This is a genomic window from Kitasatospora mediocidica KCTC 9733 (assembly GCF_000744225.1).
GTDB classification, from domain to species: domain Bacteria; phylum Actinomycetota; class Actinomycetes; order Streptomycetales; family Streptomycetaceae; genus Kitasatospora; species Kitasatospora mediocidica.
In genome coordinates this window covers 2203324-2259620 of record NZ_JQLN01000005.1, presented here as the reverse complement: position 1 = coordinate 2259620, position 56297 = coordinate 2203324, and the positions used below count along the sequence as shown (strand labels likewise).

The window sequence follows — 56297 nt, the reverse complement described above, 5'->3', positions numbered from 1 at the left end:
CCCCATCGTCGGCCTGGTCGACGAAGCGCAGGTGGCGTTCATGTGCCCGGCCGTCGGGGACGACAAGCGGCCGTACGGCGGGACGAAGGCCACCAGCCGCTACTACATGGCGGTCCGCAAGATCCACAACCAGGGCCGCGCGGTGAACGTCACCTTGTGGGAGGGGACGCAGGACCCGACGAACGAGAACCTGCCCAAGCTGGTCCGCGAGGGCGCGCACATCCGGGCCTCACTCGTGCTGGGCACCGAGGAGCAGGCCCGCATGGCCCTCGGGGACAAGGCCATCGACGGCGGCGCCGCCCCGCACAAGCTCCGCCAGGGCCTGGACAAGGGCACTGTGGTCGTCGCCGGGGACGGAGTGAAGCTCGCCCCCGGCCAGAGCAGCATCACCATCCGCACCCACTTCATCGACGGCGCGCGGGCCGCCGAGATTGCCGACCGGGCCAAGGCCCGCCGTGCCGGCGTCACCACCCTGACCACCGTGGCCACCACCGAGGGTGAGGCGGTGGACGCGCTCGCGGACATCGCCAAGGCCCTGGGCGACGCGCCCCGGGTCCGCACGCAGGAGGTGCTGCAGCGGCTGGCCGCCGCCAACCCGGGCGAGTACCGCGAGTGGACCTTCGGCGACCTCAAGCAAGTGCTGGAGGCGGCCGGGGCCGCGCCGTACAAGTCGGACGGACAGATGGTCGTCTCCCTCGCGAAGGTCATCGCCGCCCTCACCGCTCGGGACAGTGACGCCGCCGACGCCCCAGAGAGTGACTTTGCGTAAAGGGAGTCGTCAGGGAGGCAGGGAGTTCTCCCTCCCCGCCTCCCTGAACCCCCACACTGCCCCTGATCAGCGCGGATAACCGCAGATCAGGGTTCCAGGGAGGCAGGGAAGTGGCCCGCGACGGCCCCGAACGGGGCCCGTAGTGGGCATCCCCGGCCCCCGACCCTTTCCCTCCCCGTGACAGACAGCGACGCGCCCGCACCCTGGGCCCATCGGAGAGGAACCACCATGACCACCGCCGTCCCCGGCATCCGGCCGCTGGCCGCCACCCACTTCCGCGAGGCCCTTCAGGCCGCCGCCGACCACCGGCCGGCCGAAGCGCTCGCCGCGCTGATGCACATCGACCCCGCGTCCTGGGCCGCGATCGAGCAGCGCCTGAACGTGCTCGGCGCGGACGTCGTGGACGCTCTCTCGCTCGCCAGTGCCGGGAGCCGAGTGTGAGCGCCACCACCGACCTCGTGACCGCCGCCGTCCTGTTCGGCCCCGGCGCGGTCGGCCTCGCCGTCTACGCCGTGGCCACCCGGGGCGACAGCGCCCAGTCCGCCGCCGTGATGCGGATGCTCGACGAGAGCGCCGCCGAACGCGCCGTGCAGCTCACCGACGGGCCCGAGGGAACCCCGCCCGGCGACCGCGAACCCGCCCCCGAGGCCGCCCCCGCCCCGGCCGTGCGGCTGGCCACCGTCATCGACTTCCCCACCGCCCGCCGCGCCGCCTGACCGGGCGCCGTAACCGACACGAGGAGCGCCGCACCATGACCCCCGCCGACCAGCTCCAAGCCGCCGCTCAGATCCTCCGAGAGCGCGCCAACACCGCCTCCCAGCCCCACGGCCCCGTCTGGGTCTACCGCACGCGACACCCCGAATCCGGCACCGTCGAAGCGGGTCACCACACCCTGATCCACGGATCCGCCAACGGCGGGCGGATCCAGCCCTTCGTGGACCGCACCCACGGACAGTGGATCGCCACCGTGGACCCCGCCCTCGGCCTGCTGATCGCCGACTGGCTGGAGACCACCACCGCCGACGACCACGCACTCGCCGTCGCCGTCGCCGTCGCCGACCAGATCCTCACCGCCCCCATCGAGCCCCCGCCAACCCTGCCCCAGCCGCCCATCGCCCTGTGCGACCTGCCCGACTGCATCCTCGGCGCGGACCACACCAACCCCCACCTGCTGGTGCCTAAGCCCAAAAACCCGGACCACCCCGCCCAGTAGCGGCAATCCCATGGCGCCCGGCCTGGACTGGCGCGACGCACGGCACTTCGACCGCACCCGGGACCTGCCGTGCCGCTGGTGCGGCAGACCCACCCCGCTTCGCGACGACCAGCGCAAGCCCTCGCACAAGGTCTGCGCCGAGAACGCGATGAACGACAGCGGCGGCCCCCTTCCGGCAAGAACCGGGGCCGCCGCCAATCCAGCACCAGCTCTAGAGAACTGGAGACCCCCAGCATGACCCAACCGACCCACATCCGGGGAGAACACCTGACCACCGCTCTCTCCCTGGCGGCCGTCGGCGTTCCCGTGCTGCCGCTGCGCGCCGGAAAGGTGCCGTTCGGCAACTGCCGAACCTGCGCGGACAACGCGTGCGGCGGCCGGCCGAACATGAAGACCCCCGGCCCCTGCGTCTGCCCGGCCCCGTGCCACGGCTGGGCCGCCGCCACCACCAGCCCCGGCGCCATCACCTCCCGCCAATGGGAGCGGGCGTGGCGCGAGGCGGCGGCGGTGGCCTACCACCCCGGCGGCACGGGCCTGACCGTCGTCGACCTCGATAACGCGGACGCCATCGCCTGGGCGCGCGCCAACCTGCCCGCCCCCCGGACCGTGTACACCACCCGGGGCGAGCACTGGATCTACCGGGGCGCCATGCCCTCCGCCAACGCGGTGCGGCCCGGCGTGGACATCAAATCGCTGATGTCCTACGCCCGTTGGCTCGGCCCCGGCGAAGGCCCCCTCACGGCCCTGCCGGACGCCGTCCGGGCCCTGCTGGTGAAGGAACCCGTCCCGGCCCGCTCTGAGGCCGTCACGGTGCCCGCAGCGGCCCGGGGCGGGACGTGCCCCCACCGCACCCCGGCCTACCTCGAACGGGGCATCGCCATGGCGGAGCAGCGCATCACCGCGGCTGGCGGTGCGGTGCACGCCACCGTCTACGGGACGTTCCTGGCCGTGCTCTCGACCCACGGCCGCTGCGGGTGCCTGACCGAGGCACACACGCAGCGGCTGTTCACCGCCGCGCAGGCCAAGGGCGAATCGGCACGGCACTGCGCCGACGCATGGGGCAACGCTGTCCACAGGCTGGGGATGTAGCCGTGGCCGAGGACGAGAAGAACCCGGCCCGCGAGGTCATCGCCGAGTACGCGCAGGCCCACTTCCGGTACTTCCGCACCGCCGACGGCACCGTCTACGCCCAACGGACCGGGCACCCGGTGGCCCGGCCGATCCGCTCCCAGGGCACGACGGGCAGCCACCGCCAGGAACTCATGGTCGGCCTGTTCAAGGACGGGCGCGGCGTCTTCAACGGAACCGCCCTCAAGGAGGCGCTGGACTTGATCGAAGCACTTGCCCTGACCGAGGACGTGCAGCCCGTCCACATCCGCGTGGCCCCCGGGTTCGACGGGGCGACGTGGCTGGACCTCGGCCGCACGGACGGCCTGTCCGTCCGCATCCACCCCAACGGCTGGGACATCCTCACCCCCGACCCGCGCGAGGTCTGCTGGAAGCGCACCCAGCTCACCGGCGAACTCCCTCTGCCGGTCAAGGACACCGACGGCAAGGGCATCGACCTCCTGCTCAGGCTGACCAACTTCGCCAACGCCCAGACCGAGTGCCTGGCCCTCGCGTGGCTGGTCGGCTGCCTCGGCCCGTCCGTTCCGGTGCCGGCGCCGTTCCTCACCGGCCCGCAGGGCGCCGGCAAGTCCACCGGCGGGCGGATGCTGGTGAGGCTGGTCGAGGGCATGAGCGGTGACCTGCGCCGAGCCCCCAAGGACGAGGAGAGCCTCATCACGGCGGTGGCCGCCGGATGGATCACAGCCCTGGACAACCTGAGCCACATGACCCCCGAACTGTCGGACGCCATGTGCTGCATCGTCACCGGCGCCGAGAGCGTCAAGCGGGCCCTGTTCACCGACGGCGACGTCCACCGCACCAGCTACCGCCGCCCCATGCTCCTGACCGGCATCGACGTCGGCGTCATCCGCCCCGACCTCGCCGAACGCCTCCTGCCACTGCGCCTGGAGCGGCCCCGGGTCAGGCGCACAGAGGCGGAGCTGTGGGCGGAGTACGCCGAGGTACTGCCCGTCGTCCTCGGCTCGCTGCTCGATCTGACCGTCAAGGTCCGGGCCGCCGTCGCGGAGACCCCCACCGACCTGCGGATGGCTGACTTCGCCCACCTGTGCGCGCAGCTCGACGCCGCGACCGGCTTCGGGGCGCTGCCCGCGTACCGGGCCAGCCTGGACGACCTCAACGACGACGTGATCGAGGGCGACCTCCTCGCGCAGAGCGTCCTCAAGCACGCCGAGACCATCGCCCCAGGCGCGGCCCAGCGCATGACGTCCACCGAGTGGTTGCAGTGCCTGAGCCGCGTCTACAGCGGCGAGGAACTGCGTCCGCTGCCCAAGGGGTGGCCGACCACCGGCAAGGTGCTGTCCGACCGGCTGAAGCGCCTTCAACCGACTCTCGCGGCCCGGGGTGTGCTCATCGACACCGGCCGGACCTTCGAGGGCCGCTACCTCGAAATGGCGCGCCCGGCCGTCACGCCCCCGTTCCAGCAGCCCCCGCTGCACTGACCCACTCCGGGTCACGGCTGAACAGCAAGAAAAGCACCAGGTCGCCCCCGGATGGGTGCTCCTCTTGCTGTTCGGCGACGCCGCCCAAGGGTCGTGCCGCGCAGCGGCTCCTGCTTTCTCACTGAGAGGGCGCCGAACTACAACAGACACCCCCCTTTTTTCCTAAGTAGGAAGACGCTGCGTCATGTGCGTCATGCGGGACGGAAAACGGCCCCTGACCTGCGCCGCGAACCATGACGCAGACGGCGGATGCTGCGTCATCTTGCGTCATGTGCGTCATGCGATGACGCAGACCGTGACGCACCCATGACGCACACCCCGGCCGCTGCGTCATGCAAAGCCGCAGGTCAGACGCCATGCATGTCGCAGATGACGCAATGACGCAGAAATCCGAACCTCGGACAGCGCGCACACCGCGCGACTTCCCACCCTTGCACCCCCTTCCGGAAGCGCCTGCAGCCTTGGGAGTCAGTTTGAGCATCGCCACCATCACGCCCATCCGGGCCGTCCTCTACACCCCTGAGGAGGCCGCCAAGGTCCTCCGCATCAGCCGCTCGAAGCTCTACCAGCTCTTGGCCGACCACGAGTTGACCTCGATCAAGATTGGCCGCTGCCGCCGCGTCCGGCCGGCCGACATCGACGCGTACATCGAGCGTCAGGCCATCGCCGCAGCCGCCTGATCCACCACCGCATCCACGAGGGCGCTGGGCAGACTGCCCGGCGCCCTCCACCATTCCAGGAGCAGCACGTGAGTGAGCGGAAGACCCGTCAGCCCAACCTCGAATCGACCATCTATGAAGGATCGGACGGCCGTTGGCACGGCCGGGTCACCATGGGCGTCAAGGCCGACGGCAGCCCCGACCGCCGCCACCGCAGCGGCAAGACCCAGACCGAGGTGGAGCGGAAGGTGAAGGCGCTGGAGAAGGCGCGTGACGCCGGCCGGGTCACGAAGGCCGGCCGCGTGCCCACGGTCGAGACGTGGATGACCACCTACCTCGACACGATCGCGTCCCAGAAGCTGAAGCCCCGCAGCCTGGACGACTACTGGTCGAAGACTCGGAATCACATCATCCCCGGCATCGGGAAGCACCGGCTCGACCGCCTGCAGCCTGAGCACCTGGACGCGCTCTACGCCCAGATCCGCGCGGAGGGCCGCGCCGCCTCCCACATCCTCAAGGTGCACCGGATCCTCTCCCGCGCGCTGAAAATCGCCCACCGCCGAGAGCTGATCGCTCGCAACGTCGCGACGCTGCTCGACCCGCCCTCGCTGGAGGAGGTGGACGCGAACCCGTTCACGCAGGAGGAGGCCCGGCGCTTCCTCCAGGCTGCGATGAAGCGGCCGACCGGCCTGCGCTGGGCCATCGGGGTAGGCCAAGGCCTGCGGCAGGGTGAAGCGCTGGGCCTGCGCTGGAAGTTCATCGACGAGGATGCCGAGACGCTGGACACCTCGTGGCAGCTCCAACGGCTCAGGTGGCGCCACGGGTGCGCCGACCCGCACTTGTGCGGCGAGAGACTCCACCGCACGGCTTGCAAGCCCGGCTGCACCAAGCACCGCAGCTACAAGCGCGGGTGCCCCAAGCCCTGCCCGCCAGCCTGCTGCGGGCACGCCAGCACGTGCCCCGAGCGGCACGGCGGCGGCCTGGCGTTCACCCGCCCCAAGACCAAGGGCAGCCGCCGCACGGCCGCGCTGCTCCCGCCGCTGAAGCCAGCACTCGTTGAGCACCGGCAGCGGCAGGCCGAGCTGAAGGCCGAGGCCGGGGAAGCCTGGGAGGACTACGACTTGGTCTTCTGCCGCCCCGACGGCCGGCCGATCGACCCGCGCGACGACTGGGAGGAGTTCAAGGAGCTGCTCGCCGAAGCCGGAATCGAGGACCGCCGACAGCACGACGGCAGTCGCCACTCCGCCGGCACGATCCTGAACGAGCTGGGCGTCGACCCCTTCACCATCATGGAGATCCTCGGCCACTCCCAGATCAGCATGACGCGCCGATACGTCAAGACGACCACCCCCACGACCCGCGAGGCGGCCCGACGGATGGGCAACGCGCTGTGGCCCCAAACCGCCGAAACTGAGACCACAACTGAGACCACGGACAGTCGAGCGGCTCGCGCCCGGCGCCGTCGCCGCATGCAGTAGACGACAAAAGGCCCGGTCAGAGTGCCTGACCGGGCCTTTTCGCTTCTGAGCCCCCTGTCGGATTCGAACCGACGACCTACGCATTACAAGTGCGTTGCTCTGGCCAGCTGAGCTAAGGAGGCATGCGGTATCGACGGCCGCCGGAGCGGGCCGCGCGGCACCGGGTGGCAGTCTACCGGGAGGGGTGGGGGCCGTGGCGGCAGATGGGTGGGGCGGGTGGGGTCGTGATCGGACCGATGCGGGATTGGGTGGCGATCGGGGGCTGACAATCGGACGAAGTGCCAGGTAGCCTCGGCCGGAGTCGTCGCGATAGTGGTTCAGACCAGTGTCGGGGCGGCGCAGGCACCATCCACCTTTACTCGGATCGTCCGGCACGTTCCTGCCGGTGAAGGAGAGCAGCATCATGGCTTCTGTCACGTTCGACAAGGCGACCCGGCTGTACCAGGGCAGCACCAAGCCCGCCGTGGACGCGCTGGAACTGCACGTCGAGGACGGCGAGTTCCTCGTCCTGGTCGGCCCGTCCGGCTGTGGCAAGTCCACCAGCCTGCGGATGCTCGCCGGGCTGGAGGACGTCAATGGCGGCGCCATCCGGATCGGCGACCGCGACGTCACGCACCTGCCGCCGAAGGACCGGGACATCGCCATGGTGTTCCAGAACTACGCGCTCTACCCGCACATGACCGTCGCGGACAACATGGGCTTCGCGCTCAAGATCGCCGGCGTCAACAAGACCGAGATCCGCACCAAGGTCGAAGAGGCCGCCAAGATCCTGGACCTCACCGACTACCTGGACCGCAAGCCGAAGGCGCTCTCCGGCGGCCAGCGCCAGCGTGTCGCGATGGGCCGGGCGATCGTGCGTGAGCCGCAGGTCTTCCTGATGGACGAGCCGCTCTCCAACCTGGACGCCAAGCTCCGCGTCTCCACCCGTACCCAGATCGCCGGCCTGCAGCGCCGCCTGGGGATCACCACCGTGTACGTGACGCACGACCAGGTCGAGGCCATGACCATGGGCGACCGGGTCGCGGTGCTCAAGGACGGTCTGCTCCAGCAGGTCGACACCCCGCGCAACATGTACGACCGGCCGGCCAACCTCTTCGTCGCCGGCTTCATCGGCTCGCCGGCGATGAACCTGGTCGACGTCCCGCTGGTGGACGGCGGGGTGAAGTTCGGCGGCTCGGTGATCAACATCGACCGTGAGCACCTGGCCGGCGCCGGAACGGACAAGTCGGTGACCGTCGGCATCCGCCCGGAGCACTTCGAGATCGTCCCGCAGGGCGGCATCGAGGGCGTCGCCGTCACGGTCAACGTGGTCGAGGAGCTCGGCGCGGACGGCTTCGTCTACGGCACCACCAAGATCGGTGGCGAGGACAAGGACATCGTCGTGCGCGTGCACGGCCGGCAGATCCCGGCGAAGGGCGAGACCATCCACGTGGTCCCGACCGGCGGCGAGACCCACGTCTTCTCCACCAGCTCGGGTGCCCGCCTCAGCGCGTGAGACAACCGCCCCAGCGCGCACGGCTGAGCGAGCACGGCTGAGCACGAACAGTTGAGCGCCAGGCGAAAGGAGCCCCGTCGGACAGGTTTCCGGCGGGGCTCTGTCACGTCACTCGTCCGTGTGACGGAGTGTCTTCAACCCCTCACCCGGCGCTACTCTCACTGGCGTGAAGCAGCTTGTGCGCCGCATCGGCCAGACCATCGCCCTGACCCTGCCCGTGATCCTGGTGACCACCGGCACGCTCGCCGTCACCCGGGTCCCCTGGGCGCCCCCGATCGCCCTGGACCAGCAGGTGGTCGCGGCCTCCAGCGGCGACGGCGGCATCGGTCGCACCGCGACCGCGCCGACCTCCGCCGACCACCAGGGTCTGGCCCCGCAGGACGCGCTGCGCGCCGATCTGATGGAGGAGCTGCGGACCCGCGGCGCGGGCTCCGCGCTGGACCTGCTGGACCGGACGATGCGCGAGCAGCCGTCCCTGACGCCGTTCTGCACCGGCCTCGCCGAGGACCTGGGCCGCGCCACCGTCAAGCAGTACCAGGGCGACGTGCAGCGTGCCCGGTCCTTCGCCCGCCCGGTCTGCGACGGCTCCTTCGCCGCCGGCATCGCCGGCTGACACACGCTGACACACACTGACAGAGGATCAACTCGCCTTCCCCGTAGGCCCGGGCGCCTATCCTGCTAGCCATGACCGGCTATGACCTCAGCACCGCGCCCACCGTCACCCAGGCCGTAATCCTCGCGGGCGGCCAGGGCTCGCGGCTCCGCCCGTACACCGACGACCGGCCCAAACCGCTGGTCGAGATCCCCGGCACCGGTACGCCGATCGTGGGCCACCAACTCGCCTGGCTCGCAGCCGAAGGCGTGAAAGACGTGGTGATCTCCTGCGGCCACCTGGCCGAGGTGCTGCAGGAGTGGCTCGACCAGGCCGACCTCCCGCTGAACGTGAGCACCGTGGTGGAGGCCGAGCCGCTGGGCCGCGGCGGCGGGCTCAAGCTCGCCGCGAAGGCCCTGCCGCGCCCCGCCGACCCCTGGTACGCCACCAACGGCGACATCTGGACCCGGTTCAGCCTGCGCGAGATGGCGGCCTTCCACCACGAGCGGGACGCCCTCGCGACGCTCGCCCTGGCCCGCCCGCGGATCCCCTGGGGCGCGGTGGAGACGGACCAGTTCGGCAACATCCTCGACTTCATCGAGGCGCCGCCCTCGCCCTTCCTGATCAACGCGGGCCTGTACGTCTTCGCGGCCGGCTTCGCCGAGCTGCTGCCCGACGTGGGCGACCACGAGCGCACCACCTTCCCGCAGCTCGCCCGCGCCAGGCGGCTGGCCGGCTACCAGCTCCCGCAGGGCGTCTACTGGCGGGCCATCGACACCGCCAAGGACCTCACCGAGGCCGCCAAGGAGCTGGCCGCGAGCCGGCCCACCGACGGCGCCTGACCACCCGCACCCGCCCTCCCCCGCCGACGGCGCCTGACCGCCGGCGACGCCTGCCCCCGGCCCCCGCCGACGCAGAAGGGCGGTGGGCTCCCCTCGGGGAACCCACCGCCCTCCTCTCGCACTCACACCACCGGGTGCGCGGCCTCCGGCGTCGCCTGCAGACCCAGCGTCGGCAGCTGGACGGCCGGCGGACCGCTGCCCAGCACCCCGCCGATCAGCCCGTTGCCACCGCTCGGGCTGGGCTTGGGCGCCCGGTTGCCACTGCCCGAGGGCGAGGAGCCGGAGTTCCCGGACGAGCCCGAGGAGCCCGGAGCCGTCCCGGAGGACGAACCGTTCCCCTGGCCGGTCGAGCTGCTCGGCGCCTCGGCGCCCCCGGCACCGCCCGTCCCGGAGGACGCGTGCGCCTTGGGGCTCCGGCGCGACGACGGCGAGGCCGACGCCGCGGAGGGCGAGGGCGACGCGGGGGCGGAGGAGGACGGCGCGCTCGACGGCGTCGGGGTGGCCGACGCGTGCGGCGCTCCGGAGCCGCCGGTACCGGCCGGCCAGAGCGGGGTGCCGAAGTCGGTCGGCGGCTTGGCCGGCAGCGGCTGCGGACGGCCGCCGGTACGCACCGCGGCGCCCAGCATCGAACCGAGCAGCATCGTCAGGCCGATGACCACCGCGGCGACCACCGTGCCGCGCCGCAGCACCCGGCGGCGCACCGCCTTCGGCGCGTCCGCGCCGTACCGCCGCCAGGCCTCCAGGGCGAGCCGCCCGTCGAGCGAGGCGAACGGCGCCCCGGCGATCAGCAGCGGGCTCCACGCGGCCAGGAAGATCAGGTCGGGGGTGTCGTAGACCGGCACCGCCCGCCAGCTGACCGTGAAGAGCAGCGCGGCGGAGAGCAGCATCGCCGCGCCGGCCGCCAGCCGCTGCCAGAGGCCGAGCACCGTCAGCACGCCCACCACGATCTCGGTGAAGGCGACCCCGAGGCCGGCCCCCACCGGGTGCGCCATGGCGAAGTCGAGCAGCGGTTGAGCGACCTTCCACGGGTGCAGCGAGGCCAGCCAGCGCATCATCGAGCCGCGCTGGCCGCCGTCGAAGTACACCGGGTCGCAGAGCTTGCTGAAGCCCTCGTAGACGGTGAGCGAGCCGAGCAGGAGGCGCAGCGGCAGCAGCACCAGGCCGAGGTCGACCCGGCGGCCCGGGTAACGGGCGTGCCGGGACTCGCCTGCCGCCACCGCCACCGGCTGGGCCTTGGCAGCGGCGCCGGCCTTGGCGCCGGCCCTGGCCCTGGCCTGGTCGCCGGGCCGCCACCCGACGGGCTCGGGCTGGGCGGGCTTGCGGCCGGCCCCGCTGAGCGTGCCGGACGAGCCGGAGCTGCCCGAGGCGGCGTTCGGCTGGCGCGGGACGGACCCGCGTCCGTACCCGCTGCCGCCCGCGGGCTCGTCCCAGCCGGGCACCGGCTCCAGCAGGTGCGTCGAGCCCGGGTCGGCCAGGCCGACCCCGCCCTGCGCACCGCCGAGCGAGGCCCCGGCAGGGCTCGGCACGGTGTTCAGCCGTACGGCGTCCAACAGCTGGGTCGCCGCGTCGCCGGGCACGGTCTGGCCGCTCCAGGTGACGGCGGTGACCCGCGCCTTGCGCCGCGGCGCGCCGCCGGCCAGTGCGCCGCCAGAGAGCACGGCGCTCCCGGCGACGGCCCCGGCGGCCGTGTCCGCGGCGCCGACCCGGACGAGTCCGGGTCGGCCGGCGTAGGCCAGTGGCGCGTAGGGCCGCCCGAAGGCGTCCGCGTACGGCGCCGTCGACAGCGGCGGTGCCTGGATCATCGGGGCCGCCGGCACGGGCATTCTGACCCGGAAGCTGACCTGGGTGCTGCTCAGCCGGGCCGGGTCGCTCGGCACCTTGACGGTGCTGAGGCCGGGCTCTGGGTCTATCCCTGCCGCTCCGCCCTGCTTTGGGCGCCAAGGTGTTCTGGTGTCCACACCCCTCTAACCGGGTGACACCCGGTTAGGACACTCTCCCGGGTGCAAGTCCCGGGCGTGGCTGACGGTTCCGCAAGCTCTCGTACGAGATCATGACTCTTTGGGTCACTTCCGGGCGGAACCAGTCAGCCAATGGGCCAATACTCAGCTCTTGGCCCGCAGCCGCGCCGCTTCGTACATGACGATGCCGGCGGCGACGCCCGCGTTCAGCGACTCGGTCTGTCCGGGCATCGGAATCCGCACCCGGATGTCGCAGGTCTCCGCGACGAGCCGGGACAGGCCCTTGCCCTCGGAACCGGCCACGATGACGACCGGGCCGGTGAGGGCCTCCAGGTCGCCGATCTCGCTCTCGCCGTCGGCGGCCAGGCCGACCACCAGCAGACCGGCCTTCTGGTACGCCTCCAGGGCGCGGGTGAGGTTGGTGGCGCGGGCCACCTGCAGCCGGGCGGCCGCGCCGGAGGAGGTCTTCCAGGCGCCTGCCGTCATGCCGGCCGCGCGCCGCTCGGGGATGACCACGCCGTGCGCGCCGAAGGCGGCGGCGGAACGGACCACGGCGCCCAGGTTGCGGGAGTCGGTGACGCCGTCCAGCGCCATGATCAGGGCGTCCTCGCCGAGGTCGGCGGCGACGCCGAGCAGGTCCTCGGGGTGCGCGTACTCGTACGGCGGGACCTGGAGCACCAGGCCCTGGTGGTTGAGGTTGCCGGTCATCTGGTCCAGCTGCGGGCGCGGGGCCTCCATCAGCGGGATGCCGCGGTCGTTGGCGGCCTGGAAGGCGTCGCGCACCCGGTCGTCGGTGTCGATGAACTGCAGGACGTAGAGCGCGGTCGCCGGCACACCGCCCTGCAGCGCCTCGACCACCGAGTTGCGGCCGACCACGAGCTCGGCGGCACCGGCGCCACCGCGCCCGCCCCGGCCGGCGCCACCGGCGCGGCGCATGCCGGCGCGGGCCTTGGCGTCCCGCTCACGCTTGAGCGCGGCGTTGGCGGCGCGCTGCTTCGGGTGGCCCTTGCGCGCCTCCCCGGGAGGGGTCGGGCCCTTGCCCTGGATCGCCTTCCGGCTGTGGCCGCCGGTGCCGACAGTCGCGCCCTTCTTCGATCCGGGGTTGCGTCGGTTCCTGCGTGCGCTGTTGCCGGCCATGGCTGTTCTTCCTGTCTGTCCGTCACGCCCGACCGCGACACGGTCGTCGGCATGCTCTGCCTCATGCGGATGGGCCGTACCAGCCGACTGATCAGCCGGTACGGCCCACCCTCACCCCTCCACCGAGGGATTACTGGTTGTTGATCGTCCAGCGTGCGCCGGACGGGGTGTCCTCGATCACCAGCCCGGCCAGGCCGAGCTGGTCGCGGATGGCGTCCGCGGTGGCGAAATCCTTGCGGGCCCTGGCCGCCTGCCGCTGGTCCAGCACGAGGCGAACCAGCGAGTCGATGACCCCGTGAAGGTCCTCGCCGCGGTCCTCGCCGGACCACTGCGGGTCGAGCGGGTCCAGACCCAGTACTCCGAGCATCGCACGGACCTCGGCCAGACGCGCTACCGCGTTCTCCTTGTCGTCCGCCGTGAGCGCGCTGTTGCCCTGCCGGACGGCGGTGTGCACGATGGCCAACGCCTGCGGGACGCCGAAGTCGTCGTCCATCGCCTCGGCGAAGGCCAGCGGCACCTCGGGGGCCGGTTCGACCGCGCCGCAGCGCTCCACGACCCGCTGGATGAAGCCCTCGATCCGGCCGAAACCGGCCTCCGCCTCGCGGACCGACTCCTCGCTGTATTCGATCATCGAGCGGTAGTGCGGAGCGGCCAGGTAGTAGCGCAGCACGATCGGGCGCCAGCGCTGCACCATCGCGGAGACCAGCACCGAGTTGCCGAGCGACTTGCTCATCTTCTCGCCGCTCAGCGTGACCCAGGCGTTGTGCACCCAGAAGTTGGCGAAGTCGTCACCGAAGGCCTTGGACTGGGCGATCTCGTTCTCGTGGTGCGGGAAGATCAGGTCCAGCCCGCCGCCGTGGATGTCGAAGCCCTTGCCCAGGTACTTGTGCGCCATCGCGGAGCACTCCAGGTGCCAGCCGGGACGCCCGCTGCCCCAAGGGGTCTGCCAGCTCGGCTCGCCCGGCTTGGCCGCCTTCCACATCGCGAAGTCGCGCGGGTCCCGCTTGCCGGTCTCGCCCTCGCCCGCGGGCTGGAGCAGGTTCTCCAGCTTCTGGTTGGAGAGCTCCAGGTAGTCCGGGTAGGACTTGACGTCGAAGTAGACGTTGCCGTCGGCCGCGTAGGCGTGGCCGCCCGCGATCAACGCCTGCATCATCTCGATCATCTCGGGGATGTGACCGGTGGCACGCGGCTCCACGGTCGGCGGCTGGCAGCCGAGCACCGTGTAACCGTCGTTGAAGGCGCGCTCGTTGGCGTACGCGATCTGCCACCACGGGATGCCGAGGTCGCGTTCCTTCTGGATGACCTTGTCGTCGATGTCGGTGACGTTCCGCACGAACGTCACGTCGTAGCCGCGGTAGGTCAGCCAGCGGCGCATCACGTCGAAGTTGATGCCGGACCGGATGTGTCCGATGTGCGGGGCCGCCTGGACGGTCGCGCCACACAGGTACATGGAGACACAACCCGGTACAAGCGGGACGAAGTCGCGTACCTGGCGGGTGTTGGTGTCGTACAGGCGAAGGCTCACACCGTCAAGCGTAGTGGGAAGCAGGCAGTGCCCCGCGACGTTTGAGTCGCGGGGCTGTCACGAATTTGTGGCTCGGCCCGGGTCGGTTCGCCTTTGCTGCACGGATGTGACGGGAGAAAGAGTCCGGTATTGCCCTGCATGACGAACCGGACGCCCTCACTCCGCTCGCGGCTCAGATGCTGCCCGCCACCTTGGTCGGCGTGATCCGGACCACCACCCGCACGGCCTCGGGTCCGTCGAACCCGTAGTCCTTCCCCATGTACTTGTGCGACAGCTCGTCGATCAACTCCCGCCCGCCCTCGATGCTGAGCGTCACCGAACCGCGCACCTCCAGGTAGCTGTACGGGTCCTCGGGCGGGTTGACCACCAGCGAGACCCGCGGGTCGCGCAGCAGGTTGAGGTGCTTGCGGCGGCCCTCGACGGTGGAGAAGAGGATGTCGTCGCCGTCCCGCTTCACCCAGACCACGGAGGCCTGCGGGCCACCGTCGGGCTGGATGGTGGCGACGGTGGCGAAGCTCTTCCCGTCGAGGAGTTCACGAGCCTGGTCGGAGAGCTGCGCGGTCATGACGGGCCTCGTCTCTGAGCATCTGAGCGTGATCGACAACAGCCCACGCTACCGACTCCGCCCGGGCCCGCACGTCTGAACACCCGTCAATCCGGCACTATTCCAAGCCCGGGTCGCGCCGGTAGACCAGCGCGGTGGCGAGCGCGGCCAGGCCCTCGGCCCGTCCGGTCAGGCCAAGTCCGTCCGAGGTGGTGCCGGAGACCGACACCGGTGCGCCGACCGCCGCCGAGAGGACGGCCTGCGCCTCCTCCCGGCGCTTGCCGATCTTCGGCCGGACGCCGACCACCTGGACCGCGACGTTGCCGATCTCGAAGCCGGCCGCCCGCACGATCCGGGCCGCCTCGCCGAGCAGCCGGACCCCGGAGGCGCCCTCCCACTCCGGCCGGTCGGTGCCGAAGTGCGCGCCGAGGTCGCCGACCCCGGCCGCCGAGAAGAGCGCGTCGCAGGCGGCGTGCGCGACGACGTCGGCGTCCGAGTGGCCGGCCAGGCCGTACTCGGAGCCCTCCCACTCCAGGCCCGCCACCCAGAGCGGGCGGCCGGCCTCGAAGGCGTGGATGTCGGTGCCGATCCCGATCCTCGGGATCACGGGGCTAGAAGCCATCGGAGGCCCTCCTGCGGGCGAGTACGGCCTCGGCGAGGACGAGGTCCAGCGGACGGGTCACCTTGAAGGCCTCCTCGTGGCCCGGCACCACGACCACCCGGCCGCCGTACCGCTCGACCAGGCCGGCGTCGTCGGTCGCGGCCGGCGGCGCGTCCTGCGACGCCACGCTCTCGTCCGCCAGCGCCTTGGCGTGCACCGCGTCCAGCAGGTCACGGCGGAAGCCCTGCGGGGTCTGCACCGCGCGCAGCGTCGCACGCTCGGGCGTGTCGAGGACGGGCTCGGGCTCGCCGTTCGGGCGCGGCTCGACCCGCTTGACGGTGTCGGCCAGCGGCACCGCGGGGACGACCGCGTCGGCGCCGTCCCGGACGGCGGCGGCCACCGCGTCCACCACCTCGACCGGCACCAGCGGCCGGGCCGCGTCGTGCACCAGGACGATCCCGACGTCCGCCGGGACGGCCGCCAGGCCGAGCCGGACCGACTCCTGCCGGGTCGCGCCGCCGGCCACCACCTGAACGTTCTCGCCGTCCAGCCCGTGGCCGTCCAGCAGGCCGAGCACCTGCTCCACCCCGTCCGGCGGGGCCACCACGACCACCAGGCCGATCGCCCGGCTACGGCCCAGCGCCCGCACGGCGTGCACCAGCAGCGGCGCGCCGCCCAGCTCGCGCAGGGCCTTGGGGGCTCCGGGACCGAGCCGCTCGCCCCGCCCTGCGGCGGGGACCACGGCTGCTGCGACTGCTCCTGTGCTGTTCAGGTTTCACTCCTTCGGCGAAGTGGGTATGGCCCTGGCGTACCCGTCGGACGGTGCACCGGACCCCTTCCACTCCGGCGCCGCCTCTCGGGTACCGGCGTGCGGTCCGAGCTGCGGTGCGGCGTGCGTCGGGGTCTGCGGGCGCGGGTGGGCACGGCGAGCATACGACTGCGTCCGGGCATGCCACAGCGCCCGGAGGGCCACCGCATCACCCGGACCATCACTGGTCACGGGCGACACCGCAGCGCCGGGCGCTGTACACGGCTATCGCCGCACTACGAGGCGAGGACCTCGTCGAGCAGCGTCTCCGCCTTGTCCTCGTTGGTGTTCTCCGCCAGCGCGAGCTCGCTGACGAGAATCTGCCGTGCCTTGGCGAGCATGCGCTTCTCGCCTGCCGACAGACCGCGCTCACGCTCACGACGCCACAGGTCGCGGACGACCTCGGCGACCTTGATGACGTCTCCCGACGCGAGCTTTTCCAGGTTCGCCTTGTAGCGGCGAGACCAGTTGGTGGGCTCCTCGGTGTACGGTGCACGCAGCACCTCGAAGACCCGGTCCAGACCCTCCTGGCCGACCACGTCGCGCACGCCGACGAACTCCGCGTTCTCCGCGGGCACGCGCAGCGTGAGGTCACCCTGCTGAACCTTCAGCACCAGGTAGGTCTTGTCCACACCTTTGATCTGGCGAATTTCGATGGCCTCGATCAGTGCAGCCCCGTGATGGGGGTAGACCACCGTGTCGCCAACCTTGAACGTCATGTGACAGGACCCCTTCCGTGGCTTTCCAGAATAACACGCTTTTCCGTCCGCCCGAAGGGCGTTTTCGCAGGTCAGGGCGGGTCTCGGGGCTTGACAAGGACCCCTGCGACGTGCTGCGACCGCCCCTCGGAGCGAGCTTCTCGCAGGTCGGAGGCCCTTCCCCGTTCTATCGAAACGTGTGGCGGACGCTCGCAAACCATGATTCGATCTTGCCCGCGGAGCCGAATATCCGACGTTTCCCGATCGTGATCTGATCTTGATCGGCTTCCAGGTCCGCCGCGCCCGGCCCACTCCCCCGGTTGCGGCGAGTGCGGCGGGTGCGGCGAAGAGCCCCGGACCCCGGTGCCGAACAGCCCGGGCCCCCCGGGCCGGGGCCGCTGCGGGCCCCCGTACGAGCGCTCGCGGCGCGACACGGGGCTACCCCGTGAGAACCGGATAAGTGCGGTCGGTAATCTGAGCGCTGACCACCCGACTCGTGACCAAGGAGATGCCGCCGCCGTGAGCCGCAGCCTTCGACGCGGCGGCAGTGCCGCCCTCGTTCTCGCCCTTGCCGCCATCTCGCTGTCCGCCTGCGCGGACGGCAGCTCCCCGGACACCCTCAAGGTCAAGCCGGACACCCCGGCCACCTCGATCGGCAACGACCTCAAGCTCAACAACATCGTCGTCGTCACCGGGCAGATGCAGGCCAGCGGCCAGCCGGGCCCGGCCCGCGTCACCGTCAACATCAGCAACACCGGCTCCGCCCCGGAGACCCTGCAGTCGCTCACCGTGGCGGACGGCACGGCGACCTTCGCGGACGCCAAGGGCGCGACGATCCCCGGGATCGTCATCCCGGCCGGCGGCGCGGTGCTGCTCGGCGGCGACGGGCAGCCCTCCGCCCAGGTGTCGTCGGTCGCGCTGGCGATCGGCGGCTACGCGCCGACCGACTTCTCGTTCGAGAAGGCCGGCAAGGTCGACGTCCAGGCCCAGGTGAACAGCGCGGCCGGGATCTACGCCTCGTTCGGACCGGCCACGCCGTCGGCCGGCGCCTCCGCCAGTGGGCCGGCCGCGGCCTCGTCCGCCCCGGCCTCCCCCGCGAGCCCGGCCGCCTCGGCCTCGGCCTCCGCCTCCGCCTCGGGCTCCGCCACGGCGAGCGCGAGCGCGTCGGCGCCCGCCTCGCCCGGCGCTTCGGCCAGCACGCACTGACCGGCAACGCCCGAGGGCCCCGCTCCCCTTTGTCGGGGAGCCGGGCCCTCGGGCGTGCCGTCGCGGTTTACGGCTCGAACTTGTAGCCCAGGCCACGGACCGTCACCAGGTAGCGCGGCGCGCCCGGATCCGGCTCGATCTTCGCCCGCAGGCGCTTCACGTGGACGTCCAGGGTCTTGGTGTCCCCGACGTAGTCGGCGCCCCAGACCCGGTCGATCAGCTGCATCCGGGTGAGCACCCGGCCGGCGTTGCGCAGCAGCATCTCCAGCAGGTCGAACTCCTTCAGCGGCAGGTCGACCTTGGCGCCGTCCACCGTCACCACGTGCCGGTCCACGTCCATCCGGACCGGGCCGGCCTCCAGCGCGCCGGGGCCGCCGCCGTCCGCACCCGGGCCGCCGTCCTCGCCGCGGCGGCGGAGCACCGCGCGGATCCGGGCGACCAGCTCGCGGGTGGAGTACGGCTTGGTGACGTAGTCGTCCGCACCTATTTCCAGGCCGACGACCTTGTCGATCTCGCTGTCCTTGGCGGTCACCATGATCACCGGCACGTTGGAGCGCACCCGCAGCTGGCGGCAGACCTCGGTACCGGGCAGGCCGGGCAGCATCAGGTCGAGCAGCACCAGGTCGGCGCCGTTGCGCTCGAACTGCTCCAGCGCGTCGGGGCCGGTGGCGGCCACGGCCACCTCGAAGCCCTCCTTGCGGAGCATGTACGACAGGGCGTCACTGAACGATTCCTCGTCCTCGACCACCAGTACTCGGGTCACGATCGGGCCTCCGGGGCAGGAAGGGGTGTTGGGGTTGACGAATCAAAGGAGTGCGCCGCGTCGGGCGCGGGGGACTGTCCGGCCGGCAGCCGGACGGTGAAGGTGGAACCCTGGCCCTCGACGCTCCAGACCGAGACGGTGCCGCCGTGCGACGCCGCCACGTGCTTGACGATGGAGAGGCCGAGGCCGGTGCCTCCGGTCGCCCGGGAGCGGGCCGGGTCCACCCGGTAGAAACGTTCGAAGATCCGCTCGCGGTCCTTCTCCGAGATGCCGATGCCCTGGTCGGTCACCGAGATCTCGATCAGCTCGCCGTCCGCCTCGCCGATGGCGGCGGCGCTGGCTATCCGGCGGGTGGCGATGGCCACCCGGGTGCGGGGTGGGGAGTAGTTGACCGCGTTCTCCACCAGGTTGCCCAGGGCTGCGGCCAGCTGACCGCGGTCGCCGTGCAGGTGCAGTCCGGCGATGCCGCCGGCCGCGATGTGGATCTGCTTGGCGGCGGCCTGCTGGCGGCAACGGTCGATCGCCTCCGCGATCAGCTCGTCCACCGCCACGGGCTCCGGCTCCATCTGCAACCGGTCGTCCTGCACCCGGGAGAGGTCGATGATCTCCTGCACCAGGCTGGCCAGCCTGGTCGCCTCGATCTGCATCCGGCCGGCGAAGCGCTGCACGGCCTCCGGGTCGTCGGCCGCGTCCGCGACCGCCTCGGAGAGCAGCGACAGCGCGCCGACCGGGGTCTTCAGCTCGTGGCTGACGTTGGCCACGAAGTCGCGCCGGACGGCCTCGATCCGGCGGCGCTCGGTGAGGTCCTCGACCAGCACCAGCACCAGCCGCGAGCCCAGCGGTGCGACCCGGACGGAGACCGCCAGCGGCTCGCCGGCCCGCGCCACACCGGGGCGCGGGACGTCCAGCTCGACCTGGCGGATCTCGCCGTCGCGACGGGTCGCCCTGGCCAGCGCGAGCATCGGCTCGACGGCCACCGCACCACCTCTGACCAGGCCCATCGCGTAGGCGGCGGAGCTGGCCTTGACCACCTCGTCGCCGTCGCCGAGCACGATCGCACAGGAGCGGAGCACCGAGAGCACGGTGTCCACTCCGGGCGGGAGAGCGGAGTCCTGCAGGGGGGAGTTCACTGTCGAAGCACTACCGGTTCTTCTGCCATTGCCACTCCTGCTGCCTCGGGACTGTTCGCGCTCGCTCCAGCGGAAGGCGATGGCGGCCGTGAGACCGACGCCGAGCCCGGCGATGGCGCAGGCAGCGGCGGCGGCCACATTCACGTCCATGTCGTCAGCCTAAGCGCATCGCCCCGGCCTCCTGACAGTCCCAGATCAAGGCATCGGCCGCGCGTTGCCGAGAATTCACCTTCAGGCAGCCGTCGGTTCACCACAGCGGGCGCGCGCGGTCGCCCACACGGCCCAGTCTGGGCCGGGCAGCCCGTGTGAGGTCGTGACGCGCGTACGATGCGCGCCACCCGCAGCGGTCGTCCGGCGGTCAACCGCGGACGGACCGGTCGGCACCGCCACCGACACAGCTACTGAGGAGAGAAGTAAGCATGCGCGACTCGTACCACGAGGAACTCGACTCGATCGGCGACGGCCTGGTCGAGATGGCCAGGCTGGTCGGCTCGGCGATGGGCCGCGCCACCACCGCACTGCTCGACGCGGACCTGGCTCTGGCGGAGGGCGTGATCGCGGCGGACGCCAAGGTCAACGACCTGCACCACGAGCTGGAGAACCGCGCGATCGACCTGCTGGCCCGCCAGCAGCCGGTCGCCACCGACCTGCGGATCGTGGTGACCAGCCTGCGGATGAGCGCCGACCTGGAGCGCTGCGGTGACCTCGCCCGGCACGTCGCCAAGGTCGCCCGGCTGCGCTACCCCGAGTCGGCCGTCCCGAACGACCTGCACCCGATCGTCCTGGAGATGGGCCAGCTCGCCCAGCGCCTGGTGGCCAAGGCCGGTCAGGTGATCGCCACCAAGGACGTCGACGCCGCGCTCCAGCTGGAGCGGGACGACGACGCGATCGACGAGCTGCACCGCGAGCTCTTCGCGCACCTGATCGACGACCGCTGGCAGCACGGCATCCAGACCGGCGTGGACGTCACGCTGATCGGCCGCTACTACGAGCGCTTCGCCGACCACGCGGTCTCGGTCGCCAAGCGGGTGGTCTTCCTGGTCACCGGCGAGCACGCCAGCGAGTTCGTCCCCGAGGACCGGCCGCTCACCGGCGCCTGAGCACCGCGCGGCGCGGGGGCTGGGCCCGGCGTGGGGGCGCACGAGGACTGTGCGCCCCCACCACTACGCGCCCGTTGACGCCCCCCGGGGACGGGCGCTTCACTCGACGGGCAGGCAGCCCATCACCGGCTGCCTCGATCGAGGAGGGCTCAGCACCATGACCACCACTCCCGCCCGGCCCGTACCCACCCCCCGTACCGCCGCCGAGTCGGCAGCCCGCCACGCCCGTGCGCACCTGCCGCTGCTGGCCGGCGCCTGCGGCTGCGGCCCGGGCTGCGGCTGCGGCTGCCAGTCCGGTGCTCCCTGCCAGTGCGGCGGCGTCAGCGGCGGCTGCTGCGGCGGCCACTGACCGCGCTGCCCGCACACGCCAGCGGGGCCCGGCCGACCGGCCGAGCCCCGCTGAGTCGTTTCTGCGGCTACTTCTTGCCCTGGTTCTTCACGGCCTCGATGGCCGCGGCGGCGGCGTCCGCGTCCAGGTACCGGCCGCCGGGGTTGACCGGCTTGAAGTCGGCGTCCAGCTCGTAGACCAGCGGGATGCCGGTGGGGATGTTGAGGCCGGCGATGGCCTCGTCGGAGATCCCGTCCAGGTGCTTGACCAGCGCGCGCAGGCTGTTGCCGTGCGCGGTGACCAGGACGGTCTTGCCGGCGGCCAGGTCCGGGACGACTGCGTCGTACCAGTACGGCAGCATGCGGTCGACGACGTCCTTGAGGCACTCGGTGCGCGGACGCAGCTCGCTCGGGATGTCGGCGTAGCGGGCCTCACCGGACTGCGAGAACTCGCTGCCGTCGGCCAGCTCCGGCGGCGGGGTGTCGTAGGAACGGCGCCACAGCTGGAACTGCTCCTCGCCGAACTCGGCCAGCGTCTGGGCCTTGTCCTTGCCCTGCAGAGCGCCGTAGTGGCGCTCGTTCAGCCGCCAGCTGCGGCTGACCGGAATCCAGTGCCGGTCAGCCTTGTCCAGGGCGATCTGCGAGGTGCGGATCGCGCGGCGCAGCAGCGAGGTGTGCACCACATCGGGGAAGAAGCCCTCGGAGGCGAGGAGTTCGCCACCGCGTGCGGCCTCCTTCTCGCCCTTCTCGTTGAGGTCGACGTCGACCCAGCCGGTGAAGAGGTTCTTCTGGTTCCACTCGCTCTCGCCGTGACGGAGCAGGATGAGTCGGTAGGTCGTGTCAGCCATGGCCCACATCTTAGGGGAGCCGAAAAGGGACTGTTCGGACGCGCAGTTCACCGGTAATGTGCGTTTATCACTTGAGCCACTTACCGTTCCGCTGGCCGGACACCCCGCACCGGATGGCGGGACCCCTGCTGTCGGGAGCCAGCCGTGACGACCCCAGCCCCACGTGACCACGGCAGGCTCCGGCGAGCCGCCGCGGAGTCCCTCGGCGGACTGCCGCAACAGTTCTGGTGGCTCTGGATCTCCACGCTGGTCAACCGGCTCGGCGGCTTCGTCGTCACCTTCCTCGCGCTCTACCTCACCGCCCAGCGCGGCTATTCGGCGACATACGCCGGCCTGGTCGCCTCGCTCTACGGCCTCGGCGCGATGATCGCCTCGCTCTACGGCGGCGTGCTGACCGACCGGATCGGCCGGCGGCCCACCATGCTGGTCGCCCAACTGCTCACCGCCGCCAGCACCGTGGCCCTGGGGCTCGCCGACGGACAGCTGACCATCGCGGCGGTGGCCTTCCTGGTCGGCCTCAGCAGCAACGCCTCGCGGCCGGCCATCTCGGCGGTCATCGCGGACGTGGTGCCCGAGGAGGACCGGACCCGGGCCTACGCGCTGAACTACTGGGCGATCAACATCGGCTTCGGCGTCTCGGCGGCGGTGGCCGGCCTGGTGGCCGCGCACGGATATCTCCTGCTGTTCATCGTGGACGCGGCCTCCACCCTGCTCTGCGCGCTGGTGGTCTTCGTCAAGGTCCCCGAGACCCGGCCGGCCAGGGTCCCCCGCGACCGGGTCGAGCCGCAGGTCACCCTGGGCACGGTCTTCCGCGACCGGCGGTTCATGGCCGTGGTCGGGCTCACCTTCCTGTTCGCCATGGTGATGCAGCAGGGCAGCACCACGCTGGCCGTACAGATGGGCGAGGCCGGGCTGAGCACCACTCAGTTCGGCCTGGTGGCAGCGGTCAACGGGCTGCTGATCGTCCTGCTGCAGATCCCGGTGACCCGGCTGACGCGGCACCACGAGCGCGGAACCCTGCTACTGGTCGGCGGGCTGCTGGTGGGCTGGGGCTTCGGACTGACGGCGTTCGCCGGCGCTTCGCCCCTGTTCTACGGCCTGACCGTGGCGGTCTGGACGGTCGGCGAGATCATGCAGATGCCCACCACCATGGGCCTGGTCGCCGAGCTGTCGCCCGCCCACGCCCGCGGGCGCTACCAGGGGACGCACTCGCTCGCCTGGTCGGCGGCGTCCTGCCTGGGCCCCGCGGCCGGCGGGTTCCTGCTCGACCACGCGGGCGGCGGCGTGCTGTGGGGCAGCTGCGCGGTGATCGGGACGGTCGCGGGCGTCGGGTTCATGGTGCTCGGACGCCGGACCGGCACGGCGGCCGCCGACACCGGGGGCGACTCCGTCCCCGCCTCGGCCCCGGCGGCGGCGGAGTCGTAGTCAGGGGCGCTCAGGCCCGGACAGGTGGGTGAAGGCGTCCAGGTTGCGGGTCGACTCGCCGCGCTTGGTGCGCCACTCCCACTCACGCCGGATCGCCGAGGCGAAGCCCAGTTCGAGCAGGGTGTTGAAGGGCTCGTCGGCGTTCTGCAGCACGGCGCCGAGCAGCCGGTCCACGACATCCGCGGTCAGCCCCTCCAGCGGCAGCCGTCCGGTCAGGTAGACGTCGCCGAGGGAGTCCAGCGCGTACCCGACGCCGTACATCCGGGTGTTGCGCTCCAGCAGCCAGCGGAAGACGGCCTCGTGGTTCTCGTCCGGCCGGCGGATCACGAAGGCGTTCACCGAGAGGCTGTGGTCGCCGACCCGCAGGGCGCAGGTGGTGCTGAGCTTACGGGTGCCGGGGAGCGTCGCGACCAGCGTGTACGCGTCGCTGACGGCCGGCTCCCACGGCACGCCGGCCTCGTCGAGGGCGGCGCGCAGCACGGAGAGGGCCTCGTCCTTGGTACGGGTTGCCATGGCGGTGACGTTACCCGCTGGTACCGGCACGCCGCAGCGGCACACCGGTACCTGGCGCGGGCTACGCGCGACGGCGGCGGGTACCTCCGCCGAGCCAGGCGTCCGGACGCACCAGCGCGCCCGCGTACACCTCGGCCGTGCCGCCGGCGGCCGCGCCCCAGCCGAAGCGGGCCGCGTGACGGGCCGCCGCCTCACCCTGCCGCGCCACCAGCTCCGGCTGCAGGGCGTACGGCTCCAGCGCGCGCGCCCAGTCCTGCGGATCGTGGCCGGGCACCAGCGTCCCGGTCTCGCCGTCCCGGACGGCGACCGGCAGGCCGCCGACCGCGGCCGCCACCACCGGCGTCCCACAGGCCTGCGCCTCCAGCGCCACCAGCCCGAAGGACTCGCTGTAGGAGGGCATCACCAGGGCCGTCGCCGCCCGGTACCACTGGGCCAGCTCGGGCTGGCCGACCGGCGGATGAAACCGCACCACGTCGCAGATGCCCAGCTGGGCGGCGAGCTTCTGCAGGCTCTTGGGCTCGGCCAGTCCCGTCCCCGAGGGGCCGCCGACCACCGGCACCACCAGGCGATCGCGCAGCTCGGGCCGGCGGTCGAGCAGCACCGACACCGCCCTGAGGAGCACGTCGGGCGCCTTGAGCGGCTGTATCCGCCCGGCGAACAGCAGCACCACGGCGTCCTGCGGCAGCCCGAGCGCGGAGCGGGCGGCGGCCCGGTCACCGGGGCGGAACACCTCCAGATTGACGCCGGGGTGCACCACCGCCAGCTGGTCGGGCCGGGCGCCGTAGTGCTGGGCCAGCTCGCCGGCCTCGTCCGCGGTGTTGGCGATCAGCCGGTCCGCGGCCTCGACCACCTGGCTCTCGCCGATCAGCCGGGCGGCCGGCTCGGGGGTGTCACCCTCGGCCAGCGCCGCGTTCTTGACCTTGCCCATGGTGTGCATGGTGTGCACCAGCGGCACACCCCAGCGCTCCGCGGCCAGCCAGCCGACCTGGCCGGAGAGCCAGTAGTGCGAGTGGACCAGGTCGTAGTGGCCCGGCCGGTGGCCGGCCTCGGTGCGCAACACGCCGTGCGTGAAGGCGCAGAGCTGGGCCGGCAGGTCCTCCTTGATCAACCCCTCGTACGGGCCGGCCGTGACGTGCCGCACCAGCACCCCAGGCGCCAGCTCCACGGTGGGCGGCAGGTCGGAGGAGGTGGCCCGGGTGAAGACCTCGACCTCGATGTCGAGATCGGCCAGCCGCTTGGCCAGCTCGACGATGTAGACGTTCATCCCGCCCGCGTCGCCGGTGCCCGGCTGGTGCAGCGGGGAGGTGTGGACGCTCAGCATCGCCACCCGGCGCGGGCGGCGGGCGCGACCGCCGACGAGCACCTGCAAGCGCCCGCGCGTGGGCGCGAGCGTGGTCTGGGCGCGACGCGCCGTCCGTACCGGGTGCTGGGTCACCTGGCTGAAGCCTCCTCTTGCTCCCCGACCGATTCGGCGGGCATACATCCAGTGTCACAACCGTGGCGCCGAACGCCGGTATTCCCGCGGGGACGCATGAGATCGCGCGCATCCGGCCGCGTAGGCTGCGGGGCATGGCCGCCTCGTTCGACCCCGCCGCTGCCCGTGGGCGGTCCACCCGCCCGGTCGGGACGGTCACCCGGGGCACCACCAACACCAACCGGCTGCGCCGGATGGACCGCTGGATCGCGCACACCCTGGGACCCGCGCTGCGCGCCGCGCCGCAGCCGCCGGTCGCGGTGGACCTCGGGTACGGCGCGGCGCCCTGGACGGCGGTGGAGTTGTCCACCCGGCTGCGCGTCGTCCGGGCGGACGTCCGGACGGTCGGCATCGAGATCGAGACCGAGCGGGTCGCCGCCGCGCTGCCCTACGCCGACCCGCCGCTGCTGAGCTTCCGGCGCGGCGGCTTCGAGGTGCCGTTGGACGGGACGCCGCCGCTGCTGATCCGGGCGGCGAACGTGCTGCGGCAGTACGAGGAGTCGGCGGTGGCCGCGGTCTGGGAGCGGCTCTGCGGACGGCTGGCGCCGGGCGGGCTGCTGGTCGAGGGGACCTGCGACGAGATCGGGCGGCGCCATGTCTGGGTCGCGCTGGGCCCGCAGGGGCCGCGGACGGTGACCTTCGCCGCGCGGCTGGGCGGGCTCGGCCAGCCGTCCGACCTGGCCGAACGGCTGCCCAAGGCGCTGATCCACCACAACGTACCGGGGCGGCCGGTGCACGCCTTCCTGACGGACTTCGACCGGGCGTGGTCGGCCGCGGCACCGTACGGGGCGTTCGGCGCGCGGCAGCGGTGGGTCGCGGCCTGCACGGCGCTGGCGGGAAGCTGGCCGCTGGTCGACGCGCGGGGGCGGTGGCGGCAGGGCGAGGTCACGGTGCCGTGGGAGACGCTGGCGCCGTGAGGCGCCGACGGCCCGGTGATCATCGATTCACTCGAACGAGTTATCGAATTCCCCTGGCGTGTTGACGGCCCCGCGCGTCACGATAGGGGCGGTCGCACGAGCTGCCGTCAGCTCCACTGGACCAGCTCACGCCGCGCGCGTTCGAAGGCCTCGTACGCCGCTGCGCCGAACAGCACGAACCGCACCTCGACCAGCCCTGCCACTCCACCATCGGCTCCGGCCTCGTCGGCTCCCAAGCCACTCGGCCCACCGTTCGACACCTCGCCCTCCGCCGACCGGCAGGCCTCGGCCACCGTCGTGAGGGCGATCCGCGCCGCGTCCTCCAGCGGCCAGCCGTACACCCCGGTCGAGATCGCCGGGAACGCCACCGTCCGCGCACCCAGCCCACCTGCCACCCGCAGGGACTCCCGATAGCAGGAGGCCATGAGCTCAGCCCGCCCGCCGTACTCCTCGGCCAGATAGACCGGCCCGACCGTGTGCACCACCCAGCGAGCCGGCAGCTGCCCGGCCGTGGTGGCGACGGCCCGGCCCGTCGGCAAGCCCTTGCCGTAGTGCGAGGCACGCAGTGCGCGGCAGTCCGCGAGGATCTCCGGGCCGCCCTTGCGGTGGATGGCGCCGTCCACTCCACCACCCCCGAGCAGGGACGAGTTGGCGGCATTGACCACCACGTCCACCTGCTGTTCCGTGATGTCACCCTCGACCAAAGTGATCTGTGTCACTGCACCCGCCTCCCGCCAAGACACCGCCCGACACGAGTGCCCAACGTAATCGCTCGTCCCGCCATGAGCGTGGCTCCTGCCACATCGGCGCCGGTCGGCCAGAGAAATTTCCGGAGATCACGTTATGGTCGCGAGAAAGTCTCCGACACCTAGGCGGGCACTGCGCGCGGATGTCGACCGTTGCCCAGTCGGGGAAAGGGAGGATCGACCAATGCCCGCAACGGGAGACGGGCGGGCGCCGAGCGCCACGCACCGGCCGGGCGCCGCTGCCGGAGTGCTGGCCACCCGCAGGGGCAGCGCCGCCGGACGCCCCGCCGAGTTCCCGGGCAGCCTCCCGGTGAGCCGCCCGACACACCCGACCGACGTCGAGAGCAGGGCCGGACACCTCGAGTCCGCCCCGATACCGCGCCCGCGGACGACGGTCGGCGGGCCGGTGGCAAGCGCCCCCGAGACCCCGTTCCGACTTCTGGTGATCGAGGACGACGCCTCCGACGTGGCCCTGATCGATCAGCTCGTCAGGGACAGCTGCGCACCGATCGAACTCCACTGGGCCAGCGGCATCGAACAGGCCGCCGCTCAGCTCTCGACCACGTCCGCGACCGGCCGGCGGAGCCGACCGCGTGGCGCCGGTTTCAGCTGCGTGCTCCTCGACCTCGCGGCGCCCGCCACGTCGCCGGCCCCCGACCAGGCCACGGCCACTCCGGGCGCCCCGGGCACGGCAGCCGTCGCCTCGGACACGCCGGACAGCTCCGGCGACCCTGACCAGCTGGACCGGCTCGACGGGCTGCGCGAGCTGCTGCGCCGCGCCCCCAACACCGCCGTCGTGGTGCTGACCGACGCGGCGGCGTCCGACCTCGGCGCGGCGGCGGTCGCCGCCGGTGCCCAGGACTTCCTGGTCAAGCACGAGACGGACGGACCGCTGCTGGCCCGCGCCCTGCGCTACGCGGTCGAGCGCAAACGGGCCGACGAGTCCCAGCGCCGCCTGGTGGAGGCGGAGCTGCGCGGCCAGGAGAACGCCCGCCTGCAGCGCCACCTGCTGCCCACCCCGCTGCTCGACGGCGCCCGGCTCTCCTTCACCCGCCGCTACCGTCCCGGCCGCCGCCGGGCGCTGCTCGGTGGCGACTTCTACGACGCCGTCCGCACCGACGACGGCACCGTCCACGTGGTGATCGGCGACGTCTGCGGCCACGGCCCGGACGAGGCCGCCCTCGGCGTGGCGTTGCGGATAGCGTGGCGCACCCTGGTCTTCGCCGGGCTCACCGGGCAGGCCCTGCTCACCACCTTGCAGCACGTCCTGGAACACGAGCGGCGCAGCGACGAGATCTTCGCGACGCTCTGCATGATGGTCCTGTCCTCCGGTCCTGCCGAGACCACCGGAGCCGTCGGCGTTGCCGGAGCTGCCGGAGCCGGGGGCGCCGCCAAGAGCGGCAAGCCCGGCAGCCGGTCGGCGACGACACCGCCCGAGCACGCCCGCCTCTACCTGGCCGGCCATCCGTCGCCGCTGCTGCTGAGCCCGGACGGCAGCCCGGTGCTGCTCCCGTTCGAACAGGCCGGACCGGCCCTGGGCCTGCTGCCCTGCGACGACGGCCAGGCCGTCTGGCCGGCCCAGGAGGTGGAACTCCCGCCCGGCTGGGGCCTGCTGCTCTACACCGACGGCCTGGTCGAGGGACGCGTCGGCAACGATTCACGCCGACTGGGCCAGGACGGCCTGATCGAGCTGATCGGCAACCACCAGGCCGCCGGACTGACCCGGGGCCGACTGGTCGACAGCGCCATCGCCGAGGTCGAGGAACTCAACGGCGAGGCGCTCACCGACGACGTGGCCGTCCTGCTGCTGGAGCGCACCCAGACGCCGCTCATCATGGGCTGACCATCGGCCGCAGCCGACGCACGACGTGAAGGGGCCCGTCCCGCCGGCCGGCGGGACGGGCCCCTTCGTCGCTCTTCAGGTCTCAGCGCGGGAGCGGGAGAGGTGTCACCAGGGCCCGTACGGGCCGATGTTGCGTCGGCCGCCACCGCCGCGCCCGTCCGTCAGCTGCTTGATCGCGGGCCGGACGTCGACCATGTAGACGATCGCGGCGACCAGGCCGACCAGGGCCAGCGGCGCCAGCACGCTCGCGCCGAAGAGCAGGTCGACACCGAGCGCGAGGCCGAGGATGACCAGCCAGAAGCGCTTGGACTTCTTGTCGGCCGCCCGATAGGCGTCGTCGCGCCGCAGCGCGGCGTCCACGAAGGCGAACAACTTGAACAGCACCATCGCGGTGGACAGCCACCAGAACGGGTTCAGGACGTCGAACAGCAGGATCTCCACTGCGGTCTCCTCACTACGGCTGCGGCTGCACCACGGAACGGCTGCCCGTCACAGCGCCGCCTACCCTCCACACCACTCCAACGTACCGGCTGGGCCGGATGTGCCGGGCTACTTCGCGCCGGTGCTCTTTCGCGCCCTCGGGGCCTTCTTGGCAGGCGCCTCGTCCACGGCCTCGGTCTCAACCGACTCGGCGGTCTCGGCGGTCTCGACCAGTTCGGCGGTCTCGACCGGCTCGACCACGTCGACGACGACTGCGGCCGGCCTGGCCGGCCGGTCCGCCCCCGCGAGCTCCGACTCGCCGGTCGACGGCGCGGTCGACCGCTCGTCCGTGCCGGCGGTCGACTGGCCCTTGTCCACGACCGCCTGGCCGCGCACGGCGAGCTCGTCGTAGACCTCCTTCGCCTTGACGGCGAACTCCATGGCCCGGCCGACCTGCTGGAGCGCGAAGCCCTGAGCCAGCTCCTGCAGCGCCTTGAAGTCGGTCGGCAGCGCGGTGACCGTCCCGGCCACCTTCGCCGGCGCCCCGACCAGCCGGGCCTGCGCCTCCTGGAGGCGGGCCGCAGCCAGCTCCTGGGCACCCTTGCGGTCGCCCGCGAACGCCTCGACCTTGGCCGGCACCTCGCGCAGCTTCTCGTACGCGAGGTCGCTGGCGCCCGCGAGGGCGTAGAGCGGGGTCGGGTCGCTGAGGGTCTTCTTGATGTCGTCGGTGATCGGCATGACTGGTCCTCCTAGGCTCGAAAGCCCGGCAACGGGCCTGTCGTAGCTGTTCTGTGGTGGCTGTCTGTCATTCCGGCGCCGGCCCGGGCGGGCGGCACCACGTACGGGAGTGCTCAGCCCCCGGTAGCCGGTGCCCTGGGCACCTCGACCGGCGGCGTGTTCTTCCCGTCCCCTTCGAGAGCGCCCTCGTGGAGACCGCCCTCCTTCAGGCCGTCCTCCTTGAGGCCGTTCTCCTTGAGGCCGTTCTCCTTGAGGAACGCCTCGTACACCGCGAGCAGCGCGTGCTTCTGCTGCTCGCTGATGTACGGGTCGGCGAGGATCGAGGCCCGCAGTTCGAGCCCCTCGTCACGCCGCTCCTCAAGGATCCCGGCCTGCACGTAAAGCGTCTCGGCGGAGATCCGCAGCGCCTTCGCGATCTGCTGCAGAATCTCCGCGCTCGGCTTGCGCAGCCCACGCTCGATCTGGCTGAGGTAGGGATTGGAAACCCCTGCGACCTCCGCCAACTGCCGCAACGAGTACTGCGCACTCCGCCGCTGCTCGCGGATGTACTCGCCCAGCGAGCCGACGTTCAGTGAGGCCATACCAGGAGTCTGCCCCCAGCTGCTTGCAAATGCAAGCAGACTGCTAGCGCCAGCAACCACTCCGGTGTGACTGCGCACGGTAGATGGCCACGACGGTCGTTCTGCCGGTCGTCCCTCGACGAGGCCGGGGAACGGATCTCAGGATGTCTCGGACAATCCAGAAGCGGGACTGCCGGTACATAGGAGCGTTGGGGTCGTCAGCCCGCGACGGGAAGATCGCCCGGCTGCGTGACCACTTCGCGCCAGAGTTGATGAGCTGATGAGCTGATGACGCCGGAGTGACGACGCGCCGCGTGGTTCCAGGAATCCTGGCAGATCAGTTCCGACAGGTCACGTCACCAGCAGGGCCGCGAGGTCGCAGGAAATTCCAGGTGCCGACCCGCCGGCCCCTGTCAGGATGCCCGGCATGACGATGCGTGCACTCAGTTTCGGGGCGGTGGCCCACGCCTACGAACGGTTCCGCCCGGGATATCCGGTCGAACTCCTCGACCTGGTGCTGACGTACGCGATTCGGCCGGTGCGGACCGCCCTGGAGATCGGTGCCGGAACGGGCAAGGCCACCCGCCTGTTCGCGGAGCACGGGGTCGCGGTCACCGCGTCCGAGCCCGACGAGGCCATGCTCGCCGAGCTGCGCAAGCACGTGCCGGCCGGGGTCAGGACGGAGCGGGCCGCATTCGAGGAGCTGCCCTTGGGCGAGCGGTACGAGCTGGTCTACGCGGCGGCGGCATTGCACTGGACGAGCCCGGCGGGCCGCTGGCAGCGGATGGCGGCGCTGCTGGAGCCCGGCGGCGTGTTCGCCTCGTTCGGCGGCCCGATCCGGCTGGCCGACCTGGAACTGGCGCAGGCCGTCCAGAGGGCCCAGGTCCCGTTCCTGGACACCGACGAGATTCCGTCCCCTGACGGCACGTTGCCCGGACAGTCCATGCAGTGGCCCGGCACCGAACTCCAGCAGTCCGAGTGGTTCACGGACGTGCGGCAGGCCGAGATCGAACGGCGGCTCACGATGACCGCCCACGAGTACATCGACCACCTGTCGACCATCTCGGCCTACCTGATCCTGTCGGCAGCCGACCGGGAGCAGGTGTTTCGCCGGATCCGGGAGGTGCTTCCCGCCACGGTCGAGCTGAACGCCGACCTGACGGTGCACCTCGCCCGCCGCCGGCCGCAGGAGTAGCACCGCCACGGCAGTGGGTGCCGATCAGTGCCCCACTGCCTGCGCGCATGCCGGGCCCCGTTTAAATCGAGTAGCCCCGACCAGCGGCGGAACGTAGCGTCGGAGGCATGAAGCTGCTCTCGGTCAACGTCGGTAGGCCCCGGCCGAACCCCTGGAAGGGCCTCGCCCAGACGGGTATCGACAAGCGGCCGGTCGACGGCGCGGTGGCGGTCGGCGAACCCGGTCCGCGCGGGACCGGGGCGGTCGGGCTGGCCGGCGACCGGGTCTACGACCTGCGCAACCACGGCGGTACCGACCAGGCCGTCTACGCCTACGCCCGGGAGGATCTCGACCGCTGGGAGCCCGAGTTGGGCCGACGCCTCGCCTCCGGTTCGTTCGGGGAGAACCTGACCACGCTGGGCGTCGACGTGAACGGCGCCCTGATCGGTGAGCGGTGGCGGATCGGGGCGACGGTCGTCCTGGAGGTCTCCTGTCCGAGGATTCCGTGCGGGACGTTCCAGGGGTGGTTGGAGCGGGCCGGCTGGATCAAGCAGTTCACCCAGGCGGCACTGCCCGGGGCTTATCTGCGGGTGGTCGAGCCGGGCGACATCCGGGCCGGCGACCCGGTCGAAATCGCCTACCGGCCCGACCACGACGTGACGATCGCGCGCACCTTCCGTGCGTTGACCCTGGAACCGGAGTTGCTGCCAACGCTGTTGGCCGCCGACGCCCTGCCGCCGGAGACCAGGGAGCTGGTCCGGCGGCGCACCGTCCGGTAGCGGTCGTCGAGAGCCGCGGTCGCTACCGTGGGCTCAGCCGAGGCGGATCGGCATCAGGAGCGAGAAGGAACCGTCACCACTGGCCGGTCGGATCGCCAACGGGCTGATCGCACCGCCGAGTTCCAGGATGAGCTGACCCTGAACGCCGGCTGCCAGCGCCTCCAGCAGGAACTCCCGGTTCACCGCGACCCGCAGGCCGTCCGGCTCCTGCGCCGTGCGGGCGTCCTCGTCGACGGCACCCTCGTCCACGGCGTCCGCGCCGACGGCGTCCTCCGCGACCCGGACGTTCCCGGCCTCGTCGACAGCGAGGACGGTGACCGCGACCTCGTCGCCGTCCGGAGCGGACGCACTGGTGCGGGTCGGGCCCTGGGCCACCGCCCGGCGCAGTTCGGCCGCCTCGATGCCGGCCCGGTGGGTGGTCTCCAGGCGCAGCAGGCGGCGGTAGTCGGGAAAGTCCAGGTCCAGGCTGTCTCCCTCGGCCCGCTGCCCGTCCGCCGAGGCGGCCACCCGCCCGCCGTCCAGCAGCAGCGTCAGCTGCTCGGCACCGACGGCCTCGGCCAACGCGCGAATCTCGTCGGCCAGTGCCACGGGCAGCAGCGCCTGTACGGCTTCCGCCGCCGCGCTGTCCGCCGCACGGCGGACGGTGGCCTGGGCGACCGCGATCCGGTAGCGGTCGGTGGCGACCAGGTGCAGCACGTCGCCGTCCAGATCGAACAGGACGCCGCCGAGCATCGGCAGCTCGGGGTCCGTGCTCACGGCGAATCGCACGGCGGCCAGCGCGGCGGCCAACTCGGCGCTTTCCACGGCGAGTCGGACGGTGGTGGTGGATGCAGACATCGGGTGCTCCCTCTGGTCGAGCAGGTCTCGGACGCAGGAGAGTTCGCGACGCGCATCTGCCAGGCCGTCCTCCAGTCGCCGCAGGTGCGCGTCGAGCGCACGGCGGGCGGCCTCGGAATGGGCGGGCTCGGCCAGCACCAGGCGGATATCGGCCAGTGGCAGTCCGACTCTGCGCAGTCGGCAGATCAGCCGGGCATCGGCCAACTGGTCCGGTGCGTACCAGCGGTAGCCGCTCTGCGGGTCCACCCAGGCCGGACCGAACACTCCGGCGCCGTCGTAGAACCGCAGCGCGCTGACCGTCAGGCCGCTCTCCCGGGCCAGCCGGCCGATGCTGCGCATCTCGCTCTCCATGCCGATGACTCTGGAGTCTCGACCAGGTCGAGGGTCAAGCAGGACGACGGTTTCGACAGCAGCGGCGGCGGTGGGCCTGGTCACGAGGTCATCGCTCGGTAGACCGGGGCGAGCAGTACCGCCAGATTCCGGCCCCGCACGGTGATCTGCGGAGGCGGCAACCGGTCGACCGGGAGCTCGGCTTCCTCCTCCTCGTCGTCTGCCGCCTCGCCGAGGACGAACTCGCCGAGCCAGTAGTCCTCCAGGCGATCTATTGCCGAACGATCCGTCATTCCGCGACCGCCTCCTCCGAGAGGGTGACCAGCTCGCGCAGTTCCCCGACGGAAAGCTCGGTGAGCCACTGCTCGCCGCCCCCACCGACCACCGCATCGGCGAGTGCCCGCTTGGACTCGATCATCTCCGCGATCCGCTCCTCCACCGTGCCGACGCATACGAAGGTGCGCACCTGCACGTCCCGTTGCTGCCCGATCCGGTGGGCCCGGTCGGTGGCCTGTTGCTCGACCGCCGGGTTCCACCAACGGTCCAGGTGGATCACCTGGTTGGCGGCCGTCAGGTTGAGCCCGGTGCCGCCTGCCTTGAGCGAGAGCAGGAAGACGCCCGGTCCGTCCTGCTCCTGGAACCGGGTGATCAGCTCCTCGCGGCGACGGGCGCTGAGACTGCCGTGCAGGTAGAGCACCTCGGTATCCAACCGCTCCGCCAGGTGGCGGTGCAGCATCGCGGCGAACTCGGCGTACTGGGTGAAGACCAGCGTGCGGTCACCCTCGGCGAGGGCCGCCTCCAGGGTCTCCTCCAGCCGGGCCAGCTTGCCCGACCGCCCGGCCACGGCCGAGCCGTCGTGCAGCAACTGGGCCGGATGGTTGCACACTTGCTTGAGCTTGCCGATCGCCGCCAGGACGGTCCCCTTGCGCTCGACGCCCTTGATGCCCTCCACCCGGTGCAACAGGTCCGCCACCACGGCCTGGTAGAGGCCCGCCTGCTCGGTGGTGAGCGTGCACCAGACCGTCATCTCCTGCTTGGCCGGCAGCTCGGCGGCCACCCCCAAGTCACCCTTCAGTCGTCGCAGGATGAACGGCCGCGTGCGGCGCTGGAGTTCGGCCAGCCGATCGGCGTTCCCGTTCTGTTCCACCGGGATCCCGTACCGTTCCGTGAACGCCGAGGCCGAGCCGAGCAGGCCGGGGTTGGCGAAGTCGAGGATGGCGTGGAGTTCGGCGAGCCGGTTCTCCACCGGGGTGCCGGTCAGCGCGATCCGATGGTCGGCCGGGAGTGAACGCAGCGCTCTGGACTGGGCGGTGGCGCTGTTCTTGACCATCTGGGCCTCGTCGGCGATCACCCGGCGCCAGGGGATGCGGCGCAGCTGCTCGGCGTCACGCTGGACCAGACCGTAGGTGGTGATCACCAGATCCGCCCCGGCCACGGCGGCGCGCAGCTCGTCGCCGGTGGGGCGCTCGGCGCCGTGCTGGACGTGCACCCGCAGTGACGGCGCGAATCGGGCCGCCTCGCGCCGCCAGTTGCCGACCAGCGACATCGGGCAGACGAGCAGCGTCGGCGCCGCCTCGGCGGGGACAGCGCGCTCGGCCCGGCCGGACTGCCCGCCCTGCTCCGCCCGTTCCGCCTGCTTCACCTGCTCTGCGCGTTCCGCCTGCTCCGCGCTGAGCAGGGCCAACGCCTGGACGGTCTTGCCCAGTCCCATGTCGTCGGCCAGCACCGCGCCCAGGCCCAGCCGGGTGAGTGACCGCAGCCAGGCCACTCCCCGCTCCTGGTAGGGGCGCAGGACGGTCCCGAAGCTGTCGGGCAGCGGCACCACCGTCGACAGCGACGCGGCCGCGCCGTCCTCGGCCTGCGGGCCGGGTCCGGCCGTGCGCTCGGAGAGCAGCTCACCGAGCACCCCGGCCGCCTGGACGGAGGTGACCGGCAGGCCGGCGACCGTGGCCTCCGGATCGAGCGCCAGCCGCAACAGGCGTCCCGGCGTCATCTCACCGCGGCCCTCGCGGGAGAGGAAGGCGACTGCGGCAGCGATCTGTTGGGCGTCGACCTCCACCCACTGGCCGCGGACCCGCACCAACCCCTCCTTGGCGGCGGCCAGATCGGCCAACTGCTCTGCGGTGAGCGGCTTTCCGTCCACGGCGGCCTGCCATTGGAAGGCCACCACGGCGTCACGGTCCACCTGCCCGGGCGTTTCCACCGCTCCGGGCGCGGCCACCCGCGCGGCGAGTGCCATGCCCAGCCGTGGCGGCCGCTGCCACCAGGTCGGCAGCAGTACGCCGAACCCGGCTGCGGTCAGCACCGGCGCAGCCTCCCGCAGGAAGGCGAGCGCGCCGGCCCGGTCGAGTCCCAGCGACTCCGGCCGTCGGCTGCGCAGCGCGGGCCGCAGCTCGTCGCGGCAGCGCACCGCCCGGTCGAACTCGGCAAGGAAGGCCGCCTGCGGGTCGTCGGTCTTGCGCTCGAACGCGGCGAGAGCCGCGCCTCCGGCCCACAGGTCCGCGGTCGGAACGAGCAGCGAGGGCTCGTCGGCGGCCTGGAGCAGGAAGTCGAGGCGCCAGTGATCGTCGGACGGACGGCCCTCGGGGTCCGTGGGGTCCGGGCCGATCGGTTCGACCAGGCGGAAGCAGAGCCGGACGGACGCGGCGACGGGCCCGCCCGAGGCGTACCAGGCGGCGAGGCGGCCGGCCAGCACGTCGAATGCCCCGGCGGGGTTGGCGGGATCGGCGGGATCGGCGGGATCGGCGGCGTCAGTGGTGTCGGCTGGACCGGCGGGGGCGATACGGCCGTCGGCCGCGCCGAGCGCCACGAACCAGCGCTCCGCCAGCGGATCCCGGCCGTCCGCCGCCGTCAGGTCTGCGGGGGGCGCGGGCCTCGGCGGCAGCCGCAGCGCCTGCGGCTGTTCGGCCAGCGCGGCGCGCACCTCGCGATCGGTCAGCACGTCGAGCACCTCTCCCAGCAGATCGGCGCCGGTGCGCTCACCGCGGCAGACCGGGGGGCAGCCGTCCGCCAGAGCGGTGGCCCGGCGACGCCCGGCAGCGTCCAGCACCGGCCGCCAGCGCGCATGCGGCACCCCGCCCTCGCGTACCAGCGCCGGCAGCACCTGCCCCCGCCCGGCCAGCCGCCAGGCGAGATCGTGCACGCCGGTGAGCCAGCGCAGCGACGCCCCGTACGCGACGTCCACCCGCCCGGCCCCCGACAGCTCGGAACTGCTCAACGCCCAACGAGGATCGAAAAGTTCACCCAGCAGTTGGGCCGCCTCGGCCGGTTCGAAGAAGAGCGCCGGAACCCGCCAGGCGCGCAGCGAGACGCCACTCGCGCCCCGCCTCCCCAGCAGCTCGGGCGACGGACTGGGCGAGCCGCTGAGCGAGGGCAGCGACAGGGTCGCCCAGCGCTCCGGCGCCTGCCCGGCCAGCCACTCCAGCCTGGGCCCGATCCCGGCCAGCAGCTCCGCCAGCAGCCCGGCCGAGCAGGCGTACGGGTGCGGGCGCACGGCGTCGGGACCACCGGGGACCGGCAGGCGCGCGGCGGCCTGGGCCCGCGCGTCCTCGGCCCAGAGGGCGAGCCGGCCACCCGCCCGCCAGAGGCCGTGTACGGCGAACATAGGACCCGGCCCTCCGGTCTGCGGACAGTCTCCTTGCAGCGTAGCCGCGACCTGCGACAACCCAGCCGGCCACTGCCGCAGCCACGATCGTCCACGACTTCCCATCGGATGTAGTTGAACATTGAACCAAAGCGCGTTACGGTGGAGTCAACAAGTTGAAGCCTAAACAAATGGCTTCGGACCTCAGGAGGAGCCATGGGCCTTTTCAGCCGCAAGACCGTCACCGCAACCGCCGCCACCACCGTGCTGGAGGCACCGCGCCCCTCCACCGCCACCGGCCCCGACCTGTCGCACCTCACCGGTGACTACGTCATCGACGCGACGCACAGCCGGGTCGGCTTCAGCGTCCGCCACGCGATGGTGACCAACGTCCGTGGCGAGTTCGCCGACTACGACGGCAAGCTCCACCTCGACGGCGGCAACCCGGCCGACTCCCGCGCCGAGCTGGTCATCAAGGTCGCCAGTATCGACACCGGCAACGAGCAGCGCGACGGCCACCTGCGCACCGGTGACTTCTTCGAGGCCGACGCGTTCCCGGAGATCACCTTCCGCAGCACCGCGACCAGCCGGATCGACGCCGACACCTACCGCCTGACCGGCGACCTCACCATCAAGGCCACCACCCGGCCGGTCGTCCTGAACCTCGACTTCACCGGCACGGCGACCGACCCCTACGGCATCGAGCGGGTCGGATTCGAGGGCACGGCCACCATCGACCGGACCGACTTCGGCCTGACCTACAACGCGGCGCTGGAGACCGGCGGGGTGCTGATCGGCGAGAAGGTCAAGCTGAGCTTCGACATCTCCGCCGTCCGGGCCGGCTGACTCCACCCCCTGCGCCCCAGCCCGCCTCCGCCCCCTCGCGCCTGCCCCACCGCCTGCACCTGGGGCAGGATGGCCCGGGACACCAGAACGTGGAGGGGCCGTGGAACTGCGCCAGTTGCGGTACTTCGTCACCGTGGCGGAGGAGCTGCACTTCGGACGGGCCGCCGAGCGGCTGTTGATCGGCCAGCCTGCCGTCAGCCAGCAGATCCGGCGGCTGGAGCGTGAGTTGAAGGTCGACCTGTTCGACCGCACGCCTCGCACGGTACGGCTCACGCCGGCCGGCGAGGCGTTCGTGCCCGCCGCCAGAGCGGTGTTGACCGCCGAGGACGCGGCCCGCACGGTCGCCGCCGACCTCGCCGCAGGACGGCTGGGCACCTTCAGGCTCGGCACGATCACCGGCCTCGGCGAGCGCCTGGACCGGATCCTGGACGCCTTCGAGCAGCACTCCCCGGGCCTGCGCGTGGAGTTGGTCGCGCTCCCGGTCAAGGAACGGCTGGCCCAGCTGGCAGACGGCCGTCTCGACGCCGCCTTCGTCCGCGGGTCGATCGGTCCCGACTCCACCGAGGTACGCCATCTTCCGCTCTGGCAGGATGAGTTGGTCGCCGCCGTGCCCGGCAGGCATCCGCTCGCGCAGCAGCCCTCGCTGAGCCTGTCCGACCTCGCCGAGCTGCCCCTACGGCTCACCGAGCGACGCAACCACCCGGCGCTGGTCGATCTCGTCCTCGACGGCTGCCACCGGGCGGGCTTCGAGCCGATCCCGGGCCCGACCTCCAGCACCCTGCAGGACACCCTGGCGGCAATTGGCTCCGGCACCCCGATGTGGACGGTCGTCTACGCCGCCAACGCGCGGATGATGCGGATCCCCCGGGTCGCCTTCGTCCCCTTCGCGCCGCCCGGACTCGCCCTGCCGACCGCGCTCGCGATCCGCCGGGGCGTCGGCGCCGCGCCGACCGCCTCGGCTGGGCTCGACCTGCTGCTCAGCGCCTGCCGTACGCCTCTGACCAGCAACGATCAGGATTCGTGATCGCTGCGAGAGCGAACCGGGTCTGGGTCGGAGGCGGTCCCCCGCGATGAACTGTTCCCCGTAGGCAGAACGCACCGGAACAGCCGGTGCCGGCCGATCGACCAAGGAGCAGATCATGCCGATCGTCACCGTTCAGCAGGGCCCCCGCACCGTTGAGCTCAAGCGCGACCTGGTCGCCCGGATCACCGACGCCTTCGTGGACGCCTACCAGATCCCGGCCGAGACGGTACAGGTCTGGATCCACGAGGTACCCACCGACAGCTGGGGCGCGGCCGGCAAGCTCATCGCGGACAAGTGACCATCCGGGGTGGCGGATTCGGCCGACGAATCCGCCACCCCGGTCACCGGCCGACAGGCCGACAGGCCGGCCGATGAGCGGGTCAGTCGGCCAGCAGCTCGGCATCCTCGACGGAGAGCCAGCTCCCGGCCGGGCGCAGCAACCAGCCCTCCCGCGCCCCGATCTCCAGGGCCTGCCCGCGCAGCAGCTCAACTCCCCTGCTGGCATCCCCCTTTCGGAACACCATGCCGACCAGGGTGAGCGGCACCGGTTCGACCAGGGGCCGGGTCACGGTACCGACAAGCTCCGGACCACCCAGGGTGGTCAGCATCGGGTCACCGTGCCGGGCGATGTAGCGGGCCGTCTCGTCCACCCCCACGGGCGGCGTGAACGGTGCGGCCGCCGTCAACCCATGGGCCACCAAAAGCCGTTCACCGAAATCCGTCCACTCGGTGGTGGCCGGATTCCCGGCGCAGATGTCCACCGGATGGCCGACCAGATCCGCGATCCGCACCGCGCGGCGCCCCGCGAGCGGATGATCCTGCGGCAGCATCACCGCCAACCGCTCCAGCCTGAGCGGGAGATGGGACAGCTGATCGCGCAGTGCGGTCGGCAGCCCACTGAAGCAACCGAACGAGACGTCCAGCCGGTGAGCAAGCAACTCCCTTGCAGCAGATGAGAGTCCACCGTGGTAGCGGGCCAGGAGCTCGGCCTGTGGATCGGCGGCGCGGGCCGCCGCCAGGATTCGGTCGGCCGTCAGGTCGTCACCGGTGACCGCGCTGTTGAGGTCGACCAGCAGCGGCCGGTCCGCCACCGGAGCCAGGATCTCCTCCTGCAGACTGAGCAACCGGCGGGCCTGCGGCAGCAGTTGTTCACCAGCCGGAGTGAGCGCCACGCTGCGGGTGGTCCGGACGAAGAGGTCGCGGCCGAGTAGCCGTTCCAGCGTGCGGACATCCCGGCTCAGCGCCTGCTGGGCCAGGTGCAGCCTGGCTGCGGCCTGGCCGAAGTGCAGGGTCTCGGCGGTCGCCACGAAACCGCGCAGCAGGCGGGGGTGCAGGTCGACGGGCATGACAGCAGATTAACAACGCAAGTGCGTCAATGCTCCCGAACAGGTGTTGGACCCGCGCCGCACGGACAGCCCAGGCTGAGGGCTCACCCCAACTCCCTCCGCCTGGAGCCCCGTGTTCTCGTCGTACCGCCGTCTCCTCGCCCTGCCCGGCGCGGCCGCCTTCACCTGCTACGGACTGCTCAGCCGACTCTCCTTCGGCATGCTGGGCGTCAGCATGCTCGCCATGATCGCCGACCGACGCGGCTCGTACGCGCTGGCCGGGTCGGTCTCGGCCGCCGGCTTGGTCGGGACGGCCGTCGGACTGCCGCTGCTGGGGCGGCTGGTGGACCGCCACGGCCAGGCCCGGGTGGCCGTGCCCGCCGTCCTGCTGACCGCCCTGCCCCGCATCGCGCTGCTGTTCTGCGTGCACGGCGGAGCACCCGACTGGACGCTGTTCGTCTGCGCCCTCGCCTCCTCCGGCGGACCGAACATCGGCGGCATGGCCCGCGCCCGCTGGGCCCACCTGCTGCGCGACGACCCCGCCGCCCGCCACACCGCCAACTCGCTGGAACAGGCGCTGGACGAGCTCTGCTTCATGACCGGACCGGTCCTCGGGATCCTGCTCTGCACCCGGTTCTTCCCCGAGGCCGGACTGCTGACCTCCACCGTGCTGTCCACCGCGGGCGCACTGCTCTTCGCCGCCCAGCGCCGGACCGAACCGCCGCTCCTCGCGAGCCCCGCGAACGCCCCGCGCTCTGCCGTCCGGACGCCCGGCGCCCTGGTTCTGGTGGCCGCCTTCCTGGCCGTCGGCATGGTCTTCGGATCGCTGGAGATCACCACGCTCGCCTACCTCGGCGGACACGGCCGGCAGGCTGCGGCCGGCGCGCTGTTGGGTCTGCTCGCGGGCGGGTCGTGTGTGTCCGGCCTGCTGTTCGGGCTGCGGCCGGCTCGACGCGGCCCGGTGGTCCGTTTCCTGCTCGGGCTCGCCGCGATGACCGGCCTGCTGGTCCTGCCACTCGCGGCCGCCGCGACCGGCGCGGGGGTGGGGGTGCTGGCCGCCGCCCTCTTCACGGCGGGCAGCGGTACCGCGCCCACCATGGTGACCGGCATGACGCTGCTCCAGCAGGTGCTGCCGGCGGGCACCGTGAACGAGGGCATGGCGCTGGCAGTCTCCGGCATCGTGACCGGCATCTCGGCGGGCTCGGCCGCCGGGGGCCTCATCTCCCAGCAGGCCGGCCCGGCCGCGGGCTACGCCCTCGCCGTCGCCTCGGCCGCGCTCGCCCTGCTGATCACCCTGGCCGGATCGCGCCTCCTCCACCCCCGGGGCAGCGCAGGAGAGCCCGCGAGCCCGCCCGCCGCGCTGACGGCTGACGGCTGACGGCTGACGGCTGACGGCTGACGGCTGACGGCTGACGGCTGACGATATCTGTCAGCCGTACTCCCGCACCCCCGCCGCTACGCCCGCTACGCCTGCTACGCCCAGGTGTACTCGTACTCGGGCAACTCGAAGCCCCCCGGGAAGACCGCCCACCGCTCGTCCGTGCGCACCCCGCCCGCCCGCTCGTAGAACGCGACAGCACGCCGGTTCTCCCGCAGCACCTCCAGGTAGAGCGCCGCGCCGGGGTGCGCCACCCCGGCCCATTCCCGCGCTGCTCGCAGCAGTTCGCCGCCGATGCCGGCCCCGGTCAGACCGGGCCGGACATGCAGGTTGTCCAGCAACAACCGGCCGTCCGGCTGCGGGACGAGGTAGGCGAAACCCACCAGGCTCCCCGGCGCGCTCTCCGCCACCAGCAACCGAGGCGTGTTGGCGGGCTCGCCGTAGTCCACACCGAGCCGGATCTCCCACAGCGCCTGCCGCTCCGCGAGCAGCCCCGCGCCCAGCGCCTCGTCCGGGACGATCCCGGCATACGCGACCCCCCAGCTCTCGGCGTGCAACGCGGCCACCGCCGCAGCGTCGTCGACCCCGCCCACCCGGATCGACACGGCACCGGAACCGGAACCGGCACCGGCACCGGCACCGGCACCGGCATGGGCGCCGGAAGCAACGCGAGGGCCGGGCGGGACAGGGGCACCCGGGCTGGACAGATCTTCGTTCACACCCCGAGCCTGCCACAGAGTCGATCACCCACTCCAAGCTTGAACACGTTCAAAAACAGGTCTACAGTCACGGCCAAGAGGTTTTGAACACGTTCGAAACGGAGTGGTCCGATGGACTACACAGTCGTCAGCTATGCCGCCTACCTGCCCGTCGCCACCGGCGTCACGGTCTGGGTCGCCAGGACGCTCAGCCGGAACGGCAAGATCTTCCTCGCCGATGTCTTCGCCGGGGACAGTGCGCTCGCCGACGCGGTCAACAACCTGCTGGTGGTCGGGTTCTACCTGCTCAACCTGGGATTCGTCGTCCTCTGGATGAAGAGCGGATCGCAGGTCACCAACCTCCAGGGGGTCTTCGACGCCCTCTCGGTGAAGCTCGGATCGGTGCTCCTGATCCTCGGCCTGGTCCACCTGGCCAACGTCTACGTGCTGAACCGGATCCGCCGCCGCGGGGCGCTCGACCGCCAGCACCGCCCGCCGCTCGCCCCCCAGGGCAGGACCCAGCCCGCCGGGGCCTGAGCCCGTACCGCGTTCCCGAACCAAGCGCGTTCCACCGCCGGAGAGCCGGCTGACTCCTCACCCACCAGAGAGGTGACACCCCCGATGGCCGATCACCAAGGCGCGGCCGGTCCGGCCGTCACCCGACTGACCGTCCTGCACGATCCCGGCTGCCCGCTCTGCCGCGGCCTGACCGGGTGGCTGCGGGGACAGCCCCAGCTCGTGCCACTGGAGTTCGTCGCGGTGGCATCCGCCGAGGCGTACGCACGTTACCCACAGCTCGACCACGACGCCTCGCTCGGCGAGATCACCGTGGTCGCGGATACCGGCGAGGTCTGGCGTGGTCCGCACGCCTTCGTCGCCTGCCTCTGGGCACTGGCCGAACACCGGCCGCTCGCCCAGCGGCTGAGTACCCCGGCCGGCCTGCCGCTCGCCCGAGCGGCGGCCTTCGCGGCGAGCAAGTACCGCGCCGCGACAGGGGTCGGCCCGGCGGACCGATCAGGCCGGGCGGTACCGGGTGCGGAGGGGGCACCCGGTACCGCCCGGCCGGACCCGGCCGACCCGGCGCACCCCGCCGACCCGGCGTACCCGGCCGACCACGCCGGACCTGCGGGATGTAGCGATGGGGCCTGCCAGTTCCCCGGCTAGGCTCGACCATCGTGGACGACGCAGTGGCAGCAAGCACCGACAGCGACGAAGCCCCCAGCATCGGAACCCCTCACCCCGGGGGCCCGGGACCCGGCGGCTCATCGACCCACGTCCGGTCCGGTACTCCCGCCTACCCCCACCGAGGAAGGACCAGGGTCCGCCAGGCCCTGGCCCGGTAGGGTCAGCCAACGTGGACAAGCCGACCGACAGCGACCGCCCCGCGACCGGCACCCCGACGGCGCCCGAGCTGCCCGGCGGCCGGGCGCAACCCAAGACCGGCAAGAGCGAGCAGACGCGCGCATTGATCCTTGAAACCGCCATGCGACTGTTCAAGGAACGCGGCTACGACAAGACGACAATGCGCGCAATTTCCGCCGAAGCCGGAGTTTCGGTCGGGAATGCATATTATTATTTTGCATCAAAGGAATTCTTGATTCAAGGATTCTATGATCAGATGACGTACCAGCATGCCACCGACGCCCGGGCCAGGATGGTCGGGGTCAAGGACTTCGCGGAGCGTCTGGAGATCGCCCTCGCCTCCTGGGTCGACTGCGCGGCGGAGTACCACGAGTTCGCGTCACAGTTCTTCCGGACGGCCGCCGACCCGACGAGCTCGCTCAGCCCGTTCTCCAACGAGTCGCATCCCGCACGGGCCACCGCCGTCGAGCTGTTCCGCGAGGTGCTGACGGGCTCGGAGCTCGCCCCCAAGCTGGACGCCGAGCTGGCCGAGCTGCTGCCCGACATCCTCTGGCTCTACCTCATGGTCGTGGTGCTCTACTGGGTCTTCGACCGCACCCCGGACACCGAGCGGACCCGCGAGTTCGTCCACCGCTCGACACCGATGGCCGCCCGGGTGATCAACCTCTCCCGCTACCGGGTGTTCCGCCCGATAGTCAGGGACGCCAAGGGGCTGATCCAGGATTTCATCCTCCCGACCATCGGGCGTACCCAGAAGTCCTGACGAACCCCGACATCCCGTCAGAATTCGTCGGGGTTCCACGCCTTCAGCGGCGTCCGCAACAGCGCGTCGAGCGCAGCGACCGCGCCCGCCCGCCGTTCGGTCACGAGCGACGCCGCCGCGAGCCGCGCGGCCGACTCGGCGCCGAGGTACAGCGTGCCGAGCGCGGACGCCGACAGGGCGAGGTCAGCGTCGTCGGCGGTCGGGACCGCGCGTCCCGTACCGTCGGCGTCGGCCTCCAGGGCCCAACGGCCCGCGGCGTGCCCACCGCCGCCCGGGTCGGAGACGTCCAGGACGACCCGCCCCGCGCTCGCGTACGTCCGGGCGCCGAAGGCCGCCGGGACGTCCAGGACCCGCAGCCACATGAGGTCGAAGTTCTCCTCGCACGGAATCGCCGCGCGGGGGTTCTGCAGGAGCAGCGGCAGCGGGTCGTCCGGCCCGATGTTCTGGACGAGCACCCGGCGGACCCAGTCGACCGAGAAGAGGTACTGCCAGAGCGTGTTGGCGGTGGGCTGGTCGATGGCCAGGAAGTCCTGCACGGTCAACCGGCAGTTCGGGTTGCTGTGGTCCCAGGTGTCCTCGATCGCGTAGCGGACCAGTCCGGTGACCGTGCCCTCGGCGGTGCGGTGGACGGCCGCGAACGGCTCCTTCCACTCGGAGGCGGGCGGGCGGACCGCACCGGTGATGAGCTTCCAGGAGCTCTCGTCGCGGGCGATGGCTCCCGGGCGCGTGCGTCGCCACCGCTCGTGGAACTCGGGTCCGAGCTTGCCCAGTTCGTCCATGTCGATCAGCTCGATCCGTCCGCCGGTCGCCTGCGGCAGGCCCGCGCGCAGGCCGCCGGCGTGACCGAGGTCGATCTCCCACCCGTGCATCCGGGTCGCCGGGCCGAAGCCGTAGCGCCCGTAGATGCCGTACTCGGCGGCGACCAGGATCGCGACGGCCTCGCCGCGCTCGCGCGAGGCGGCGAGGTCCTGGTTCATCATCCGGGTGAGCAGACCACGCCTGCGGTGCGTCTGGGTGGTGGTGACCGTCGTGATCGCGGAGGCCGGTAGCAGCGCGCCGCCGGGCACGGTCAGTTCGGTGGGGAAGCTGCGGTACGTGGCGACGCAGCGGCCACCGTCGAAGGCGCCGAGCGTGCGTCCCGGGACGTGCCGCAACCGGCGGTACTCGAGCGCCTCGGGCGTGCCGGACCGCATGAAGCCGACGGCGACCGCCGCCCCCCACGCACCCAGGTCCGCCTCACCGACGGTCCGGATCTCGATGCCACCGACCGCCTCGACACCTGGCGCCCCGCCCGGCCCGACGTGGCCCTCGGGCGCGTGCAGAGTGGCTTCCCCCGGCGTCGTTTCACCGCTCTGCGGCGTATCGGTACTCATCTGACCACGCTACGGCGGCCGGACAGGTCCAGCACCCGATTTTCGCGCCCGCCACCTCACCCGCCTGGCCACGCCCCACCCCTGACCTTGCGCGCAGAGCCTGCCCAGAGCGTGCCCAGACCCCGCCCACGCCCTCGGCCGTCACTTGAGATGGCTCTGCATACCGGGTATACATACGAGGTATGCAGGCCGTTTGGGACGGCCGGCCGCCGGGACCCGAGCAAGCGGTCCCCTACGCGGCAGTGCCCCCGCACCGCCATGCCGAAAACCAGCAGGACACCAGCAAGACCGCAAGTACGACCACCAGCAAGACCGCGAGTACGACCCGTAATAAGAGGGGGGACCTTGTCCACAACCGAACCCACCAGGAGCACGCCGAAGGCCGTGCTGTCCCTGGAGCAGGCCAGCCGGGTGCACGGTCAGGGCGCCACCGAGGTGCACGCCCTGCGCAGTGTCGATCTGCGGGTCTACCCGGGAGAGTTCGTCGCCGTGATGGGACCCTCCGGCTCCGGCAAGTCCACGCTGCTCACGTTGGCCGGCGGGCTGGACAGCCCCACCAGCGGGAAGGTCGTGGTGGAGGGCCGATCGCTAGGCGGGTTGTCCCGGCGCATGCTCGCCGAGACCCGCCGCCAGGCGATCGGGTACGTCTTCCAGGACTACAACCTGATCCCGGCGCTGACCGCCGCCGAGAACATCATGCTGCCGCGCGAGCTGGACGGGATATCCACCCGCACCGCCCGTCCCGAGGCACTGGCAGCGCTGGAGGAGGTCGGCATCGCGGAGCTGGCCGACCGCTTCCCCGACGACATGTCCGGCGGTCAGCAGCAGCGGGTGGCGATCGCCCGCGCGCTGATCGGCGACCGCCGTCTGGTCCTCGCCGACGAGCCCACCGGCGCGCTGGACTCCACCACCGGCGAAGCCGTCCTGGCCGTGCTGCGGGCCCGCTGCGACGCGGGCGCGGCGGCCATGATGGTCACCCACGAGGCCCGGCACGCCGCCTGGGCGGACCGGGTGGTCTTCCTGCGCGACGGCCGGATCGTCGACGAGACAGGCCGCCGTGACCCCGAGACGCTGCTCGCCATCGCGGCCGAGCTGGCCACCCGGCTGGACGTGGTGAAGTGAACCTCAGCTCCTGGCAGGTGGCCCTGCGCATCGCCCGCCGTGACGCCCTGCGAGCCAAGGGCCGCAGCGCGCTCATCGTCGCGATGGTCGCGCTGCCCGTCCTCGGCGTGGCCGGTGCCGACGTGGTCTACCGCAGCGCCCAACTCGAACCGCGCGAGCGGATCGAGCGCCTGATGGGGACCTCGGACGCGCTGGTCACCGCCTTCTCGCCGGGCCACACCGTCCAGCAGGCGCCGATCGTCAGCGACGGCTCCAGCATCCTCAACGACGTCGCCGGCAAACCGCCCACGCCCGAGGAGGTGAGGAGCGCGAGCACCGACCCGGCCGAGCTGGCCACCAGCCTGCTGCCGCCCGGCAGTCGGCTGGCCTCAGCGCAACCCGGCCCGGAGGCGAGCGCCCGCTCCCGCGACGGCCTGCTGCGCACCGCGACGAGCGAGGCCGATCTCACCGACCCGCTCTGGACGGGCCGGATCGACGTCATCCAGGGCCACGCCCCGAGCGCCCCCTCCGAGTTGGCCGTCACGCAGGCGTTCCTCGACCAGTCGGGACTGAGCCTGGGGGCCACCACGACCGTCAAGGGCCTGGACAACCGCACGTACACGCTGACCGCCGTCGCGGAGTACCCGGGAGACCTGTCGAAGGTGGAGATCATCGGCCGCCCGGGCGAGTTGGTCGCCCCGCTGGCCGCCCTGCCGACGCCGGACACCACGAAGTCGTCGGAGACGGACTCCACCGCCAACCCGCCGACCTGGCTGGTGCGGCTGCCCGCCGGCAGCCGGCTCGACTGGGCCAAGGTGCAGGAGTTCAACCGCTACGGGTTCACCGTCACCTCGCGCAGCGTGGCACTCGACCCGCCCGCCCGCTCGGCGGTCCCCTACTACCGCAGCGCGATCGTCCGCCTGGACACCGGCACCGACAGTTCCAGCAAGGTCGTGGTGGCCACCGCCGCCGGGATGGCGCTGCTGGAGACCGCGCTGCTGGCCGGACCCGCGTTCGCCGTCGGCGCCCGCCGCTCGCGTCGCCAACTCGCCCTTCTCGCCGCGGGCGGCGGCGACCGCTCCCAGGTGCGGGCGGTGGTTCTGGGCGCAGGCGTGGTGCTCGGTCTGACCGGCGCCGTCGGGGGCGTGCTGGTCGGGACCGGCGTGGTCGCGGCGCTGCGACCGTGGATCGAGCAGACGGCCGGCAGCCGCTTCGGCCACTTCAACCTGCACCCGCTCGACCTGCTCGCGATCGCCGCGGTCGGCCTCGCCACCGCGCTGCTTGCCGCCGTCCTGCCCGCGATCCAGGCGGCCCGCGAGGACGTCGTCACCGCGCTGAACGGACGGGTCACCGCGAAGGCGGCGAGTCGCCGGATCGCCGCGCTGGGCTTGGTCCTGGTGGCCGCTGGTGCGCTGGCCGCACTGCTCGGCGCGGGCAGCAGCAGTGGCCTGCCGGTCGTCGGCGGCTACGACGCGCAGACTCTCGCCGTCCTCGGCGGTTCGGTCACCGCCGAACTCGGCATGCTCGTCTGCACCCCCGCCCTGATCGGCCTGTTGGGCCGGCTGGCCCGGCACCTCCCGCTCGGCCCGCGCCTCGCCCTGCGTGACGCGGCCCGCCAGCGCGGACGCACCGCCCCGGCCGTCGCCGCCGTGCTGGCCGCCGTGGCCGGTGCCGTCGCCGTCGGTGTCTACACCACCAGCAGCGACGCCCAGGCACGCAGCGAGTACCGCGCCCAGGCGCCCAGCGGCGCGGTCACCCTACTCGTCTCCGCCCGAGCCCCGCTGGCACCGGTGCGCAGCGCGATCGAGCAGGGCATGCCGGACCTGGGTGCACGCGCCGACGTCGGCCAGGTCACCTACACCTTCTGCCCGAACTGCAGCAGCAACGTCTCGTTCCTGCCCGCGCAGGGTGGTCCGGGCGGCTCCGGCCCCTCGCAGTTCGCCAACTCCTCGGCGCTGACCGGCGACGCGACGGCGCTGCACAACTTCTTCGGCGTGCACGATCCCGCTGCCGAGGCCGCTCTGGCCGCCGGCAAGGCCGTCGTCTTCAAGCCCGGCTACGTCAAGGACGGCAAGGCCGTCTTCCAGCTGCGCGGCGCGGCCGGCGGCCCGCCGTTGCAGCCGGGCCAGACACCGCAGACCGACAACAAGCAGCTCAGCCTGGACGCCGTCTTCGTCGACGATGCCGTCGCCGCCGGTTACGGCACCGGCCTGGTCAGCGCCGACACGGTCCAGCGGCTGGGCCTGAGCAGCACCCCGATGGCCGAGGTGTGGCTGCCCGCCGTACCGCCCACGGCCAAGGCGGAGCAGCAGACGGCGGCCGCCGTCGGCCACATCGACTCCTTCGCCTCCCTCAGCGTCGAGCGCGGCTACCAGCCCACGAGCGACCTGGTCACCCTCGCCCTGAGCGGTTTCGCCGCCCTGGTCGTGGTGGGTGCCGCCGCCATCGCCACCGGCCTGGCCGCCGCCGACTCCCGCAACGACCAGGTCACCCTGGCCGCCGTCGGCGCCCCGCCGCGGATCCGCCGGGTGCTGTCGGGCCTGCAGTGCGGGCTCATCGCCACCGTCGGCGCCGCACTCGGGACGGTCTGCGGGTTCGTCCCCGCCGTCGCCCTGCGCCGGGCACGCGACGTCGCGCTGAACGGCGCCTCCTCCCCGATCACCGTGCCCTGGACCCTGATCCTGCTCACCGTGGTGGTCCTCCCGATAGTCGCGGCCCTGCTGGCCACCGCCACCACCCGCTCCCGCCTCCCCCTCACCCGCCGCCCCGGCTGACACCCGCCGCGCGCAGCCACCGAACGCGGTGGCTGCGCGCGGTGGTCCGCCCGGGACCGGGCCCCGGATTGCCGTCCTGCGGCGCGCCGGTCCGTACGCGTGGGGCCGAGGCACGGAAGGCTGGCGCCATGCGGAAACTGATCTACGGCATGAACCTGACCCTGGACGGCTACATCGCCGCGCCCGGCGACGACATCGGCTGGAGCGTGCCGAGCGACGAGCTGTTCCAGTTCTGGTCCGACCAGTTGCAGGCGACCGACCTGTCGCTGTACGGCGGCAAGCTGTGGCAGACGATGAGTTCCTACTGGCCGAACGCCGACCAGCAGCCCAACGCCACCCCGGCGCACATCGAGTTCGCGCGCCGCTGGCGGGACATGTCGAAGGTGGTGTTCTCCTCGACGATCGACACGGTCGACTGGAACACCCGCCTGGTCACCGGCAACGCGCTCGCCGAGATCACCCGGCTCAAGGCCGAGGACGGCGGCCCGATGGACATCGGCGGCGCGACCCTCGCCGGGGCGGCCATGCGCGCCGGGCTGATCGACGAGTACGTGCTCGCCACCGCGCCGGTCCTGGTGGGCGGCGGCACGCCGTTCTTCACCGCGTTGGACAGCTGGGTGAACCTGAACCTGGTTCAGACGCGGACGCTTCCCTGCGGCGTGATCCTGACCAGGTACGAGACGAGACGCTGAGCGCTCGTCACCAGCTCCAGGTTCTCAGCCCCGTGGTCTTCACCGGTGGCGGGTCGGTTCATGGAGGGAGGCCACTTCGGGGTGTCGGAGTTCCGGCACTGTGACAGGACGGCTGCAGCCTGTTGCTGTACCTCGATCGCCTCCTCGAGCCGGTGCTCGCCCCCACCGATCCGCCGGGACTCCCCCGATTCGATGGCCCGTCGCAGCGGCTTGATTGGACACCCTCCTTCTCGTCTCCGCAGGCGCCCCTTGGACCACACCACCAGGAGGAACCAGTGTCATACCCACAAGTGCTCACCCCCGCAGAGAAGCTCGCCGACGCGAAGAAGCTGTTGAGCCTCCCGCGTATCGTCGTGATCTGCGGCTCCACCCGCTTCATGACCGAGATGAACGAGGCCGATCTGCGGGAGACCAAAGCCGGAATGATTGTCGTCAAACCGGGCTGTGACATGAAGTCGCCGCACGAACTCTGGTCCGATCCTGTCGAGGCCGAGGCGCTGAAGGTTCGACTCGACGATCTGCACCGGGCGAAGATCCGGCTCGCTGATGAAGTGCTCGTAGTCGGCGACTACGTCGGAGACAGCACCCGAGCCGAAATCCTCTACGCCCGGTCGCTGGGCAAGCCCGTGCGGTTCACGCACCCCGAAGTCGACCCTGGCGCCTGACCGCCCGCTGCCACTTCGACAACCAGGGCCGGCAGCCCGCTGCCTGACCGCCTCGCGGTGGCTTCGGCCGCCGCCCACCCCGGCTACGGGCGGGCGTAGAAGTCGGGGCGGCCCATGATCCACAGGCTGGCCTGTTTGATGGCCATGCCGGGGCGGGGAGCTTCGATCATCTGGTCGTCGCCGAGGTAGATGGCGACGTGGTAGATGTCGGCGGCGCGGCCGGTGTGGGTCCAGAAGATCAGGTCGCCGGGGCGCAGGTGGGGGTAGTCGACGGGGGTGGACTCGGTGTACTGGTCGGCGGCGAAGTGGGTCAGGCGTTTGCCGCTCTGGTGCCAGGCGAGCATGGTCAGGCCGGAGCAGTCGTAGCCCTCGGGGCCCTCGCCGCCCCAGATGTACGGCAGGCCGAGCTTGGAGCGGGCGAAGTCGACGGCGCTTGCTGCGGCCTGCGCCGACCAGGCGGGGTCGTGGGCGGGCTGCGCGGGGACGGGCTCCTCGACGGGGGCGGGGTGGCGGGCGGCGTCGGCGGCGGCCTGGGCGGCTGCGGCGGCTTTGGCGGCCTCCTCCGCCTGCCGGGCGGCGATCGCCTCCAGCGCTTCCTGGCGTTTGCGCTCCAGTTCCACCGTGCTGCTGCGGGCGGTGGCGAGTTCACCGAGCAGGCGCTCGCGCCGCTTGGTCAGCTCGGCGACCAGGATCTGCTGGGCCGTCAGCCGGGACTGCGCCTGTGCCTTGGCCTCCTCGACCGCCTTGGCGGCGCGCGCGGCCCGGTCGGCGGCGGCGCTCGCGGCCCGGTTCGCCTCGGTGGCGGCAGCGGCGGTGGAGGTCGCGGCGTCCAGGATCTGCCGGGTACTGGTTCCGGCCGCGCCGACCGCCACGGCCTGATCGGTGAACGCCTGCGGGCCGCCCGCGCCGAGCAGGGCGTCGACGGCGGCGAGCTCGGGGGTGCCGCCGTGGCGGTAGCTGGCCGCGGCGAGGGCGGCTGCGTCCTGGGCCGCGGCGGCCCGGGCGGCCTGCGCCTCGGCGCAGCGGCGAGCCGCGTCGGCGGCGTCGGTCCGGGCCTTGGCGAGCCGGACTTGGGCGCCGTCGTAGGCCTCGACGGCCTGCTCGGCGATCCGGCCGGCCTGGTCGAGTTCGGCCTGGGCGCCGGCGAGCTGCGTCTGTGCGGCGGTGGCCGCCGCGGATCTGCGATCGGCGTCCGCCTTCGCGCGGGCGATCGTGCCGGTCGACGGGTAGGCCTCGTCGGCGGCCTCGCCCGCGGGGTCGTCGGCGGCCCGGGCGGCGTGTGCCATGCGGGTCGGAACGGTGCCGGCGGTGGCGGTGGCGGGTGCGAGGGCGGGCCCGACGACGGTGGTCAGTGCCAGCAGTAGGGCGGGGAGGAGCCTGCGTGCCATGAGAGATGCCTCTCCGTCTGACGATCAGCCAAATATCCCATGACGTGACAAGTCGGTCACTCGACGTAATATTCTCAAACATGACGAACCGTCAACGCCAACCCCATGCCGCCGACCGGGTGAGATCCGGGACAGGAAGTCAGGAGTTCAGGAGTTCAGGACGTAGGGACGTCAGATCGTCGGACGGACGGCATGCGGCGGGTCAGGACCGGCGGCGCGGCGCCCGGGTCCCGTAGGGGCGGGCCCGGCCGGCCTGGACGGTGCGGCGGCGCTGCTCGGGTCCGCGCTCGGCGGCCTGCGCCGTACGGGCGTCCAGGTGGGCGGTGGCCCGGGCCGCCATCCGTTCGGCGACCCGGTGGGTGGCCGCGTGGTGCGCGGGGACCTTGTCGGGGGCGCCGGCGATCAGGTCGAAGACCCATCGGCGGACCAGGTCCGCCCGCCGGTGCAGCAGTCGTTCACGGCGCAGCGCGCGGGCCCGGCGGCGCGGCCGGTCCGCGTACCGCCAGCGCGCCCAGGGGCTGGACGGCCGGGCCAGCCGGACGGCGCCGAGCCAGGAGAGGCCGGGCACCATGATGCCGAGCAGCCCGGTCCAGAGCTTGCCCTTCACCAGCGCGACGATCGACATCACCGCGTTCGCCGCGATCAGCGCGACCGGACCCCAGCGGCCGAACCAGTCGGACGACGACTGCCCGGGCACCACACCGAGCGGGACGTAGCCGGTCAGCAGCAGCGCCGTCACCAGGATGCCGAGGATCACCGCGTCCACCGACTTGCGGCCCTGCTCGCTCCAGTAGACGTCCTCCAGGTGCAGGATCAGCGCGAACTCGTCGAGCACCAGCCCGCAGCCCACCCCGAAGAGCAGTCCGAACCAGTCGATCCAGGGGTGCCCGCCGCTGGTCGCGAAGACGCCGATGCCGGCCACCAGCAGGCAGCCGATGCCGAAGACCATGTGGTGGATGTGCAGCCCGCCGGGCGTGAAGTTGCCCGGCCACCAGCGGACCTGGGCCCGGATCAGCCGCACGCTGACCCGGATCAGGACGAAGGAGCTGATGAACCCGACCAGCAGGAGGAACAGCGGCTGCTTGTGCGGCGCCACGATGTGGTCGCGGTAGCTCTCCACCAGGTCGGGAAGGTGCATGGGTGGTACGTCCTAGCGTTGGTACAGCGGACACTGGCTCTAACGTCCGGTCAGAAGCCGCGGGTACGTTTCGCCGCGCGGCGGGGCGCGGCGAGGTAGGGCGCGAGGCGGCCCTCCGCGCCGAGTCCGGGGACCTTCATGAAGAGCCGGGCCACCTCGCCGCCGAGGTTCACCCCGATCGCCAGGGCCATGGCCAGGGCCGCCGCCCGGCTGATCGAGACCAGTCCGGCCGAGGAGTGGCCCTGGGCGAAGGCGAGCATGCCGAGGTAGAGCGCCGAACCGGGCATCAGCGGTCCGAGGGCGGCGGTCATGTACGGCAGTGCGGAGGCCGAGCGGTAGCGCGCCATCAGCTGGCCGAAGAGGCCGACCACGCCTGCCGCTATGCCGGTGGCCAGGATCGGCGAGATGTTGGCGTTGTAGGCCAGCACGCCGTAGACCGACCAGCCGATGCCGCTGTTCAGGGTGACCATCGCCAGGGTGCGGCGGTCGGTCTGCAGCAGCATCGCGAAGGCCAGCGTGAGGAACATCGCGGCGAGCAGTTGGACCGGCGGGTTGTAGTTGCCGATCAACGTCTCGTCGGGTCTCAGGTGCGCGTCGAAGCTGACTCCGACGTAGAGGATCAGCATCACGCCGATCACGATGCCGGCCACCAGGTAGACGACTTCCAGCAGCCGGGCCGCGGCGGTGATGTAGAAGCCGGTCAGACCGTCCTGGACGGCCGCGACCAGCGCGCGTCCGGGCAGCAGGGCGAACAGGCCACCGGTGATCGCCACCGAGCCGCGCAGCCCGGACTCGTGCAGCGAGAGCACGATGCCGCTGGCGGCGGCGGGCATCGCGGCCAGCACGAACTGGTAGAACTCCGGCAACCCGCGGCTGGCCACCAGCGAGGCCAGCCGGTCGCCGACCACGGCGCCGATGAAGGCGTTGACGAAGACCAGCCAGGCCTTGGCGTCGATCTGGCCGCCGACCAGGAAGGTGGCCGCGCCGGCCAGCAGGCCGGTGGTCAGCGAGATCAGCCAGACCGGGTAGGGGTGGCGATTGCGGCGGATCACGGCGAGCCGGCGGTAGGCGTCGTTGACCGTGATCTTCTCGGCCGTGATGTCGGCGACCATCCGGTAGACCGCGGCGAGGCGGGTGTAGTCGGAGGTGCGGCGGCGGACCACCCGGGCGGCGGTGACCGGCGGCTCGACAAGCGAGGGCTGGTAGGAGATCGAGATCAGGGTGAAGGTGACCTGCGGCTCGCAGCGGTCCAGCTCGTAGGCGTGCGTGACGCCGAGCATCGCGGCCTCGACGTCCTCGGCGCTCTCGCCGCTGGCGAGCAGCAGTTCGCCGATCCGCAGGGTGAGGTCGAGGATCCGCGGCACGTTCCTGGCGGTGGCCTCGGGCTTCGGCTCGCGCGGGGTGCGTTCGAAGGCGGGGCGTTCGGACATCGGGGTGCGCAGCAGGGTGCGCATCCGGTCCGGCCAGGGGCCGGCTCCGGGGGCGCCGGCGCGCAGGCTGGGGACGGCCAGGCCGGTGGGCGGGCTGTAGCCGACGGCGCGCCAGACCTCGGGGGTCAGCGTGTCGTCGGAGCCGGCGCCGAGCAGGTCGAGCCGCTCGGTGGTCTCGGCCGGGTGCCCGAGCAGGCCGGCGGTCTCCACCGGCGGCGGCGCGAACGGGATGATCTGCACCTGGTCGGCAGGCGGGACGGGGTGGCCGAGCAGGCCCTCGGTCGGCGGCGCGTCGGCCGGCAGGACCGGGGTCGGGACCGCGTCCTCGGGGGTGACGTCGTCAGCGGCGGGCACATCGGGGTCGTCGGGGAGGCGGGCGGGGAGCGGGACGGCCTGCACCGGATCGTCGGCCGGCGCCGGGACGGCCGGCCTGCCGGGCCGACTCCTGGCGTTCTTCCCGCCGTGCGCCCTGCCACTGCCGCCCGGTCGGCCCCGCTTAGGCACTGCCGCTCCTCACCACCCCGGGGTGGACCCGCCACCGCTCATGATCTTCGCCTCCACCTTGCCTGACCGCGACCCCGGACGCACATGTACGGGTCGGCGGAGGCCGGTGGCGAACATCGACCGGACGGACTGTCCGGAAACCAGACAATACGGCTGTCGAGCCCGACCATGTCACCCCGCGCGGTGCCGCCCGCCCGAGCCGCTCCGTTCCACCGGACGCCCGGCCCGCGAAGCAAC

The 56297-nt window shown here is 72.2% G+C and carries 56 protein-coding genes, 1 tRNA gene and 1 pseudogene (2 of these 58 only partly in view); 31 read left to right on the top strand and 27 right to left on the bottom strand.

The window, feature by feature from the left end:
- The 8 genes from BS80_RS24085 to BS80_RS24050 form a co-directional block, all read left to right on the top strand.
- Positions 1-769: the 3' portion of an FtsK/SpoIIIE domain-containing protein gene (locus tag BS80_RS24085; RefSeq protein ID WP_083975369.1), read on the top strand. Its footprint begins 1379 nt before the window's first position; 769 of the gene's 2148 nt are visible here — the last part of the coding sequence; its start codon lies beyond the left edge, outside the window; its stop codon occupies positions 767-769.
- A gap of 228 nt (positions 770-997) precedes the next feature.
- A complete protein-coding gene (locus BS80_RS24080; RefSeq protein WP_035800533.1) occupies positions 998-1210 on the top strand; it encodes a hypothetical protein in 213 nt (70 codons plus the stop codon).
- Positions 1207-1485, top strand: a complete 279-nt coding sequence (locus tag BS80_RS41085; RefSeq protein ID WP_035800532.1) for a hypothetical protein — start codon at positions 1207-1209, stop codon at positions 1483-1485. The genes BS80_RS24080 and BS80_RS41085 overlap by 4 nt, the downstream gene beginning before the upstream one ends.
- Before the next feature lie 35 nt (positions 1486-1520).
- Positions 1521-1982 carry a hypothetical protein gene (locus BS80_RS24070; protein WP_035800530.1) on the top strand — a complete coding sequence of 154 codons (462 nt, stop codon included), beginning with the start codon at positions 1521-1523 and terminating at the stop codon, positions 1980-1982.
- A gap of 234 nt (positions 1983-2216) precedes the next feature.
- On the top strand, positions 2217-3071 hold the full coding sequence (locus BS80_RS24065) for a bifunctional DNA primase/polymerase (protein ID WP_035800528.1): 855 nt from the start codon (positions 2217-2219) through the stop codon (positions 3069-3071).
- Between the two features lie 2 nt (positions 3072-3073).
- Complete coding sequence (locus tag BS80_RS24060; protein ID WP_035800526.1) at positions 3074-4549, top strand: hypothetical protein; 1476 nt, start codon at positions 3074-3076, stop codon at positions 4547-4549.
- Positions 4550-5022: 473 nt separating this feature from the next.
- Positions 5023-5229 carry a helix-turn-helix domain-containing protein gene (locus tag BS80_RS24055; RefSeq protein ID WP_035800525.1) on the top strand — a complete coding sequence of 69 codons (207 nt, stop codon included), beginning with the start codon at positions 5023-5025 and terminating at the stop codon, positions 5227-5229.
- Positions 5230-5297: 68 nt separating this feature from the next.
- On the top strand, positions 5298-6686 hold the full coding sequence (locus BS80_RS24050) for a tyrosine-type recombinase/integrase (protein WP_035800514.1): 1389 nt from the start codon (positions 5298-5300) through the stop codon (positions 6684-6686).
- 48 nt (positions 6687-6734) lie between these two features.
- Here BS80_RS24050 and BS80_RS24045 read toward each other — a convergent pair.
- Positions 6735-6808 (bottom strand) — tRNA-Thr (locus tag BS80_RS24045).
- Between the two features lie 281 nt (positions 6809-7089).
- Between BS80_RS24045 and BS80_RS24040 the strand changes: the two genes are divergently transcribed.
- From BS80_RS24040 to BS80_RS24030, 3 genes are all read left to right on the top strand, one after another.
- Positions 7090-8181, top strand: a complete 1092-nt coding sequence (locus tag BS80_RS24040) for an ABC transporter ATP-binding protein (RefSeq protein ID WP_035800512.1) — start codon at positions 7090-7092, stop codon at positions 8179-8181.
- A gap of 166 nt (positions 8182-8347) precedes the next feature.
- Positions 8348-8794 (top strand): hypothetical protein, encoded by a 447-nt coding sequence (locus BS80_RS24035; protein ID WP_035800511.1) that lies wholly within the window; start codon positions 8348-8350, stop codon positions 8792-8794.
- A gap of 71 nt (positions 8795-8865) precedes the next feature.
- Positions 8866-9615: a nucleotidyltransferase family protein gene (locus BS80_RS24030; protein ID WP_035800509.1), complete on the top strand. Its 750-nt coding sequence runs from the start codon at positions 8866-8868 to the stop codon at positions 9613-9615.
- A gap of 122 nt (positions 9616-9737) precedes the next feature.
- Here BS80_RS24030 and BS80_RS24025 read toward each other — a convergent pair whose 3' ends face one another.
- The 7 genes from BS80_RS24025 to BS80_RS23995 all read right to left on the bottom strand — a co-directional run bounded on the left by BS80_RS24025 (position 9738) and on the right by BS80_RS23995 (position 16907).
- Positions 9738-11492: a DoxX family membrane protein gene (locus BS80_RS24025; RefSeq protein ID WP_051966979.1), complete on the bottom strand. Its 1755-nt coding sequence runs from the start codon at positions 11490-11492 to the stop codon at positions 9738-9740.
- A gap of 225 nt (positions 11493-11717) precedes the next feature.
- Positions 11718-12710: a 23S rRNA (guanosine(2251)-2'-O)-methyltransferase RlmB gene (rlmB, locus tag BS80_RS24020; protein ID WP_035800506.1), complete on the bottom strand. Its 993-nt coding sequence runs from the start codon at positions 12708-12710 to the stop codon at positions 11718-11720.
- A 130-nt stretch (positions 12711-12840) separates the two neighbouring features.
- Entirely contained in the window at positions 12841-14235 is a 1395-nt protein-coding gene (cysS, locus tag BS80_RS24015) for a cysteine--tRNA ligase (protein WP_035800504.1), read from the bottom strand.
- Between the two features lie 172 nt (positions 14236-14407).
- Positions 14408-14800, bottom strand: coding sequence for a PPOX class F420-dependent oxidoreductase (locus tag BS80_RS24010; protein ID WP_035800500.1), 393 nt, complete (start codon positions 14798-14800; stop codon positions 14408-14410).
- Positions 14801-14897: 97 nt separating this feature from the next.
- Positions 14898-15401, bottom strand: coding sequence for a 2-C-methyl-D-erythritol 2,4-cyclodiphosphate synthase (gene ispF / locus BS80_RS24005; RefSeq protein ID WP_035800499.1), 504 nt, complete (start codon positions 15399-15401; stop codon positions 14898-14900).
- Positions 15391-16122, bottom strand: coding sequence for a 2-C-methyl-D-erythritol 4-phosphate cytidylyltransferase (ispD, locus tag BS80_RS24000; RefSeq protein WP_035800496.1), 732 nt, complete (start codon positions 16120-16122; stop codon positions 15391-15393). The genes ispF and ispD overlap by 11 nt, the downstream gene beginning before the upstream one ends.
- Positions 16123-16424: 302 nt before the next feature.
- Positions 16425-16907, bottom strand: a complete 483-nt coding sequence (locus BS80_RS23995; RefSeq protein ID WP_030244332.1) for a CarD family transcriptional regulator — start codon at positions 16905-16907, stop codon at positions 16425-16427.
- A 498-nt stretch (positions 16908-17405) separates the two neighbouring features.
- Between BS80_RS23995 and BS80_RS23990 the strand changes: the two genes are divergently transcribed.
- A complete protein-coding gene (locus BS80_RS23990) occupies positions 17406-18092 on the top strand; it encodes a hypothetical protein (protein WP_035800493.1) in 687 nt (228 codons plus the stop codon).
- Between the two features lie 67 nt (positions 18093-18159).
- On the opposite strand, the gene BS80_RS23985 is transcribed toward BS80_RS23990, so the two are convergent.
- Positions 18160-18855, bottom strand: a complete 696-nt coding sequence (locus BS80_RS23985; protein WP_035800488.1) for a response regulator transcription factor — start codon at positions 18853-18855, stop codon at positions 18160-18162.
- Entirely contained in the window at positions 18852-20135 is a 1284-nt protein-coding gene (locus tag BS80_RS23980) for a sensor histidine kinase (RefSeq protein WP_035800485.1), read from the bottom strand. The genes BS80_RS23985 and BS80_RS23980 overlap by 4 nt, the downstream gene beginning before the upstream one ends.
- Before the next feature lie 269 nt (positions 20136-20404).
- Between BS80_RS23980 and phoU the strand changes: the two genes are divergently transcribed.
- Both phoU and BS80_RS23970 read left to right on the top strand, forming a co-directional pair.
- Positions 20405-21085, top strand: a complete 681-nt coding sequence (phoU, locus tag BS80_RS23975) for a phosphate signaling complex protein PhoU (protein WP_035800483.1) — start codon at positions 20405-20407, stop codon at positions 21083-21085.
- A 157-nt stretch (positions 21086-21242) separates the two neighbouring features.
- Positions 21243-21434 (top strand): hypothetical protein, encoded by a 192-nt coding sequence (locus BS80_RS23970; protein ID WP_035800480.1) that lies wholly within the window; start codon positions 21243-21245, stop codon positions 21432-21434.
- 67 nt (positions 21435-21501) lie between these two features.
- Here the strand turns inward: BS80_RS23970 and BS80_RS23965 are convergent, their stop codons facing one another.
- Positions 21502-22260: a phosphoglyceromutase gene (locus tag BS80_RS23965; protein WP_035800477.1), complete on the bottom strand. Its 759-nt coding sequence runs from the start codon at positions 22258-22260 to the stop codon at positions 21502-21504.
- 144 nt (positions 22261-22404) lie between these two features.
- Here BS80_RS23965 and BS80_RS23960 point away from each other — a divergent pair, with 144 nt between their 5' ends.
- Entirely contained in the window at positions 22405-23685 is a 1281-nt protein-coding gene (locus BS80_RS23960; RefSeq protein WP_051966977.1) for an MDR family MFS transporter, read from the top strand.
- On the opposite strand, the gene BS80_RS23955 is transcribed toward BS80_RS23960, so the two are convergent.
- Both BS80_RS23955 and mshA read right to left on the bottom strand, forming a co-directional pair.
- Complete coding sequence (locus BS80_RS23955) at positions 23686-24198, bottom strand: type III secretion system chaperone family protein (protein ID WP_198045600.1); 513 nt, start codon at positions 24196-24198, stop codon at positions 23686-23688.
- Between the two features lie 61 nt (positions 24199-24259).
- Positions 24260-25633, bottom strand: coding sequence for a D-inositol-3-phosphate glycosyltransferase (mshA, locus tag BS80_RS23950; protein ID WP_408607420.1), 1374 nt, complete (start codon positions 25631-25633; stop codon positions 24260-24262).
- Positions 25634-25767: 134 nt separating this feature from the next.
- Between mshA and BS80_RS23945 the strand changes: the two genes are divergently transcribed.
- Positions 25768-26589 (top strand): hypothetical protein, encoded by an 822-nt coding sequence (locus tag BS80_RS23945; RefSeq protein ID WP_035800474.1) that lies wholly within the window; start codon positions 25768-25770, stop codon positions 26587-26589.
- A 107-nt stretch (positions 26590-26696) separates the two neighbouring features.
- Here BS80_RS23945 and BS80_RS23940 read toward each other — a convergent pair whose 3' ends face one another.
- Positions 26697-27308 (bottom strand): O-acetyl-ADP-ribose deacetylase, encoded by a 612-nt coding sequence (locus BS80_RS23940; protein ID WP_035800471.1) that lies wholly within the window; start codon positions 27306-27308, stop codon positions 26697-26699.
- Positions 27309-27519: 211 nt separating this feature from the next.
- On the opposite strand from BS80_RS23940, the gene BS80_RS23935 reads away from it, so the two are divergent.
- Positions 27520-29178, top strand: coding sequence for a PP2C family protein-serine/threonine phosphatase (locus BS80_RS23935; RefSeq protein ID WP_035800468.1), 1659 nt, complete (start codon positions 27520-27522; stop codon positions 29176-29178).
- Positions 29179-29283: 105 nt separating this feature from the next.
- On the opposite strand, the gene BS80_RS23930 is transcribed toward BS80_RS23935, so the two are convergent.
- The 3 genes from BS80_RS23930 to BS80_RS23920 form a co-directional block, all read right to left on the bottom strand.
- Positions 29284-29613 (bottom strand): DUF2516 family protein, encoded by a 330-nt coding sequence (locus BS80_RS23930; RefSeq protein ID WP_035802686.1) that lies wholly within the window; start codon positions 29611-29613, stop codon positions 29284-29286.
- 114 nt (positions 29614-29727) lie between these two features.
- The gene (locus tag BS80_RS23925; protein ID WP_035800466.1) at positions 29728-30336 is read right to left on the bottom strand and encodes a hypothetical protein; all 609 of its coding nucleotides are present in this window, start codon (positions 30334-30336) and stop codon (positions 29728-29730) included.
- Between the two features lie 113 nt (positions 30337-30449).
- Positions 30450-30917 carry a helix-turn-helix domain-containing protein gene (locus BS80_RS23920; protein WP_083975136.1) on the bottom strand — a complete coding sequence of 156 codons (468 nt, stop codon included), beginning with the start codon at positions 30915-30917 and terminating at the stop codon, positions 30450-30452.
- A 406-nt stretch (positions 30918-31323) separates the two neighbouring features.
- Here BS80_RS23920 and BS80_RS23915 point away from each other — a divergent pair, with 406 nt between their 5' ends.
- Positions 31324-32091 carry a class I SAM-dependent methyltransferase gene (locus tag BS80_RS23915; RefSeq protein WP_035800464.1) on the top strand — a complete coding sequence of 256 codons (768 nt, stop codon included), beginning with the start codon at positions 31324-31326 and terminating at the stop codon, positions 32089-32091.
- 107 nt (positions 32092-32198) lie between these two features.
- Positions 32199-32849: an MOSC domain-containing protein gene (locus tag BS80_RS23910; protein WP_035800462.1), complete on the top strand. Its 651-nt coding sequence runs from the start codon at positions 32199-32201 to the stop codon at positions 32847-32849.
- Positions 32850-32882: 33 nt separating this feature from the next.
- Here the strand turns inward: BS80_RS23910 and BS80_RS23905 are convergent, their stop codons facing one another.
- From BS80_RS23905 to BS80_RS23895, 3 genes are all read right to left on the bottom strand, one after another.
- The gene (locus BS80_RS23905; protein ID WP_035800460.1) at positions 32883-34037 is read right to left on the bottom strand and encodes a DNA polymerase III subunit beta family protein; all 1155 of its coding nucleotides are present in this window, start codon (positions 34035-34037) and stop codon (positions 32883-32885) included.
- Positions 34038-34117: 80 nt separating this feature from the next.
- Positions 34118-34309 (bottom strand): hypothetical protein, encoded by a 192-nt coding sequence (locus tag BS80_RS23900; RefSeq protein ID WP_035800457.1) that lies wholly within the window; start codon positions 34307-34309, stop codon positions 34118-34120.
- On the bottom strand, positions 34306-37620 hold the full coding sequence (locus BS80_RS23895; protein ID WP_035800455.1) for a DEAD/DEAH box helicase: 3315 nt from the start codon (positions 37618-37620) through the stop codon (positions 34306-34308). Before BS80_RS23895 ends, BS80_RS23900 begins: the two co-directional genes overlap by 4 nt.
- Before the next feature lie 195 nt (positions 37621-37815).
- On the opposite strand from BS80_RS23895, the gene BS80_RS23890 reads away from it, so the two are divergent.
- The 3 genes from BS80_RS23890 to dmpI all read left to right on the top strand — a co-directional run bounded on the left by BS80_RS23890 (position 37816) and on the right by dmpI (position 39767).
- A complete protein-coding gene (locus BS80_RS23890; protein ID WP_035800453.1) occupies positions 37816-38445 on the top strand; it encodes a YceI family protein in 630 nt (209 codons plus the stop codon).
- A gap of 100 nt (positions 38446-38545) precedes the next feature.
- Positions 38546-39469 (top strand): LysR family transcriptional regulator, encoded by a 924-nt coding sequence (locus tag BS80_RS23885; RefSeq protein ID WP_035800451.1) that lies wholly within the window; start codon positions 38546-38548, stop codon positions 39467-39469.
- 115 nt (positions 39470-39584) lie between these two features.
- Positions 39585-39767, top strand: coding sequence for a 4-oxalocrotonate tautomerase DmpI (gene dmpI / locus BS80_RS23880; protein WP_035800449.1), 183 nt, complete (start codon positions 39585-39587; stop codon positions 39765-39767).
- An 82-nt stretch (positions 39768-39849) separates the two neighbouring features.
- Here dmpI and BS80_RS23875 read toward each other — a convergent pair whose 3' ends face one another.
- On the bottom strand, positions 39850-40815 hold the full coding sequence (locus tag BS80_RS23875; protein ID WP_035800446.1) for a LysR family transcriptional regulator: 966 nt from the start codon (positions 40813-40815) through the stop codon (positions 39850-39852).
- Between the two features lie 142 nt (positions 40816-40957).
- Here BS80_RS23875 and BS80_RS23870 point away from each other — a divergent pair, with 142 nt between their 5' ends.
- Positions 40958-42172, top strand: a complete 1215-nt coding sequence (locus tag BS80_RS23870) for an MFS transporter (RefSeq protein WP_408607432.1) — start codon at positions 40958-40960, stop codon at positions 42170-42172.
- A gap of 95 nt (positions 42173-42267) precedes the next feature.
- Here BS80_RS23870 and BS80_RS23865 read toward each other — a convergent pair whose 3' ends face one another.
- Positions 42268-42777 carry a GNAT family N-acetyltransferase gene (locus BS80_RS23865; protein ID WP_035800444.1) on the bottom strand — a complete coding sequence of 170 codons (510 nt, stop codon included), beginning with the start codon at positions 42775-42777 and terminating at the stop codon, positions 42268-42270.
- Positions 42778-43002: 225 nt separating this feature from the next.
- Here BS80_RS23865 and BS80_RS23860 point away from each other — a divergent pair, with 225 nt between their 5' ends.
- From BS80_RS23860 to BS80_RS23850, 4 genes and pseudogenes are all read left to right on the top strand, one after another.
- On the top strand, positions 43003-43407 hold the full coding sequence (locus BS80_RS23860) for a hypothetical protein (protein WP_035800442.1): 405 nt from the start codon (positions 43003-43005) through the stop codon (positions 43405-43407).
- An 84-nt stretch (positions 43408-43491) separates the two neighbouring features.
- Positions 43492-44034: a thiol-disulfide oxidoreductase DCC family protein gene (locus tag BS80_RS23855; protein ID WP_063772040.1), complete on the top strand. Its 543-nt coding sequence runs from the start codon at positions 43492-43494 to the stop codon at positions 44032-44034.
- Positions 44009-44458, top strand: a pseudogene (locus BS80_RS43605) (TetR/AcrR family transcriptional regulator); the annotation flags it as partial. The gene BS80_RS23855 and the pseudogene BS80_RS43605, both read left to right, overlap by 26 nt.
- A 30-nt stretch (positions 44459-44488) precedes the next feature.
- The gene (locus BS80_RS23850; protein ID WP_232246648.1) at positions 44489-44995 is read left to right on the top strand and encodes a TetR family transcriptional regulator C-terminal domain-containing protein; all 507 of its coding nucleotides are present in this window, start codon (positions 44489-44491) and stop codon (positions 44993-44995) included.
- Between the two features lie 17 nt (positions 44996-45012).
- On the opposite strand, the gene BS80_RS23845 is transcribed toward BS80_RS23850, so the two are convergent.
- Entirely contained in the window at positions 45013-46368 is a 1356-nt protein-coding gene (locus tag BS80_RS23845; protein WP_083975133.1) for a GNAT family N-acetyltransferase, read from the bottom strand.
- Between the two features lie 345 nt (positions 46369-46713).
- On the opposite strand from BS80_RS23845, the gene BS80_RS23840 reads away from it, so the two are divergent.
- The 4 genes from BS80_RS23840 to BS80_RS23825 all read left to right on the top strand — a co-directional run bounded on the left by BS80_RS23840 (position 46714) and on the right by BS80_RS23825 (position 51600).
- On the top strand, positions 46714-47490 hold the full coding sequence (locus BS80_RS23840) for an ABC transporter ATP-binding protein (protein ID WP_035800440.1): 777 nt from the start codon (positions 46714-46716) through the stop codon (positions 47488-47490).
- Complete coding sequence (locus tag BS80_RS23835) at positions 47487-50243, top strand: FtsX-like permease family protein (RefSeq protein ID WP_035800439.1); 2757 nt, start codon at positions 47487-47489, stop codon at positions 50241-50243. Before BS80_RS23840 ends, BS80_RS23835 begins: the two co-directional genes overlap by 4 nt.
- 128 nt (positions 50244-50371) lie before the next feature.
- Positions 50372-50935: a dihydrofolate reductase family protein gene (locus BS80_RS23830; RefSeq protein WP_035800436.1), complete on the top strand. Its 564-nt coding sequence runs from the start codon at positions 50372-50374 to the stop codon at positions 50933-50935.
- 275 nt (positions 50936-51210) lie between these two features.
- Complete coding sequence (locus tag BS80_RS23825) at positions 51211-51600, top strand: hypothetical protein (protein WP_035800435.1); 390 nt, start codon at positions 51211-51213, stop codon at positions 51598-51600.
- Between the two features lie 83 nt (positions 51601-51683).
- Here BS80_RS23825 and BS80_RS23820 read toward each other — a convergent pair whose 3' ends face one another.
- From BS80_RS23820 to BS80_RS23805, 4 genes are all read right to left on the bottom strand, one after another.
- Positions 51684-52988, bottom strand: coding sequence for a C40 family peptidase (locus BS80_RS23820; RefSeq protein WP_035800433.1), 1305 nt, complete (start codon positions 52986-52988; stop codon positions 51684-51686).
- Between the two features lie 202 nt (positions 52989-53190).
- Positions 53191-54126, bottom strand: coding sequence for a hypothetical protein (locus BS80_RS23815; protein ID WP_232246588.1), 936 nt, complete (start codon positions 54124-54126; stop codon positions 53191-53193).
- Between the two features lie 50 nt (positions 54127-54176).
- Positions 54177-56060, bottom strand: coding sequence for a threonine/serine exporter family protein (locus BS80_RS23810; RefSeq protein ID WP_083975129.1), 1884 nt, complete (start codon positions 56058-56060; stop codon positions 54177-54179).
- A 171-nt stretch (positions 56061-56231) separates the two neighbouring features.
- Positions 56232-56297 carry the end of a DedA family protein gene (locus tag BS80_RS23805; RefSeq protein WP_035800431.1) on the bottom strand. 687 nt of this gene lie beyond the right edge of the window, so the window shows 66 of its 753 coding nt (coding positions 688-753); the start codon falls outside the window, past its right edge — the gene reads right to left on this strand; the stop codon is at positions 56232-56234.

Bases quoted from the DNA above. Each gene is read 5' to 3' on its own strand.
- BS80_RS23895 (WP_035800455.1), bottom strand. From the start codon at position 37,620: ATGTTCGCCGTACACGGCCTCTGGCGGGCGGGTGGCCGGCTCGCCCTC.
- BS80_RS23820 (WP_035800433.1), bottom strand. From the start codon at position 52,988: ATGGCACGCAGGCTCCTCCCCGCCCTACTGCTGGCACTGACCACCGTC.
- phoU (WP_035800483.1), top strand. From the start codon at position 20,405: ATGCGCGACTCGTACCACGAGGAACTCGACTCGATCGGCGACGGCCTG.
- BS80_RS24065 (WP_035800528.1), top strand. From the start codon at position 2,217: ATGACCCAACCGACCCACATCCGGGGAGAACACCTGACCACCGCTCTC.
- BS80_RS23920 (WP_083975136.1), bottom strand. From the start codon at position 30,917: ATGGCCTCACTGAACGTCGGCTCGCTGGGCGAGTACATCCGCGAGCAG.
- BS80_RS23965 (WP_035800477.1), bottom strand. From the start codon at position 22,260: ATGGCTGACACGACCTACCGACTCATCCTGCTCCGTCACGGCGAGAGC.
- BS80_RS23830 (WP_035800436.1), top strand. From the start codon at position 50,372: ATGCGGAAACTGATCTACGGCATGAACCTGACCCTGGACGGCTACATC.
- dmpI (WP_035800449.1), top strand. From the start codon at position 39,585: ATGCCGATCGTCACCGTTCAGCAGGGCCCCCGCACCGTTGAGCTCAAG.
- BS80_RS23875 (WP_035800446.1), bottom strand. From the start codon at position 40,815: ATGCCCGTCGACCTGCACCCCCGCCTGCTGCGCGGTTTCGTGGCGACC.
- BS80_RS23915 (WP_035800464.1), top strand. From the start codon at position 31,324: ATGACGATGCGTGCACTCAGTTTCGGGGCGGTGGCCCACGCCTACGAA.
- BS80_RS23995 (WP_030244332.1), bottom strand. From the start codon at position 16,907: ATGACGTTCAAGGTTGGCGACACGGTGGTCTACCCCCATCACGGGGCT.
- BS80_RS23890 (WP_035800453.1), top strand. From the start codon at position 37,816: ATGGGCCTTTTCAGCCGCAAGACCGTCACCGCAACCGCCGCCACCACC.
- BS80_RS24040 (WP_035800512.1), top strand. From the start codon at position 7,090: ATGGCTTCTGTCACGTTCGACAAGGCGACCCGGCTGTACCAGGGCAGC.
- BS80_RS23855 (WP_063772040.1), top strand. From the start codon at position 43,492: ATGGCCGATCACCAAGGCGCGGCCGGTCCGGCCGTCACCCGACTGACC.
- BS80_RS23860 (WP_035800442.1), top strand. From the start codon at position 43,003: ATGGACTACACAGTCGTCAGCTATGCCGCCTACCTGCCCGTCGCCACC.
- ispF (WP_035800499.1), bottom strand. From the start codon at position 15,401: ATGGCTTCTAGCCCCGTGATCCCGAGGATCGGGATCGGCACCGACATC.
- BS80_RS24070 (WP_035800530.1), top strand. From the start codon at position 1,521: ATGACCCCCGCCGACCAGCTCCAAGCCGCCGCTCAGATCCTCCGAGAG.
- BS80_RS24030 (WP_035800509.1), top strand. From the start codon at position 8,866: ATGACCGGCTATGACCTCAGCACCGCGCCCACCGTCACCCAGGCCGTA.
- BS80_RS23935 (WP_035800468.1), top strand. From the start codon at position 27,520: ATGCCCGCAACGGGAGACGGGCGGGCGCCGAGCGCCACGCACCGGCCG.
- BS80_RS23980 (WP_035800485.1), bottom strand. From the start codon at position 20,135: ATGGACGTGAATGTGGCCGCCGCCGCTGCCTGCGCCATCGCCGGGCTC.
- BS80_RS24080 (WP_035800533.1), top strand. From the start codon at position 998: ATGACCACCGCCGTCCCCGGCATCCGGCCGCTGGCCGCCACCCACTTC.
- BS80_RS23850 (WP_232246648.1), top strand. From the start codon at position 44,489: ATGACGTACCAGCATGCCACCGACGCCCGGGCCAGGATGGTCGGGGTC.
- BS80_RS23925 (WP_035800466.1), bottom strand. From the start codon at position 30,336: ATGCCGATCACCGACGACATCAAGAAGACCCTCAGCGACCCGACCCCG.
- BS80_RS23900 (WP_035800457.1), bottom strand. From the start codon at position 34,309: ATGACGGATCGTTCGGCAATAGATCGCCTGGAGGACTACTGGCTCGGC.
- BS80_RS23845 (WP_083975133.1), bottom strand. From the start codon at position 46,368: ATGAGTACCGATACGCCGCAGAGCGGTGAAACGACGCCGGGGGAAGCC.
- BS80_RS23955 (WP_198045600.1), bottom strand. From the start codon at position 24,198: ATGGCAACCCGTACCAAGGACGAGGCCCTCTCCGTGCTGCGCGCCGCC.
- BS80_RS23905 (WP_035800460.1), bottom strand. From the start codon at position 34,037: ATGGAGAGCGAGATGCGCAGCATCGGCCGGCTGGCCCGGGAGAGCGGC.
- BS80_RS23945 (WP_035800474.1), top strand. From the start codon at position 25,768: ATGGCCGCCTCGTTCGACCCCGCCGCTGCCCGTGGGCGGTCCACCCGC.
- BS80_RS23815 (WP_232246588.1), bottom strand. From the start codon at position 54,126: ATGCACCTTCCCGACCTGGTGGAGAGCTACCGCGACCACATCGTGGCG.
- BS80_RS24010 (WP_035800500.1), bottom strand. From the start codon at position 14,800: ATGACCGCGCAGCTCTCCGACCAGGCTCGTGAACTCCTCGACGGGAAG.
- rlmB (WP_035800506.1), bottom strand. From the start codon at position 12,710: ATGGCCGGCAACAGCGCACGCAGGAACCGACGCAACCCCGGATCGAAG.
- BS80_RS23910 (WP_035800462.1), top strand. From the start codon at position 32,199: ATGAAGCTGCTCTCGGTCAACGTCGGTAGGCCCCGGCCGAACCCCTGG.
- BS80_RS23970 (WP_035800480.1), top strand. From the start codon at position 21,243: ATGACCACCACTCCCGCCCGGCCCGTACCCACCCCCCGTACCGCCGCC.